A 57,218-nucleotide genomic window follows, 5' to 3' on the forward strand; every position below is an offset into this window, starting at 1 on the left:
GAGATAGTCGGTGAGATTGAGCACCCGGGCCGCATCGCTCACCTTGCGGTCGATCTCGGCCTTGTCGATGCCGGCCATCTTCAGCGGGAAAGCGATGTTGTTGCGAACGCTCATATGCGGATAAAGCGCATAGGACTGGAACACCATGGCAAGGCCGCGCTCAGACGGCGCCTTTTCGGTGGCGTCCCTGCCGTCGATGACGATCTTGCCACCGGAGACGTCCTCGAGCCCGGCGATGAGACGCAGCAGCGTGGACTTGCCGCAGCCCGACGGGCCGACGAAGACGACGAACTCGCCGTCCTTGATGTCGAGATCGATCGAAGGGATGACCTTGGCTTCGCCGAAGACCTTCGAAACCTTCTGAAGGGTAATGCTGCCCATGTTTCTCTCCCTTTTATGTTATTTCACAGCGCCGAAGGTCAGGCCGCGGACGAGTTGTTTCTGGCTGAACCAGCCAAGGATCAGGATCGGCGCGATCGCCATCGTCGATGCCGCCGACAGCTTGGCGTAGAACAGGCCCTCGGGGCTGGAATAGGAAGCGATGAAGGCCGTCAGCGGCGCCGCCTTCGAGGCGGTGAGATTGAGCGTCCAGAACGCCTCGTTCCAGGCAAGGATGATGTTCAAAAGCAGCGTCGAGGCAATGCCGGGCACGGCCATCGGTGTCAGCACGTAGACAATCTCCTTCATCAGCGATGCTCCGTCCATGCGCGCCGCCTCGAGGATCTCGCCGGGAATTTCCTTGAAATAGGTGTAGAGCATCCAGACGATGATCGGCAGGTTGATCAGCGTCAGCACGATCACCAGGCCGGTGCGCGTGTCGAGCAGGCCAAAATTGCGGAACATCAGATAGATCGGGATCAGCGCGCCCACCGGCGGCATCATCTTGGTCGACAGCATCCACATCAGCACGTCCTTGGTCCGCTTGGTCGGCGAAAACGCCATCGCCCAGGCGGCCGGAATAGCGATGATCAGGCCGATCAGCGTCGAGCCGAAGGAGATGATCACCGAGTTCATGAAGTGGCTGAGATAGTTCGACCGGCTTTGCACCTCCGCATAGTTTTCCGTCGTCCAGTGAAAGAACAGGAACTGCGGCGGCGAGGCGATGGCGTCGGCTTCCGACTTGAAGCTGGTCAGGAACGTCCACAGGATCGGGAAGAAGATCAGGATGCCGAGCGTCCAGGCGATCGCGGTGACGATGAGCTTGCGCTGCGTTGTGACTTTTCTGGCCATCTCAAGCCTCCAGATTCTTGCCGACGAGGCGCACGAGGAAGATCGCGACGATATTGGCGAGGATAACAGCGACGATGCCGCCGGCCGATGCCCCGCCGATATCGAACTGCAGCAGCGCCTGGGCATAGACGAGATAGGTGAGGTTGGTGCTGTCGGTGCCTGGCCCGCCATTGGTGGTGACGAGGATTTCGGCAAAGACCGAAAGCAGGAAGATCGTCTGGATCAGTATCACCACGGTGATGGCACGCGCCATGTGCGGCAGGATGATGTAGATGAACTTCGAGATCGGACCGGCACCGTCCATTTCGGAGGCTTCCTTCTGCTCCTCGTCGAGCGACTGCAGCGCGGTCAGCATGATGAGGGTGGCAAAGGGCAGCCACTGCCAGGCGACGATCAGAATGACGGAAAACAGCGGCGCATTCGCCAGCCAGTCGACCGGCTGCAGGCCGAGCGCCTTGGCAAGATGGGCAAACAACCCGTTGACCGGGTTCATGAACATATTCTTCCAGACCAGTGCTGCCACCGTCGGCATGACGAAGAACGGTGCAATCACCAGGATGCGCACGATGCCCTGGCCGTACATCGGCTGGTCGAGCAGCAGCGCAAAGGCGATGCCGCCGATGACGGTAATCAGCAACACGCCGGCGACGAGCAGCAGCGTATTGATCAGCGCGGCGAAGAAAGCCGGATCAGACAGGAAATATTCATAATTCAGGAAACCGACGAAGCTTTCCATGCCGGGGCTGAGCAGATTGTAGTTCAGCAGCGAGAAATAGATCGTCATCGCCAGCGGGACGATCATCCACGCAAAAAGCAGCAGCACGGAGGGCGCAATCATCAGGCGCGCGGAGGAGCGGGTGTGTAAGGTTGCCATGGCAATCACCGATCTGGACTGAAGCGGGGAGCGGCCGCAAGGCAGCTTTGTCTGGGAAAAAGCGGCCGCCGATGCAGTTCGGGCAATCGGCGGCCCAGAGAGGCGGATTGTCAAGGATCCGCCTCTTGCTCAGGAGGTTTTATTTTATGTAGCCGGCCTTGGTCATTTCGCGAGTGGTCAGTTGCTGGGCTGCCTGCAGGGCCTGGTCAACCGAGAGCTGGCCGGCAAGAGCTGCGGAGAACTGCTGGCCCACCGCCGTGCCGATGCCCTGGAATTCCGGGATCGCCACGAACTGGACGCCGACATAGGGAACCGGCTTGACGGTCGGCTTGGTCGGATCGGCCGACTCGATCGAGTCGAGCGTCATCTTGGCGAACGAAGCCGCCTTCTGGTAGTCCGCATTCGCATAGAGCGATTTGCGCGTGCCAGGAGGTGCATTCAGCCAACCTTCCTTCTCGGCGACGAGGTTGCTGTATTCCTTGCTCGTTGCCCAGGCGACGAACTTCTGAGCAGCTTCGGCCTTCTGGGTACCTGCCGGGATGGCGAGGCTCCAGGCCCAGAGCCAGTTGCCGCGCTTGCCGAGGCCCTTGTCCGGGGCGAGCGCGAAGCCGACCTTGTCGGCGACCTGCGACTGCTTCGGATCGGCGACGAAGGAAGCGGCAACCGTTGCGTCGATCCACATGCCGCACTTGCCGGTCTGGAAGAGCGCCAGGTTCTCGTTGAAGCCGTTGGAGGAAGCGCCCGGAGGACCGGCATCCTTCATCAGCTTGACGTAGAAGTCGAGCGTGTCCTTCCATTCGGGCTGGTCGAACTGCGGCTTCCACTTCTCGTCGAACCAGCGTGCGCCAAAGGAATTGGACATGGCCGTCAGGAAGGCCATGTTCTCGCCCCAGCCGGCCTTGCCGCGCAGGCAGATGCCGTAGATTTCCTTGTCCTTGTTGGTGATCTTGCGGGCAGCGTCCGCAACGAAGTCCCAGGTCGGCGCGTCGGGCATCTTCAGGCCGGCAGCTTCGAACAGGTCCTTGCGGTACATGACCATCGAGCTTTCACCATAGAACGGCGCAGCATAGAGCTTGCCGTCCACAGTCAGGCCGCTGCGGATTGCCGGCAGCAGGTCGTCGACGTCGTAGTTGGCGCCGAGATTGTCGAGCGGCAGCAACCAGTCCTGTTTTGCCCAGATCGGAACTTCATAGGTGCCGATCGTCAGAACGTCGTACTGGCCGCCCTTGGTCGCGATGTCGGTCGTGACCTTCTGGCGCAGCACGTTTTCTTCGAGGGTTACCCATTCAAGGTCGATGCCGGGATTCTTCGCCTTGAAATCATCCGTCAGCTTCTGCATCCGGATCATGTCGCCGTTGTTCACGGTCGCAATCGTAAGCGTTTCGGCCGAAGCCATACCGGCAAACGCCAGTGCTGAGCAGGCGCCCAGCAGAAAAGTTCTCAATGTCATAATCTTCCTCCCAGAAGATGGGGTGTGAGCATTCGCTTCGCTCATGGGCAATTACTCAACAAACGATAAAGAATGTCAATCGACAATCGTTGCTGCAACGCCGAAGGCGGTAGTGATCCCATTGATTTAACTAGAATATTTTTTGCTCAGTTCTTGAGCAAAAACTCAGCGGTCTCTTCGTCGGTGATCAGAGCGTTGATTTGATGGCCGACAACGGCAGCCCTGATCGCCTTGAATTTGCGCTTGCCCTTGGCCAGCCCAATGACCACCGACGCATCGCGGGACGGGATCGGCGCGGATGCGACGCGCTCGTTGATCGGGTTGTCGATCAACCTGCCATCGACATCGAAGATCCAGCCGCAGATTTCGCCGACGGCCCCCCCGCGCATCAGCTCCATCATCTCGTCCTTCTCGAGGAAACCGTCGACGCAAAGCGGTCCATCGATGCCGAGCTCGCCGATGCCGACGAAGGTGACATCGGCTTGCGCGCTCATATTAAGCGTCGAGCGCACCAGCTGTTGGCCATGCAGCAACTCCCGCTCCTCCGCCGAGGTGACGAGCACCGGCAGCGGCATCGGATAGTGCCGCGCCTTCACCGCATCGGCCATGCTGAAGATGACGTTGTAATAGGCCGCCGATCCGTCCGGGGCGATATTGCCGGTCAGCGAAACGATGCGGTGATTGGGACATTCGATCGCCGGAAGCTGGTCGACGGCCGCCTTCAGCGTGCGGCCGGTACCGATGGCGAGTACGATGGGCTCCGGCCGTTTCAGCCACCGCTCGATCTCGGCCGCCGCCGCCTCGGCGATACCGACCGTCGTCGACGACGACGCGGGATCGCTCGGCACCACCTCCACATGTTTCAGCCCGAATTTCCGGCGCAGCTGACTGCCGAGCTCCAGGCAGGCGGCGATCGGATGATCGAGCCGCACCTTGATCAGGCGCTCGGCGACCGCCAGCGACACCAGCCGCTGCGCCGATTGCCGCGAGATGCCCATCGCAGCGGCGATTTCGTCCTGCGTGCGCCCGGCGACGTAGTAGAGCCAGCCGGCACGCGCCGCATCGTCGAGCCGTGCAGGGGTCTCGGATCTTTTTACCATCTACTGCCTACCGCGCAAAGTGAGCCGGCGTGCCGCCGCCGAACATGATTTGAGTCTGTATCGCGCCAGATCAAAACAAAATTCCGGCAAATGTCGAGCCTGTTGCAAGGAGCCCTGCCAAATAACCGCCGTCACTCAGTCAAACCCGCTCAGGCAAACCATTGCACGACGAGATAGATCGCCGCCTTCACGAGACCGTAAATCACCCCGCCGGCGACGACGAGCGACACGGCCGTCATCACGAAGCCGATCAGTGCGAAGAGACCGTCACGGCCCAATATGCCGAAAGCGAAGACCGAGATCGTGATCGCCGGCAAGATGTTGCCGAGCGGGACCGGCAGCAGCAGCACGATCGACAACAACAGGCATGCCGCCCCGGCAAGATATTCCGCTGGCGGTTCGGCGAAGATCGCCAGCCGCGGTTTCAGCATGCGTTCGGCCCAAGCAAGCCAGCGGTGAATGCGGCCGACAATGGTCTCGAAATCCTCCCGGCGCATCGAACGGTTGGCAATCACCTTCGGCAGCCAGGGTTTCAGCCCGAAGGTCAGCTGCGCTGCCAGGAAAACCAAGGGCGCGCCGAGCACGGCCGAGGTTCCCGGTGGAGTGGGAAAGGCGTTCGGCAGCGCGAAGATCAGCATCAACGCGCTGATCGCCCTGTCGCCCATCGTGTCGAACAGATCGCCGATCGAGATCCGTTCGCGGCTCTGATCGGCGGCCATCTGCCGCAAAATGGATGAGAGGCGGCGGCCATTGGGACGTTGTCTTCGGATGGTACTGTTTTCTCTCGTATCGATCGTCGTGGGTCCGGCAGTTGATGAAAGTGTAGGGCCGGATTTTGGCGATGCAATATGCCAATTGAATGACTTGCGGGGTTAGAAATTGCGGTTGCGATCGAAGCCGACGGCCTCGGACTCACCAGATTTCTCCAACGTCCTGCCATGACGGAATGGAAGACGGAAACCCGTCCCGCCTATCCGATCTCCCCACCTGCGGGAGAGATGTCAGGCAGAGCAGAGGGGGTGGTACACGGCCCGACCATAAAGCCGGCTGCACCACCGCCGAATGAGCGCTTGAAATTCCCCGCCAACAATGCAAGCAGACGCTGGGAGACCAGAGCAACGGCAGAGTGGCAATGATCATTTCATTCGACATCGGTGGCACCGCCATCAAAGGTGGCATCGCTCGTTCCGAGACAGACATCGTTCCCCTCCGCCGCCGCCCGACGCCCAGGGATGATTTTGCCGCTTTCGTTGAGACCCTGCGCGGCATCATCGCCGAAACCGGCGAACAGCCGAACGGCATCGCCCTTTCCATCGCCGGCGTCGTCGATCCCGATACGCAACGCCTGATCTGCGCCAACATTCCCTGCATCCACGACCGTACGCTTGGCGCCGACCTCGAAGCCGAGCTCGGCCTGCCGGTGCTGATCGCCAACGATGCCGACTGTTTCGCGATGGCCGAAGCCGGTCTCGGCGCCGGCCGCGGCCACCGCATCGTCTTCGGCGCCATCCTCGGCACCGGCGTCGGTGGCGGCCTGGTTGCCGACGGGCGCCTCGTCAACGAGGCCGGCGGCTTTGCCGGCGAATGGGGTCACGGGCCGATCATCGCATCCGCAGCCGGCAATCCGCCCGTCGCCATTCCCGCTTATGCCTGCGGCTGCGGCCAGAAAGGTTGCGTCGACACCGTCGGCGGCGCCCGCGGCCTGGAGCGGCTGCACAAGACGCTGCACGATCTCGACCTTGCCAGCGAGGAGATCATCGCTCAGTGGCGCCATGGAGAGGAGAAGGCGACACGGACGCTCGACGTCTATGTTGATCTCGTCGCGTCGCCCTTGGCGCTGACGATCAACATCACCGGCGCAACCATCGTGCCGGTCGGAGGCGGGCTTTCCAATGTCCAGCCGCTGCTTGCCGAGCTCGACCATGCCGTGCGCGCCCGCATCCTGCGCAAGTTCGATCGCCCGCTGGTGGTGCGCAGCGAATGCCGCATCGAACCCGGGCTGATCGGCGCGGCGCTTTTGGGGCTGAAGGCCGGGACGGCGTCTTAAAGCACCGGCCACATCCGCACGATCGCTGCGAAGCGATCCCAGTCCTTGCGCGCAGAAGGCGTCCAGGCAGCCTCGGCGACCGCCGGGAGTCGCGGAAAAACCAGCCGGTTGAAATAGGCGCGCGAGACGAAGTTCTCGGTCCAGATGCAGGCCTGGATGCCACGCATCTTCTCCTGCAGCACCTCCGGCAACTCGCCCTCGGCCTCGTAAGCGTAGGTGTGTTCCGGCGGCGCGTAGCCCGCCCAGCCGGCGCCGGGCTCGGCCCAGGCCTCCGCCTGCGCCATGTCGAGATAATAGGCCTGCCCTGGCGTCATCACCACGTCGTAGCCTTCCTGTGCCAGCTCGATGCCGACGGCGGGCTTTTCCCAGGCCATCAGCAGCGTGCCGTCGCGGTCGACGCCGCCGCCATGCGAGACCTCGTTCCAGCCGGCAAGTTTCCTGCCGCGTTCCGACAGCATGGCTTTGATACGTTTCAGGAAATAGGATTGCAGCTCGGCAGTGCCGGCAAGTTTCTCCCGCTCCATCAGTGCCTTGCAGAGCGGCGAGGAAAGCCAGGAGCCATGCGCCACTTCGTCGCCGCCGATATGGAGATATTCGCCGGGAAACAGCGCCACTATCTCGTCGAACACCTTGCCGAGAAATTCATAGGTGAATTCCACCGCCGGATTGAGGGCGTTGTTCGGATAACCCTGCACCGAGCGGTAACTGTCCGGCGCCTCCTGCCCGTCGACGAGCTCGGGCAGCGAGAACAGCGTTGCCATGCTGTGGCCCGGAATATCGATTTCCGGCACCACCTCGATATGCAGCGAGGCTGCATGCGCAACGATCCGCCTGGCATCCTCCTGGGTGTAATGACCGGAGCGCGTTTGCGCCCCGTCGCCGAGCTGCGGCACGAGCACTTCATCCGGCCCGCGCCGCGCGCCGATCTCCGTCAGCGTGGGATAGGCCTTGATCTCTAGCCGCCACGCTTCGTCATCGGTCAGATGCCAGTGGAAGATGTTGAGCTTGTTCCAGGCGAGAATATCAATCAGCCGGACGACGTCTGCCACCGGATAGAACTGCCTGGACACATCGAGATGGCAGCCGCGCCAGTCATAACGCGGCTGGTCGGCGATCGTGCCGAAACTGGGGAAATTGAAGCGCTCGCGATCGGCGCGGGCGCCGTGCAGCAGTTGCGCCAGGCTGATCAGCCCGTAATGCCGCCCGGCGGCATCCGCACTCGAAAGTACAATCTCATCCGCGGTAAAACGCAATTCGTAAGCGAAGGCGGCGATCGACGATTCGGTGACGAAACGAATGACCCGCCCGCCTTCGACGGCACCGAGGGAAAACGGCACATTGTCGGCCGGATAAAGCCGCTGGTAGAGCGCGAGAACCAGCGACAGCGCCTTGACCGCATCAGGCCGCGTCCGCTCGGCCGGATAAAGGACGACCGGCAGCTCTCCCGCCTTAAGCCCGAGCGCCAGCGGCCAGGGCAGCAGCGAATAAGGCTCCTCGGCCCGACCTGGCGGCAGAAGCGGCGGCGCCACGCCACCATCCCGGCCTTCGAGCATGAGATCGCCGAAACCAACAGGAACGTGGCGTCCGTCGCCAAGTGTCAGATAGGCCGATTTGATGCCAGCCGTTACATGTTTCGGCTCTCTGGTCAGCCCCTCGACGGTGAACCGCCAGCGCCCGCCGGGCGGCACGCTCAGGTCTTCGGGCGGCAGGAATTCATGGAAATGCGCGACCTGCCGCTTGAGGCTGCCGCCGTCGCAGACATGTTTGTCGGCAACCCGCGTCTCTGATGTATAGGCGAGCGAGAAACCGGACAGCGGCTCGGTCGAAAGATTGAAAAGCGCGAAGGCGAGGCGCCCGAAACTGCCCTCGATCGGGCTCCAGCTTGCTTCCAGATGGTAATCGGTCATGGTCGTGCCTTGCCTCGTCAATGGGTGGCCGGGATCGCGGTTGGTCTCCCGGCATGCTTTCACAGCTTAGCTTTTTCGAGGCGGCAATGGAATCGGCGCGCAGCTCCAAGACGGAGCAGGCGGTGAAGACGCGCAGCGCTTTAGGCACCGACGCGCTTTGATGAGTAAGCTGTGACCTGCAAGGAAAACGGCGCGGCTTTCGCCGCGCCGTCCTCACTCTGCTGCCAACGCCGGCGGATGTCTGTCATCCGCCTCTTCCTGGATGGCGTCGGCATGCTGGCCTGGCTCGTCCTTTGCCTTTGGCTCCCGGCCGAAGAAAAGGGCGTAACCGGCGGGCAGAACCAGAATGGTGAGCACGGTCGCAACCAGGATGCCGCCCATCATCGCGTAGGCAAGCGGACCCCAGAAGACACCGCGCGAGATCGGGATCAGCGCCAGCACGGCGGTCAACGCCGTCAGCATGATCGGCCGGAAACGTCGCACGGCCGCGCCGACGATCGCTTCCTGCCGGTGCATGCCGGCCTTGATATCCTGGTCGATCTGGTCGACCAGGATGATCGAGTTGCGCATGATGATGCCAAGCAGCGCGATGACGCCGAGGATCGCCACGAAGCCAAAAGGCGCGCCGCTGATCAGCAATGCGGCCGCAGCACCAATGATACCGAGCGGGCCGGTGGCAAGCACCAGCATCGCCTTGCCGAAATGCTGCAACTGCACCATCAGCAGTACGATGATGACGGCGAGCATGATCGGCGCCTTGGCGGCGATCGACATCTGGCTTTCCGCCGCATCTTCGGCGCCGCCCTGGATTTCGACCTTGTAGCCGGCTGGCAGGCTGTCGCGCAGATCCTTCATGTCGGCATACATCTTCATCACCACGTCGTTCGGCTGCACATCGTCAGGCAGCGTGGCGCGCACGGTGATCGTCGGCAGCCTGTTGCGCCGCCATTCGATGCCCTGCTCCATGACCGGCACGACCTTGGCGACCTGCGAGACCGGTACAAAGCCGCCGAAATCCGTCGGCACATAGACCGAGTTGACCGCCGACAGCAGCGAGCGGCTGGCATCCGGCTCGCGGGCGACGATCGAAACCGTCTCCTCGCCGTCGCGGAAATCGTCGAGCGCAGCCCCTGACATTGCGGTCTGCAGCATCTGGCGGACGCGCTGCGAGGTGACGCCGAGAGCCCGAGCGCGGTCCTGGTCGATCACCAGCTTCATCGCCGGCACCTCTTCCAGCCAATCGTCATGGATGGCGCCGAGCTCCGGATTGGCTTGGAAGCGCGCCTTTACCTGATCGGCGATCTCCCTGACTTCCTGGCGGTCGGGCCCCATGACGCGCATCTGCACCGGCCAGCCGGTCGGCGGACCGAGGAAGAGGCGGTCGACCTTGCCGCGAATATCGGGGAAGTCTTCCGCAAGGATCGTCCGTAGCTTGACGATCAGCCGCTCGCGTGCCGGTTCGTCATTGGCCATGACCAGCAGCTGGGCGAAGTTCGGATTGCGCAGCTGCTGGTCGAGCGGCAGGAAGAAGCGTGGCGCGCCTTCGCCGATATAGGTGGCGATGAACCGCTTGTCGGGATCATCCATCATCTTGGCTTCGAGCGCCTTTGCCTGCACCTCGACTTCCTTGATACTGGTGCCCTCGGGCAGCCAGAGATCGACGAGGATTTCCGGCCGCGAAGATTGCGGGAAGAAATTCTGCGGAATGAATTGAAAGGCCCAGAGGCTGGTGACGAAGGTGCCGAGCGTCAAAAGCAGCACGATGACGCGGTGGCGCACCGCCCAGCCGACCGTGCCGCGCAGCCTGCGGTAGAAGCCGGTGTCGAAGGCGTCGTGATGCTCGCCGGCGTGATGGCGCTGCTTGAGGATCATATAGCCGAGCCACGGCGTGAAGTAGACCGCGACGAACCACGAGGTGACAAGCGCGATGCCGACGACGTAGAACAGCGACCGCACATATTCGCCGGCCGTCGAGGCGGCGAAGCCGACCGGAATGAAGCCGGCCGTGGTGATCAGCGTGCCCGTCAGCATCGGGAAGGCAGTCGAGGAATAAGCGAAGCTTGCCGCGTCGATCTTGACGAGCCCCTCCTCCAGTTTTCGCTCCATCATCTCGACGACGATCATTGCATCGTCGACAAGCAGGCCGAGCGCGATGATCAGCGCGCCGAGCGAGATGCGCTGCAGGTCGATGCCGAGTTCGTACATCAGCGCAAAGGTGGCGGCCAGCACCAGCGGAATGGCGATGGCGATGACGAGCCCCGATCGCCAGCCGATCGATACGAACGAGACGACCAGCACGATGATGAGAGCTTCGCCGAGCGCATGCATGAATTCGCTGACCGCATCCGTCACCACGTCGGGCTGGTTGGCGATCTGATCGACGGCGACGCCGTAGGGCAGCGCCTCTTCGAAACGTTGATAGGTCGCCTCCACGCCCTTGCCGACATCGGTCACGTTGAAGCCCTTGGCCATCACGACGCCGACCTGAACGCTGTCGTGACCGTTGAAACGGTACTTGCGCTGGTAGGGGTCTTCGAGCCCGGAACTGACGGTGGCGATATCGCCGAGGCGCGTTACCTGGCCGCCGGCGCGAAGGCGCAGCTCGCGAATGTCGGCCGCCTTCTTCACGTCGCCTTCGACCGATATGCGCACCGAGCGCAGGCCGGTATCGACCGAGCCTGCCGGATCGACATTGTTCTGGCCCTTGATGGCGTTCTGCAGATCGAGGATCGTCAGGCCGCGCTCGGAGAGCGCCTTGGATGAGACGTCGATATAGATCTTCTCAGGCTGGTCGCCGATGATGACGGCCTTTTCGACGCCCGGCGTCGTCAACAGCATGTCACGCGCCTGGATCGCGAATTTCTTCAGTTCCGGATAGGAATAACCGTCGCCGCTGATCGAATGCAGCGTGATGAAGGTGTCGCCAAACTCGTCGTTGAAATAGGGGCCGAGCAGGCCCTGCGGCAGCTCGTTGGAGATGTCGCCGACCTTCTTGCGCACCTGATAGAAGGCATCCGCCACTTCTTGCGAATTCGTGTCGCCCTTGACCTGCAGGGTGATGATCGCACTGCCCGCCCGCGTATAGGACTTGACCCAGTCGATATGCGGCGTTTCCTGCAGCTTGCGCTCAATCTTGTTGACGACCTGGTCTTCCATTTCCTGGATGGAAGCACCTGGCCAGAGCGCCTGAACGACCATGACGCGGAAGGTGAATTCAGGATCCTCGCGCTGGCCCATGCGCATCAGGCCGAGCACGCCGGTGATGATGATCAGCCCGAAAAGGAAGCGGGCGATGCTTGGATGTCCGATCGCCCAGCGCGATAGATTGAAGGGCCGCTTTTCGGTGGTGGTGGCGTCCATGGTCTTGTTCCCTATATCCTATGGCGCGATCAGCGGACGGTCTGTTCCGTAGCGGCCAGGGCCGACTGCTGGTCCGGCACCTTCACCTTCAGGTTCTCGCTCATGAACTGCGTGCCGGCCGAAACGACGAGATCACCGGTATCGAGGCCCTCGGTCACATGCACACCGTCGCCGGTGAAATCGGCAACCTTGATGTCGCGGCCATGCACGGTCGCCGTGTCGCGGTCGACGGTCCAGACCATCTGCTTGCCGTCCTTTTCAGCCAGGGCGCTGAGCGGGATCGAGACATAGCTGTTGCCATTGCTGACATCGGCCTCGATCGTCGCCGTCATGCCGAGCAACACCTGCGGATCGTTCGGCAGGCTCACCCGAACCGCAAAGGTACGCGACTGCTGGTCGGCGCTGCCGGAAACCTCGCGCACCTTGCCGTCGAGCACCAGCCTGTCGTCAGCCCAGAAGCTGGCCTTGACTGTCTTGCCCGGCTTGAATTCGGCAATGTCGTTTTCCGGAACCGCAATCTGCACTTCCTTTTCGCCGTCGACGGCAACGGCGACGACGGGAGTGCCCGACGCAACGACCTGGCCGACATCGGCATTGATCGTCGTGACAATCCCGTTGTGGTCGGCCTTCAGCTCCGCATAACTCACCTGGTTCTTCGCCTGATCGAGCGCCGAGACGGCGGCATCGCGGCTTGAAACGGCCTGATCGTAACTGAGCGACGCTTGCTCGAGCTGGGATTTCGGCGAAACATTCTTGTCGAACAGCTGCTGATTGCGCTTGTTCACGAGATCGGCAGTTTCGACGCCTTTTTCAGCGGCTGCGAGATTGGCTTCCGCCGTCTTGACCGCCAGCTGGTAATCGGTGGAGTCCATCCGAGCGAGCACATCGCCCGGCTTCACTTTGTCGCCGATATCGACGAGGCGTTCGGTGATCTTGCCGGCGACGCGGAACCCCAGGTTCATCTCCGTGCGCGCCTTGACCGAGCCCGAATAGTCGAGCTTGCGGGTGTCGCCTGCCTTGGCGATCTCGACGACCTTCACCGGCCGGATGACTTGCTTGACCTCAGCCTTCTCTTCCGAGCAGGCGGAAACGCCGACGCCGATGGCGCCGAAGAGCACGAGACTGGCGACGGACGGCATGCGATGGCTGAGGGTCTTGAGCGAAAACATCTTCCGCACTCCTGGATCGTTTCGGGGGTTCCGACGGCGGCTGCCGTCCATTATTTCTTCAGCGCCCTGATCACGTAGTCGATCAGTTCGTCGACGCTCGCGCGGTTCGTTTTGGCAAGACATTGCGCCACCATCTGCGGATGGCAGAGCGTGTTCGTCGCCGCACCGAAGCAGCGCGAGGCAACGACCGGGTCCTGCTCGGCGAACTCGCCGGCTGCAATGCCTTCAGCAATGATTTCGGCGATGAGATCATGAATGCGATCGATGTGTTTTTCGATGACGTGCCAGTCGCGATCGATCGCGACAATGATCATCTCGTGCACCTTCATCTCGTCGAGCATCACATCCAGCGTCAACTGATGCTGGGTCTCGACATAGCGGCGCAGCCGTTCGCTGGCGCTGATCGGCTGATGGCGGATGTCGTAAGCCATCTGGTAAGCGGTGGCGAGCATGCGGCCGCAGAGCGCTTGATGGATTTCCACCTTGGAGGCGAAGAAACGATAAATATTGGCCGGCGACATGCCGAGATCACGGGCAATGTCGGCCACCGTAGTCTTGCTGTAGCCATAGTGCCGGAACAGTCGCTCGGCCGCATCGAGAATGCGCGTGACATTCTCCTGCCGCGTGATGTCGAGTGTATTTTCCGCGATGTCGTTCATAAGTTTCGGGACCTGAATTACGACTGACGATTTTCGAATTTCGTCAGTCGTAAAATATCAGACGTTACTTGTCAATATGCCGCGGCGCAGCACAAAGTGTCGCGGGACGAGGACGATCCGGCGGAAGCGACAATCAAGAAGATCGATGAACGGTGAGAAGGCCCGTACCGCACGCGTCATGCCGACAGCCGATGACTTCGGGATAGGCGGACCCGAGAATGCAGGCCACAAATGGAAAGTGCCGCGACGACAAGCGCGGCACTTCGTCAATGGAGTGACGGGTCAGACGACCTTGACGTCGAGTGTGATCGGAACGGAGGCGAGCGCCTTGGAAACCGGGCAGCCGGCCTTTGCCTTGTTGGCGAGTTCGGTGAAGGTCGCCTCATCGGCACCGGGAATACGGCCGGAGAGCGAGAGATGGATGGCAGTGATGGCAAAGCCGCCCTCGACGCTTTCGAGCGTCACCTTCGCAGAGGTTTCCATATGCTCGGCGGTAAAGCCGGCTTCACCGAGGATCAACGACAACGCCATGGTGAAGCAGCCGGCATGAGCGGCACCGATCAGTTCTTCCGGGTTGGTACCGGCAACGCCTTCGAAGCGGCTCGCAAAACCGTAGGGATAATCCTTCAGGGCGCCGCTCTGCGTCGAGATCAGGCCTTTTCCGTCCTTGAGGCCACCGGTCCAATGAGCCGAAGCCGTGCGATTGATCTGCATGCCGTCCTCCTGTTTTCGATTGTGCTTTCAGAGCATGATGCCGAAAAGTGTGCGCGGTTTTCGGACAACACCATGCTCCAACTGTTTCCAGTCCATGCCTGCGGGAGATCAGATATCCTTCCCGATGGGCAATATAATGCTCTATCCCGAGAAGACGACAGGCTTGTAAAAATAGCGGGGTCGAATCCCTTCAGGCGGGATGCTGCAGCACGCTGAGGCCGCCATCGATCGTCAGGCAGGTGGCATTGATGAACGGGCACTCGTCGGAAATCATGAACATGGCCGCCATGGCGATCTCCTCCGGCGTCGCGATGCGTCCGCCGGGATGCAGCTTCATCGTCTCGGCCTTAGCCGCGTCCGGATCGGGAAAGCTGTTCCAGTAGTCGATCACCTTCTGCGTCGAGACATAACCCGGCGCCAGCGCGTTGACGCGGATATTGCGGGCCGCATATTCGAGCCCTAGGGATTTCGTCATTCCGAGCAGGGCGTGTTTTGCCAGCGGATAGGGAAAGGTGTGCGGGATGATGGTGAAGGCGTGCGTCGAGGCAATGTTGAGGATGACGCCGCCGCCCTGTTCGATCAGCCCCGGCAGCACCGCTTTGCAGCAGTTCCATGCGCCCTTCAGATTGATGTCGAAGCAGCGGTCCCAATCCTCATCCGTCGTCTCCAGCGGTTCGGAGAAGACATTCACCCCGGCATTGTTGACGAGCGCGTTCAGCTGTCCGATCTCTTCATTCGCCTGAGCGACCAATGTGGTGATCGTGCCGGCATCGGTAATATCGGCCGGCAGATAACCAAGCCGGCCGCCATTGCTCTGGAGCTCTTTCGCTGTCTTCGCCAGCAGCGCGGCATCGCGATCGACGAGAAAGACGGCGGCATCCTCCTGCATGAAAGCCTTTGCGATCGCAAGCCCGATACCCTGCGCGGCACCTGTTATCAGGATGTTCTTGCCCCGCAGGCGGCCGCCCATCTATCCCTCCTCCGATTGAACCGGCAGCGCCGACATCAGGATCGTCACGGTGCCGGCAAGAGCCTCCCCCGGCGCAAGCGGCGCAAGCCCACCGAAATCAGGAAGGTGATGCCCGTTCGGCAGATGGCTCATTGGCTCGAGACAGAAGAAGTCGTTCCGGTTGACCGGCATATACAGCATGAAGCGATCGAGCGCACCGTCGGCTTCCAGCGCCGCCTGAATTCCAAGTTCCGGCCAGGCGATTGCCGCTCGCCCATTCCAGCCCTCGAAGGCATTGTTCATCCATCTCTGCGGCAAGAGCGTTTCGGATCTGAAATCGAAATAACCCGGCACAGGGCCAGGCATCTCGGGCAGATGGTCCGGCCGCTCGCTCCAATAGCGATCGGCAGCAATCGTCAGTCGCGTCTTTGGCGTGCGCGCGAAGAAGGGATGTTGACCGAGCCCGAAAGGAAGAGCCGCTTCGCCGCGGTTTTCCACGGACAGTCTAAGCACCAGTGCATTGCCGGCGAGACGGATCTCCTGCCGAGTAAGATAGGCATAAGGTGAAACACTATCGGCGCTGCGGGAAAAGGAGAACTGCGCATGCTCCGGGCTGGAGTCTTCAAGCTGCCAGAGGCTGAGCCAGCCGTCGCCGTGCCGATAGAGCGGATCGGAAGTATTCGGCTGGAAGGCATAGTCGCGTCCGGCAAAGGACATGATATTGCCTTCCACGCGGTTGCCGAACGGCACCATCGCGAAATTCGCCATCGTTTCTTCAGGGCCGCCAGCCGCAACGAGAAAGGGTACGCCCCGATATGTTCCGGCGGTGACGGCGGCACCCCGATGGCTGACCCGGACGGCAAGATCGCCGTGCCTCAGTTCGATGTCGTCCCCGTCTCGTCCCTGGTTCATCCGCGTCGCCCCGAAGCCGAAGACCTCAAATTGTCGAGCAGCACTGCGATCAGCAGGATCAGCCCGCGGACCACATACTGATAGAACGCCTGGATATTCAAGAGGTTCATGACGTTTTCGGCAATGCCCATGATCAGCACGCCGACGATGACGCCACTCATCGCCGCCCGGCCGCCGGCCAGCGAAACACCGCCGAGAACGCAGGCCGAAATCACCGAAAGTTCAAGCCCTGTCGCCGCATTCGGCTGGCCGGAGGTGATGCGGGAGGCAAGCAGGATGCCGGCAATGCCGCAGACAAGTCCCTGCAGCGCAAAGATCCAGATGCGCATGTTGACGACATTGACGCCGGCAAGCCGAGAGGCCTCGGGATTGCCGCCGATAGCCAGCGTGTTCTTGCCGAAGACGGTGCGATTGAGCACGAAACCGAAGAGGATGAAAAGGATCAGCATGATCCAGATCGGCGTCGGCACGGTCAGAAATCGCGACAAGGCAAGCTGGTAGAAGGCGGGATCATTGATGCCGACGGCGCGGCCATCGGAGGCGATCAGCGCCAATCCGCGCACGATCTGCATGGTCGCAAGCGTGGTGATCAGCGCATTGATGCGAAAGCGCGCAATGACGATACCATTGACGAAACCAACGACGGCGCCGCAAAACAGGGCGGCGAGCAGCCCGACGGGAATGGAGCCCGTCGCATTCGAGACCATCACCGCGATCATGCCGGAGAAGGCGACGATCGATCCGACCGACAGGTCGAAATCGCGAGATGCCAGGCAGAACATCATCGTGCAGGCGACGATGCCGATCGTGACGACCGATTGCAGCAGCCCCAGCATGTTTCGCTCGGTCAGAAAGTTCGGAACGAAGAGCGAGACGATCACGAAGGCGGCAGCGAAGATCACCACCAGCCCTTGTTCGCCGAGAAGGATTTTTTTCAACGAATTCATCGTCCGTATTCCTGGTTTTAGATGGTGCCTGCGGCGTTCTTGTCGGGCAGCGCTGCCGTCAGGATACTGCGCTCGTCGAAATGCGGACGGGCGACATTGGCCGCCACCCTGCCCTGGCACATCACCATGATGCGATCGGAAATGCCCATGACTTCGGGCAACTCGCTGGATATGACCACGATCGCCATGCCGCCGGCCGCAAGCTCGTAGAGGATTTCGTAGATTTCCGATTTCGCCCCGACATCGATGCCGCGCGTCGGCTCGTCGATGACGAGGACCTTGATCCCCTGCTCGGACAACCAGCGGCCGAGAATGACCTTCTGCTGGTTGCCGCCCGAGAGGTTGATGATGTCCTGCTTGCGCGACGGCGTCCGCACCCGAAGCTTGGCGATGAACCGATCTGCCAGCGCCGCTTCTTGTCTGGGGCTCAGAATGCCGAAGGGCGAAAAATGCCGGCGCGACGAGATCGCGATATTCTCTTCGATCGATCGCCCTTGGATGATGCCGTCGAACTTGCGGTCCTCGGGGCAAAGCACCATGCCGGCATTGATCGCCGCTTTCGGATTGTTCGGCGAAACGGCAACGCCGTCGATCGTGACCTGGCCCTGATGCCTGGTGTCGGCGCCGTAAAGCAGCCGCGCCATCTCGCTGCGGCCGGCGCCGATCAGGCCGAAGAAGCCGAGGATTTCGCCCTGGCGGACGGAAAAGCTGATTGGATGGCGCAGCCTCGGCCCCGATAGGCCCTTGACCTCCAGTCGCACGTCGCCGAGCGCGCGTTCGCGCCAGCCCCAGACATTGCTGATCTCGCGTCCGACCATTTCCGAGATAATCTGCTCGCGCGTGGTTTCGGCGATCTGAGGATGGTGGGCGGCAAGTTTGCCGTCGCGCAGCACCGTCAGGCTGTCGCAAAGACGGAAGATCTCGTCGAGGCGATGCGAGACGTAGAGAATGACCGTTCCCTTCGCCTTCAGCCTGTCGATGAGGGAAAACAGGATTTCGCTTTCGCGGGAGGAAAGCGAGGAGGTCGGCTCGTCGAGCGCAATCACCCGCGCATCGAGCATGACGGCCTTGGCGATCTCGACCATCTGCCGCGCACCGATCGAAAGCGAGGCGACCTTGGCCGACGGATCAACATCGATGCCGATCTCCTCGAGCTTCGACCGCACCGTCTCGATCAGCGCCTTCGAATGGATGACGCCGCCCTTGGCCGGAAAGCGTCCGAGCCAGAGATTTTCGGCGACTGTCAACTCCGGAACGAGCTGTAGTTCCTGATGGATGACGATGACGCCGGCATGGAAGGCGTCGCGGACGGACCCGTATCTCTGCTCCTCGCCGTCGATGAGGATGTTGCCGGCATCGGCCGCCTGATCGCCGGACAGTACACGGATCAGCGTCGATTTACCCGCTCCGTTTTCGCCCATCAGGCCGTGGACGGCGCCCTTCTCGACAGTGAAGGACACATCCGCCAGCGCCTGCACGCCGGGATAACCTTTGGAGATATTGCTGAATTCGAGGAAAGCCATCATCGCTCCGCCGAGAAAGACCCGACGGCACGCTGAGCGGCCGCCGGACGATATCATCTTGGAAGGACGATCACTCGATGCCAAGATCCTTGCGGACCTTTTCATAATCGTCGCGCAGCGCTAGAGAACCCGAGGTCAGCGTCAGCTTTGCCGGCTCCTTGTCGTTGGCGATCCAGTCATACATGTTGAGCGCCGTCTCATAGCCGTGACGCTTCGGCGAGATGATGACAGTGCCGAAGAAGCCTGTCGCCGCCGGCTTCTTGAATTCATTGATCGCCGATTCGGCACCGCCGATGCCGACACCGATGACGTTGGCCGCCGGAATGCCGACCGATTCGGAAGCACGGACGGCGCCGAGGACGGCTTCGTCGTTGAGGCCGAAGGCGACCCAGTATTTCACGTCGGCATGCTTGTTGAGAACGGTGGTGGCCGCGTTGAGCGCCGCTTCCGTATCCGTCTTCGCCTGTGGCGCATCATAGATGTTTTCGGCCGGGAAGCCGGCGGACTTCAGCACCGACATCGCGCCTTCGACGCGGTCGACGGCGGTCGGCAGCTGGTCATAGGAGACCCGCACGGCGCCGACATTCTTCATGTCCCAGCCGCGCTTCTTGATTTCGTCGACGATCGCCTGGCCGACGGTCTCGCCGATCTTGGTCGCCGAAATGCCCATATGCGGCACGTCTTCCAGCGGCTTGCCGTCAGCGCTGACGAGGCGGTCGTCGACCGTCATCAGCTTCAGCTGGTTGGCTTCGGCCTTGGCGACGATGCCGGGGCCGAGCTTGACGTCGGGCGTGCAGATGATGAAGCCCTGCGCGCCCTGCGCGCCGAGATTATCGATCGCCGACTGGACCTTCTCGCCGTCTTCGGCGCCGATCTTGACGACGGTGAAGCCCTTTTCCTTGGCGGCCTGGTCGGCGAATTTCCATTCGTCCTGAAACCAAGGCTCCTCAGGCTGCTTGACGATGAAGCCTATCTTGACGTCCGCGGAAAATGCCGAGCCGGCTGCCAGAATGGCGAAAGTGCCAGCCAGAACGGCTGCTTTGAACAAGCGCATGTCTCTCTCCCTAAACTCTCAAAAACCGAGCAGCTGCCTCCCAGGCAACGTCCAATGAAATATGATAAATCATCATACCAGTCAATTGCCAATGTATGATGATTGGAATAATAGGATTATTGACGAGATGCCGGGAGGAAGCGTCGCAAAGCGGATCGAATTCGGATAATCAGGTTCGGTTGCCTAGCACGCGAGACAGAGCGGAGAGGTGAGTTGGAAACAATCGAGCGACAGAGCGGGGCCGAAAGCCGCCGCATCGAGCGCCGCCCGCGCGTACGCCGCAACGTCACGGCGGCGATCGCTCAGGATATCTGTGCGGATCGCTATCCCGCGGGCTCGCCGCTGCCCCGCGAGAACGATCTCTGCGAACTCTATGGCGTCAGCCGCACCGTCATTCGCGAATCGCTGAAAGTGCTGGAATCCAAAGGCCTTGTCCGTGGCAAGCCGCGCATCGGAACCACCGTCTGCGATAAGGACGACTGGAATATCCTGGACGCTGACGTGCTTGAATGGATGGGTCCCTATATCAAGGATTTCGACCTGCTCGGCTGCATTCTCGAAGCCCGCCGCACCATCGAGCCGGCAGCCGCCGAATATGCCGCCGAGCGCGCCAGCGCCCAGGAGATCGCCGATCTCGACAATGCCTGGCGGCAGATGCGCGACAGCGCCCGCGACCCGGAAAGCTTCACCGATGCCGACGTCATGTTCCACACGGTGCTGCTCACCGCCAGCCACAATCAGGTCTTTCGCCGGCTGTCGAGCGCCATTCACGCGGCGCTGAAATATGCGCTGCATGCCTCCAATATCGGTGTCGAGAACCGCGAGGATGCGGTGCTCGTTCACGGTCAGCTGGTCGAGGCCCTGCGCATGCGCGACAAGGCGGGCGCCCGTGAATGCGCCAACCGCATGCTCGATCTTGCGGTGCGCGATCTAGCCGCCGCCGAAAAAGCGATCGGCAGAACGAGATGACCGATCACGACAAATCTGCGGACGCGCCGCCGATCGCAAACCCGGGAAGAGACTGAAAGAACAGCGATGAAGATCACCAAACTCACCACCTATATCGTTCCACCGCGCTGGCTGTTTTTGAAGGTCGAGACCGACGAGGGCATCGTCGGCTGGGGTGAACCTGTTGTCGAAGGCCGCGCTCTCACCGTTCAGGCCGCCGTCCATGAGCTGGAAGACTACCTGATCGGCAAGGACCCCTTCTTGATCGAGGACCACTGGACCGTGATGTATCGCGGCGGCTTCTATCGCGGCGGCGCCGTCCACATGAGCGCGATCTCGGGCATCGACCAGGCGCTGTGGGACATCAAAGGCAAGGCGCTCGGCCAGCCGATCCATTCCCTGCTCGGCGGCCAGCTCCGTGATCGCATCAAGGTCTATTCCTGGATCGGCGGCGATCGTCCCTCGGATGTCGCCAACAATGCCAAGGAAGTGGTTGCCCGTGGTTTCAAGGCGATCAAGCTCAATGGCTGCGAGGAAATGCAGATCGTCGACACCAACGAGAAGGTGGAGAAAGCAGTCGAGACCATCGCCGCCATCCGTGAGGCAATCGGCCCGCATATCGGTATCGGCGTCGATTTCCACGGCCGCGTCCACAAGCCGATGGCGAAGGTTCTCGCCAAGGAGCTCGATCCCTACAAGCTGATGTTCATCGAAGAGCCGGTGCTTTCCGAAAACAAGGAAGCGCTGCGCGATATCGTCAATCATACGTCGACGCCGATCGCGCTCGGCGAGCGGCTCTTTTCGCGCTGGGACTTCAAGCAGGTTCTGTCCGACGGCTATGTCGACATCATCCAGCCGGATCTGTCCCATGCCGGCGGCATCACCGAATGCCGCAAGATCGCGGCGATGGCCGAAGCCTATGACGTGGCGCTGGCGCCGCATTGCCCGCTGGGTCCGATCGCGCTCGCCGCCTGCCTGCAGGTCGATGCCGTCAGCTACAATGCCTTTATCCAGGAACAGAGCCTCGGCATCCACTACAACAAGGGCAACGACATCCTCGACTACATCTCCAACAAGGAGGTGTTCCAGTATGCCGATGGTTTCGTCTCGATCCCGCAGGGTCCGGGTCTCGGCATCGAGGTCGACGAAACCTATGTCATCGAGCGCGCGAAGGAAGGTCACCGCTGGCGCAACCCGATCTGGCGGCACGCCGACGGCAGCTTCGCCGAGTGGTGAGAGCGCATAACCCCGAAAATCGGAACCGATTTTCGGAAAGGATTGTGCGCAATTCAAAGTGATAGGGTCGCGCAAGCGGCCCTTTTTCATTCCCCGTGTAGGATATCGCGTGTCTCGTCCGTCATAGTCGAAGCTCAAAGAGGAGACTTCAAAATGGCCAGAGCAATCGCAATCATCGTCGCCCGCATCATCTTCAGCTTCGTCTTCTTCATGGCCGCCGGCTTCAAGTTCGCCGATATCGGTGCGACGGCCGGCTATATCACCGCTGCCGGCTTTCCGATGGCGACATTCCTTGCCTGGGTCGCCGCCTTCTTCGAGATCGCGCTGGCGCTCGCTTTTATATCAGGGGCCTTCTTCACCGAGGCCAGCTTTCTCGCAGCCATCTATGTGATCTTCCTCGCTTTCGCCTTCCACGGTCCGTCCCATTGGCAACAGAACCAGGCCGAATTCGGATTCTTCATCGATCACTTTACCTTCCTCGCCGGTCTGCTCTTTGCCGCCGTCCACGGGCCTGAGAAATGGGCGTTGAAGCAAACCCTTCTAAGATAACCGAGACGACCCGCCTCCTTCCGGAACCAACTGCCGCGCCGAACAGTTGGCATGTCGGCAAAGGAGAGCCCGCCCATGGAGCTGAAGGAAAAGATCGCATTGGTAACAGGCGCCGGTTCGGGCATCGGCAAAGCGGCCGCGTTGCGGCTCGCCGCCGAGGGGGCAAGGGTGGCCTCACTGAGCCGCACCGCCGACGAGGTCGAAAAGACCTGCGCCGAAATCAAGGCCGCCGGCGGCCAGTCGATCGCGTTGACGGCAGATACCAGCGACGAAGCTCAAATGCGGGGCGCCGTCGCGCAACTGGCCGACACCTTCGGCGGTCTCGACATCGTTGTCGCCAATGCTGGGATCAACGGTGTCTGGGCGCCGATCGACGATCTCAAGCCGGATGAATGGGACAAGACGATCGCCGTCAATCTGCGCGGCACCTATCTGACGCTGCATCTGACGGTTCCGCATCTGAAGCGCCATGGCGGTTCGATCATCGTCGTCTCTTCGATCAACGGCACCCGTACCTTCACCACACCGGGCGCCACCGCCTACAGCGCAACCAAGGCCGGCCAGGTCGCCATGGTCCAGCAGCTCGCCCTCGAACTCGGCCGGCACGGCATCCGCGTCAATGCCGTCTGCCCCGGCGAGATCGAGACCAATATCAGAGCCAATACCGACAGCCGCCACCGCGAGGAAACGGAGGTTCCAGTTATCTGGCCTGAGGGCGATATTCCGATTGCTGGCGGCAAGGCAGGCAAGAGCGAGGATGTCGCCGAAACAATCCTTTTCCTCGCATCCGAGCGCGCCCGACACATCACCGGTACGCCGATCTGGATCGACGGCGGCCAGGGTCTGCTGCGATAGCCCTTGCAGTCAGGAACTCAGCCGTTCAGCCGGGCGCTGTCGAGGGTATACAGTTCCTGCGCGCGCTGCACGCCCCGCAACGCATAGCGTCCGACGCAGGCGAGTGCGGTACGCTGCTGCTCCGGTATCACCGCGGCGAAATCGGAGGAGATCAACAGGTTGAGATCGACGGAACGACACATCGAGGCGATCCGGCTGACCTCGTTGACGGCAGGTCCGATGACGGTGAAGTCCAAGCGGTCCTGGCTGCCGATATTGCCGTAGAAGACATCGCCGATATGCAGGCCGATATAGACGTCGGTCGTCGCCCGGCCGTCGGCCGCACGCGCAGCATTCAGCGTGGTCAGCTTTTCCCGCAGCAACGATTCAGCGCTCAGCGCCGCACGACATGTCTCCGCCGGCACCTCGCCCTTAAAGATGGCGAGCACACCGTCGCCGATCAGTTTCAGCACGTTGCCGCCGGACTCGTGGACCGCCGTGATCACCGCCTCGCTATAGTCGTTGAGCAGCGGGATGATCTCCTCCGGCGGCACGCTATCGGAGATCTTGGTGTAGTTCAGCAGATCGGAAAACCAGAGCGCTGCGGAAATCCGTTCCGATTTGCCGCGGCTGATCTTGCCTTCCATCACCTGGCGCGCGGCGTCCTCGCCGAGATAGACCTCCGCGATGGTGCGGGCGATACGCCCGAGCGCGATGCATTTGATCGCCAGCCCCAACACCGGCACCAGCTTGCGCAGGATGGCGAGGTCGTGATCGGAAAAGCCCTCAGGATGTTTCGTCGCGAAATGCGAGAAGAAGCAATCCATCTCGCCGATCGTGCCGGCCTCGGAAAAACGATGCACCATCGCCACGAAATCCGTGTGGCCGGCTTCAGCGATCGTATCGAGCATGGAGAAATCGATCGGATCGCCGAAGCCGAGACGCCGGCGTATCTCCCGTTCGTTGCGAGACCAAAGATGAAAGAAGGCCGAACGCTGCCAGTTCGACGCCGCCTCCCCCGAGATCGTCGGACCATATTCGAATTCGGTCTGGACTTCCTCGACGCTATCCCAGCGGAAAGCGCGGCCCTCATGCACCGGATGCAGCGTATCCATCAGCGCCAGACCACGGTCGAGCGGCAGGCCGGCATCCCTGCAAGCCGAGCAGAAACCGGTCATCAACTCGGCTTCCGAAGCGCCCTTCAGTCCCTGCTCCGTGATCCAGGCTGCAATCGTGCTGACGTCGCTGTAATCCATGTCGCTCACCTTCACTCGTGTCAAAGCTGTAGCCCGAATTCGGCATCGAAGGAAAGTCAATTGGCTCAATCGGCCGCGGGCATATTGTAGGGCGTGACGATTTCGACTGTTGAAAGCGAGGGCGTAACCGCGCGCGGCAAGGCGGTCGCCCGGCTCATGATAGCCCGGAAGGCCGAACGCGCATCGGTTCTGAGATCATGATGCAGCACGAAGCCGATCCGACGCGCCGCAAGCAGGGCGCGATTATCGGCATCGAGGTCATGAGCGACGAAAACGCGCACGGGACGTTTGGCCATGTCGAAGGCCGCAAGCACCGCCCGGTTACCGCCGCCGATCGAATAGACGGCGTTGATGGCAGGGTCGACAGCAAGCGCTGCCGCGGCAAGCGTTCCCGTCGCAGCATCGGTGCCGTGGCCCTCGCTGATCTCGGTAATGCCGATATCGGGATAGCGGGCGCGGATGACGCGGCGAAAGCCGATTTCGCGCTCCTCCTCGCCGCGGAACCGTCCGCTCGACAGCGTTACCAGCACTTTGCCGCCATCACTGCCGAGGAATTCGCCGATCAGATAGGCGGCAGTCTCTCCCGCTGCCCGGTTGTCGGCGCCGGCATAGGCGATGCGGGCCGAATTCGGCAGATCGGTCACCAGCGTCACGACGGGAATGCCGGCCGCGTCCGCCCTGGCAACGGCGGCCGCCACCTCGGCGACGTCAGGCGCCTTGAGCACGATACCGTGCGTGCCGCGCAATCGGATGCGATCGAGAAGCTGCACCAGTTCGGCCGGCTTCATCACCTCGGCAAAATGGAAGCGGCAGCGGAAAACGCCCGGCAGGAAGGTCGCCATCTCCGCCTCGAAGGCGGCCCGCACCGCATCGCTGAAACGCTGCGGCGTCTCCATGACAATATCGATCGCCAGCATGCGGCCGCTGCCCATCGTCCCGGCCTGCTGCTTCTCCAGCTCCGCGATCGCCGCCTTCACCCGCATCTCGGTCTGCCGGCGCACGCCGGGTCTGCCATTCAGCACCCGGTCGACGGTGGCGGTGCTGAGCCCGGCCTGGAAGGCGATGTCCTTGACGAGAAAGAGGTGTGCCATGCGATCGGCCTGATGGTTTTTTGATGGATTCCTGATCTATATCACCCGGCGTCGCGGCGTATAGTGCCCCCATTGGAAAGAGGGAGGAGCCCGCCATGAAAACCGACAACCAGCAGAAACTGCGCGCCGACCGCGTCTGGCTGAGCGAAGACGCCTGCGATCTCGATGAGTTTCGCGCCCTTGCGGAAAAGACCACCGTGCTTGCCGATTACCCCTCGGCGTCCGCGGTCGAAAAAAACGTGCTGATCTATGACAGCCGCAAGGTGATGACGGCGGCCGCAACGCCGGAAGGCCGACGTGCCGTGTTGGCGGAAATCTGCGAGGCCTTCGGCGAAGGCCCTGGTGTCGTCGTGTTCAAGCGCGCTTACGAAGACACCAGCATCATCGACCGCGCCAGCACGATCTTCGATGCGATCATCGAGGAACAACACCGCACCTCGACCGGCGGTGGCGACCACTTCGCCAAACCTGGCGCCAACGACCGCATCTGGAACTCGCTGGAAAAACATTGCCTCGCCGATCCGGCAAATTTCGCCGAATATTACGGCAACACCATCATCGCTCTGGCAAGTGAAGCCTGGCTCGGCCCGAGCTACCAGATGACGGCGCAGGTCAACCGCGTCAATCCGGGCGGCTCGGCGCAGTCGGCACATCGCGACTACCATCTCGGCTTTCAGTCCTCAAAGGTGATCGAGCAGTTCCCGGCGCATGTGCATCGGCTCTCGCCGGTGCTGACATTGCAGGGTGCGGTCGCCCATTGCGATATGCCGCTCGAAAGCGGCCCGACACTCTTCCTGCCGCACAGCCAGACCTATGTGCCGGGCTATCTCGCGCTGAAACGGCAGGAGTTCCGGGATTATTTCGAGACCAACCATGTCCAGTTGCCGCTCGAAAAAGGCGACGTCGTCTTCTTCAATCCCGCCCTCTTCCACGCCGCCGGCACCAACCGCTCGGTCGACATCAAGCGCGTCGCCAACCTCCTGCAGGTCTCCTCCGCCTTCGGCCGGGCAATGGAAACCGTCAACCGCGAGAGGATGAGCGCCAGGCTGTTTCCCGCTTTGAAGACCTTGCAGGGCAGGCTCTCGCCTGACGAAATCGCCAACTCCGTCGCCGCCTGCGCCGAGGGCTACTCCTTCCCGACCAATCTCGACCGCGACCCGCCACTTGGCGGACTGGCGCCGAAAACACAGGCGCAGCTGATGCACGAGGCGCTGAAGGAAGGCTGGAGCGATGAAGCCTTTACGGCAGCACTTGCCGAGCAGGCGCAGAAGAAGTTGAGCTGATTTGGAAGCTCGAACCTCTGGCGTCCACTGACATAAAGGCCTCCCGCACCCGCGGGAGGTCATTCGTACATCATCACAATGGAGGAACCACATGAGCACAGAGCACGGCCGCCTCGACGGCAAGATCGCCATCGTCACCGGCGGCACGCAAGGATTGGGCGCGACCATCGCCCGCCTCTTCGCCGAACGCGGCGCCGAAGGCATCGTTATCTGCGGCCGCAACGAAGCCAAGGGCAAGGCAAAGGCGGCGGAGATTTCGGTCGCGACCGGCGCCAGGATCGTCTACGTCAAAGCCGACCTCGGCAAGGTCGAGGAAGCACAGCATGTCGTGCGCGCCTGCGACGAGACCTTCGGCCGTGTCGACGCCTTGGTCAATGCCGCCGCCATCACCGATCGCGGCACCATCCTCGACACCAGCCCTGAGCTCTTCGACGCCATGTTCGCCGTCAATGTGCGTGCGCCGTTTTTCCTGATGCAGGAGGCAGTGAAGGTCATGCGCCGCGAAAACATCGAGGGTACGATCGTCAATATCGGCTCGATGTCGGCCAAAGCTGGCCAGCCCTTCATCGCCGCCTATTGTGCCTCCAAGGGCGCGCTGGAAACGCTGACGAAGAACACAGCCTACGCGCTCCTGCGCAACCGCATCCGCGTCAACGGTCTGAACATCGGCTGGATGGCCTCCGAGGGCGAGGACCGGATCCAGCGCGAATATCACGATGCCCCCGCCGACTGGCTGGAGAAGGCGGCGGCAAGCCAGCCCTTCGGCCGCCTCGTCGATCCGCACGAGGTGGCGCGCGCCTGCGCTTACCTGTCATCGTCCGAATCCGGCCTGATGACCGGCTCGGTCATCTGCTTCGACCAGTCGATCTGGGGCGCTTATGACGGCTCGCCGCATCCGGTCGCGGCCCTCTAGAGCCTTTCCTGGTCAGCTTGAAGCATTCTGCCGAAGCAGGTTTTCGTTAGGGCAGAGGCGATTGGCGACGGGCATACCTCTTGGTACGTCCGAGCCGATCGCCTCTGATCCTGGCGCAAAGATGCCCGGCCCTTCGGGTTGGCTGAAACGGGCCGCCTGATCGACCGGCCGGCTTGGCCGTAGAGCTTGGCCACGACGCGCGCCGGCCGGTCGACCATCCGACTCCGTTTGAGCCAACAGAATGCTTCAAGTTGACCAGGAAAGGCTCTACGAAACCGGAGTCCGGCATTTCCATCGCCGGGCTCTGGCACCTCCAGCTTTTTGCCGCTAGGAAAAGAACGGCAGCATTCAGGGAGGAAACTGGCATGGGCGACAATCCGATTTATGAGATCCGCGACGAACGCTTCGGTGCAATGGTCATCGGCAGCGCCGGCCTTGAGGAGCTTTATTCCGGCTGCCGCTGGACGGAAGGCCCGGTCTGGTTTTCCGACCTGAACTGTCTCCTCTGGAGCGATATCCCGAATGAACGCATGATGCGCTGGACACCGGACGGTACCGTCTCCGTCTTCCGCTCGCCCTCCAACTACGTCAACGGCAACACCCGCGACCGGCAGGGCCGGTTGGTCTCTTGCGAACATGGCGGCCGCCGCGTCACCCGCACCGAGACGGACGGCACCATCACCGTTCTCGCCGACAGCTACCAGGGCAAGCGGCTGAACTCGCCGAACGACGTCGTCGTGCACTCAGACGGCGGGGTCTGGTTCACTGATCCGACCTACGGCATCCTGTCGGATTACGAGGGCCACAAGGCCGAGCCCGAGCAGCCGACGCGCAATGTCTATCGGGTCGATCCGGCAAGCGGCGCGATCGACGCCGTCGTCGAAGATTTCATCCAGCCGAACGGCCTTGCCTTCTCGCCCGATGAGACGAAGCTCTACATTGCCGATTCCGGCTCCGCAAAACATGAAGTGCCGCGCCATATCCGCGTTTTCGACGTCACCGACGGCAAGGCGCTTGCCAACAGCCGCTACTTCTGCAGCCTCGATGTCGGCCATCCCGACGGCTTCCGTTTCGATGTCGCCGGCAATCTCTGGACGAGTGCCTCCGACGGCGTGCACTGCTTTTCGCCCGACGGAACGCTGCTCGGCAAGATCAGGGTGCCGCAGACGGTGTCCAACCTCACCTTCGGCGGCCTCAAGAAAAACCGGCTCTTCATCACCGCGACGCGTTCGGTCTATTCGATCTATATCAAGACGACCGGCGCACAATATCCATAGATCAGGCCTTCGCCTTGTCGGGGCGGCCGTGCAGCGGCTCGGCCCGATGCCAGTTTTCCAGGATGCGGCCATCGGTGTGTTTCTGCCGCGCCCAGCGGATGCCGTTCGAGATCACCTTTTGCACGATCTTGTCGTGATAGATCGGGTAGGTCTCGTGGCCGGGGCTGAAGAAGAAGATGCGGCCGCGCCCACGCTGGAAGGTGCAGCCGCTGCGGAACACTTCGCCGCCGGAATACCAGGAAATGAACACCAGCTCATCCGGCTGCGGAATGTCGAAGGGCTCGCCATACATTTCCGAGGCATTGACCTCGAAATAGGGCGGCAGCCCCTCGGCGATCGGATGCGAGGGATTGACCACCCAGACGCGCTCCAAGTCGCCTTCCGGCGTCTCGCGCCAGGAAAGGTTGGCATTGGTCCCCATCAGCCGGCGGAAGAGTTTGGAATGATGGCCAGAATGCAGGACCAGCAGGCCCATGCCCTTCAGCACGCGCTGCTGCACGCGGTCGATCAGCCCGTCGCTGACCTCTTCATGCGCCATATGCCCCCACCAGAGCAGCACGTCGGTGTCATCGAGCACGGAATCCGGCAGTCCTTCATCCGGATCGTCTAGCGTACCGCGGCGGACCTCGAAATCGGGGTGGGCGATACCGGCAGCGATCGCTCCGTCGATACGATCAGGATAGATATCCTGAACTTCCTTGTGGACCTGCTCGTGGCGTCCTTCGTTCCAGATCGTGACCTTGATTGTCATGTCATTCCTCGATGTGTTTCAAGCTGTGCCGAACGGATTACCCGGCCGGCGGAATCAAACAGATGGCAACCGGCGCGCTCGGCAGTCAGCGACACGCGATCGCCGGGGCGAATGGTCATGTCGCCTTCCGTGCGTACGACGATCGGCTGCTGCTGCGAACCGACTGTCAGATAGGTCTCCACGCCCAAACGCTCGACGATGACGACCTCGGCCGAAAAATCACCCTGCCCTTGGGGTGCGAGCTTCAGATGTTCCGGCCGAATGCCGAGTTTCGCCTCGCCCTGCTGCACGGCGCCATTGGCGTCTGAAAGGTCGATGGAAAGGCCGAGCGGACTTTCCAGATGCACCTTGCCGGCATCCCGGCGCGTCGCCGTCATCGGCAGCACGTTCATCTTTGGCGAGCCGATGAAGGTTGCGACAAATTCATTGTCCGGCTGATGGTAGAGATCCATCGGCGCGCCCTGTTGAGCGACGAGGCCCTTGTTCAGCACGACGATGCGGTCTGCCATCGTCATCGCTTCGACCTGGTCGTGCGTGACATACACTACTGTCGCCTTCAACTCGCGGTGCAGGCGCTGCAACTCGGCGCGCATCTGCACGCGCAGCGCCGAATCGAGGTTCGACAGCGGCTCGTCGAACAGGATCAGCGCCGGTTTCTTGATGATGGCGCGGCCGATCGCCACGCGCTGGCGCTGGCCGCCGGAGAGGGCGGCCGGGCGGCGGTCGAGGTAGTCGGTGAGCTGCAGGATCTCGGCGACACCTTCCACCTGTCGGCGGATCTCCGCCTCGGGCACCTTCTTCAGGCTGAGCGAGAAGCCGATATTTTCGGCAACGCTCATATGCGGATAGAGCGCATAGGACTGGAACACCATGGCGATGCCACGTTTGTCGGGCGGCACGTCGTTGATGCGCTTGCCGTTGAGGATGAGGTCGCCGTCATCGATGCCTTCGAGGCCGGCGATCATGCGCAGCAGCGTGGACTTGCCGCAGCCGGACGGGCCGACGAAGACCGCGAATTCGCCGTCTTCCACCGTGATGTCGACGCCCTTGATGACCTCGAGCGCGCCGTAGAACTTGCGAACGTTTCTGAGATTGATCATCTGTTTCTCTTTCTTGATCTCAGCCCTTCACGCCGCCCGAGAATGTCTGGACGAGGAAGCGCCGCGCAAAACCGAAGGCGACGACGGCAGGCAGCAGGTAGATGAATGCCAGCGCCGTCAGCAGGCCGTAATCGATCTCGTTGATGCGCAGAAATGCGCGGAAGAGACCGAGCGGCAGCGTCTGCAGCTCCGGCGACGACAGGAGGATCAGCGGCAGCAGGAAATCGCCCCAGGCCGACATGAAGGCGAAGAGACCGGCGGCGGCAAGGCCCGGCAGCGCCAGCGGAATCAGCACCCGTCGAATGCGTTGGATGAGTGTTGCCCCATCCATCAGCGCCGCCTCCTCGTAGTCCCTCGGCAGCCCGTCGAAGAAGGTCTTCATGATCCAGAGCGCCAGCGGCAATTGCATTGTCGCCAGCACCAGGATCAGCCCGAGATAACCGTCGATGAAACCTGTCCAGCGCATGATGTCGCGGGCATAGCTGCCAAAGATCGGCCTGAGCACTGCCGCTTCCGCATTGTTCAACGTCAGCAGGAATTTGTAGAGCGGCACGACCAGCGCCGTCGGCGGCAACACCCGGATGAGCAGGATCGCGTAGAGGAAGGGCAGCTTCCACCAGGCCCGGGTGCGCGACAGCGCATAACCGCCGAGCCCCGAAAGCACCATGACGAGCAGCGTCGCGCCACCGACCACGAAGAGCGAGTTGAACAGCCACTTCGCGCCGTCTTCCTTGGTGAAGACCCTGATATAGTTGGCGAAGGTCCACTGCTCCGGCCAATGCAGGAAGAGCTGCGCATTGCCGTCGAGAGAGGCAAGCAGCACCCAGAAGAAAGGTATCGCGCAGAAGATCGAGATCAGCGACAGCGTCGCATAGGCGATGAGGTCGGACCGACCCTTGTTTGCAGTTTCGCTCGGGGAAACGACGGCCATGTCAGACCTCCACCTTCATGGCCCGGACATAGGCGATGCCTAATATCAGCGAGATGACGAGCGCGACGACGGCGACCGCAGCGCCATAGCCCAGCTGGAACGCCGTGAAGGACTGGTTGTAGATATAGATGCTGACCACCTCGGTCGCCCCGCCCGGCCCGCCGCGCGTCAACGCATAGACGAGGCCGAAGACGGCGATGGTAGAGACGGCCGAGATCAGCATATAGAGCAGGATCGTCGGCATCATCAGCGGCAGGGTGATGCGGCGGAACATTTGCGACGGGGTGGCGCCGTCCATGCGCGCCGCCTCGTAGATCTCCGCTGGAATGGTGCTGAGGCCGGCCGTCAACAGGATCATCGCCGTGGCGATGCCGCGCCAGGTGTTGACGACGATGATCATCGACAACGGGAAGACCTGCAGCCAGTCGGCCGGCGTGATGCCGAAGAAGCTGACGATGCGGCTGAGTGTGGCATTGTCGCCGCCCGCCAGCATCGAGATCCACATGAAACCGGCGACGACTTCAGGGGCTGCGTTCGGCAACAGGATGATCGACGAGAACACCCGCCGAAAGCGGATCGGGCGGCGCAGCGCAATTGCCGAGATCAAGCCGAGCACGAACTGGCCGATCACCGCCGAACCTATGACGAAGACGAAGGTGACGAACAGCGAATTCCAGAACTTCGCGTCGTTGAAGAGCCGCGTGTAATTCCTGAAGCCGACGAAGCGGGGCCGAAGGGCCGCGGCCCCGGTCAGCGCCTCGTTGGTGAAGCTCAGATAGATGGAATAGAGGGCCGGATAGATGACGAAGGCCAGAAGCAGCACCAGCGAAGGCAGCAGGATCAGCAGCCATTGCCGCTCGGCGCGCTTTTCATGAGAGTTTCGGGCCATGGAAGCTCACAACCTTGTCGATGGAACCGGCTTATCGAATGAAAGCGGGAAGACGCGGGCGTTGGCGCCGCGTCCCCGTTCTGGCGGAAGAGAGGATGCCGGAGCTTACTTGACCATGTCGTCGCCAAGCGTTTCCTTGACGTAGTCGACAAGGATCTTCTGGGCGCCGGCGGCATCGGTTTCTTTGCGAAGCAGCGCTTCGGTGGCGCGCGCGACACCTTCCGAAACTGTGCCGAAACCGGAGGCCTGTTTCAGGAACACGCCGTTCCCGGCCGCCGCATGGATCGGAACCAGTTCCGTCAGCTTCTGGAACTCGGCATTGTCAGCCGCATCCTTGCTGGCCGGGATGTTGCCGATGCGGGCGGCGTAGGAAACCTGCGTCTCGATCGAGCCGATCTCCATCAGCGCCTTGATCGCCAGTTCCGTATTGGCCGACTTGGAATTGACGGCCCACGGCGCAGCGAGATTGGCAAGCACATACTGGCCGCTGCTCTGACCGGGAACGGTCCAGGTGCCGACCACCTTGGTCACATCAGGGATCGGGTTCTTGCTTTCGCGACCCCAGTCGAAAATATAGCACCAGGAGCCGCAGGTGGTCGCAACGAGCTTGCCGGCCGGGAACATCTGGTATTTCGGCACGACCCAGGGCTCGGGTCCGAGCAGCGGCTGCGTCGGCATCAGATCCTTGTCGATCAGTTCCTTGTAGACGTTGAAGACATCCTTGATGCCTTCGCCATTCAGATCGAGCTTGCCGTCGGCATCGACCAGCTGCGGCGTCTTGGAACCGACGAGCAGATGCTGGAAGCCTTCGTCGAAGGCGCCGCTTCCCCAGGAGACGCCGGCCGGGAAGAGCAGGCCGTAGGCGCCGGTCTTCTGCTTGATTTCGGCCGCGCGGTCGAGAAGCTCCTGCCAGGTCTTCGGCTGCTCGGTCGAGATGCCGGCTTTTTCGAGAACGTCCTTGCGGTAATAGATTTCCTGGATGCCGAGCATGAACGGCATCACATAGGTTTCACCATCCGGGCTGACGGCAAGCTCCTTGGCGACGTCATAGAGGTTGGCGTAACCATCCCAAGCCTTGAACTCCTTGGAAACAGGCGCGAGGTAGCCGGCTTCCACCATGTCGGCGACGGCAGCCGTCGTCGGGATGGAGAACAGGTCGGGCGCGTTGCCGGCGCCGAGCTCCGTCAGGAGTTTGGTCAGGTAGTCCTTGTCGGGCGCCGGATATTCGATGACCTCGACGGTGACGCCATATTTCTTTTCGATCCGCTCGACCGTCGACTTCATCGCGTCGATGCCGGCCTGACCGTGATTTGCAATGCGGATTGTTTCAGCCTGCGCCAGCGTCGAAACCGCGCTCAGCAGAACGGCGCACAGGCCGCCAAGAACCATCTTCTTCAACGGAAGTCCTCCCTTTTTTAGAGACACGGCGCCCTCCAGCACCGGTTGCGAAAATGTACACGCATTCCACATACTGACAAGGCGGTTTTTGAAAAGATTCGAATTCGAGTTTTAATATACTGATATTACTTATCTATTTAGATATTGCTATCAACATACCGTTTGTGTAATCGTGTGCACAATGCATTCAGGGAGGAATTTTCATGACTAGGAAATTACGCCTCGGCGTCATCGGCGCCGGCTTGAAGGCGGCGGAATATGCCGAGAGCTGGGTCAAGATGCCGGAGATCGAATTCGCTGCGCTCGCCGACACCACGGCGGCTTCGCGCCAGCGCCTGATCGAGGTCTGCCTCGCCGCCGGCGCACCAGAACCGAAGAGCTTCGAGGATTATCGCCAGATGCTCGCCGAATGCCGGGGCGAACTCGACATCGTCTACGTCTCCACCCCGCATGCCTTCCACGCCGAGCAGGCAACCGCCGTCGCCGAGGCCGGCCTCGATCTCTTCCTGGAGAAGCCGATGGTGACGACGGTCACCGAGGCCGAGAGGCTGATCGCCGCGCAGAAAAAGAGTGGCGTCACCATCGTCACCGCCTTCCAGGGCGGCCTGTCGCCGCTGGTGCTCGACACGCGCCGGCGGGCCCTCGCCGGCGAATTCGGCGCGTTGATCGCTATATCGGGCATGATCTGGGAAAGCTGGTCGTCCAATTACGACGGCCACTGGAAGCAGCAGCCTGACATCTCCGGCGGCGGCTTCATGTTCGATACCGGCGCCCACATGATGAACACCGTCTGCCTGCTCGCCAATTCCGATTTCGCCAGTGTGTCGGCCTACATGGACAACCACGGCAAGCAAGTCGATATCGCCACCGCCGTCTCCGCCCGGCTGAAAAACGGCGCGCTGGTGACATTGACTGCCGCCGGCGAAGGACCTCCAGGCTGCGCCTCCTACATCACCTTCTTCTATTCGAAGGCGATCGTACGCATCGACGCCTGGGGCGGCTGGCGTGAGATCAGTGTCGGCCGCACCGCCGAGCCGCGCGAGGAAGCTGAGATTCTCGGTAATCCGATGAAGAATTTCCTCGCCATTCGCGAGGGAAAGATGGAAAACTCCGGCTCCGTTGAAATGGGCCTCAGATTCGCTAGGCTATGGGATGCAATCAAGGAATCGGCAGCGGCCGACGGCGCTTCCGTCAGGATCGTCGCCCAATAGGCGCTGAAGATGAGCGGTATGAGTAGACGGCGGATCACCTCGAAGGAACTGGCGAAACTCGCCGGCGTCTCCTCCGCCACCATTTCCCGCGCCTTCTCGCCAGATTCACGCATCGGCAGCGCGACCCGCGACCGCATCCTCGCCGTCGCCCGTGAACATGGCTACCAGCCGAACGCGATCGCCCGCTCGTTGAACAACCAGCGCTCCCGCCTCGTCGCTCTGGTCGTCAATGCGATCGGCAACCCTTGCGAGGCCGAGGAACAACAGCTTCTCGTCCACCGCCTGCAGGCAAGACAATTGCTGCCGATCATCCTCTGCTGCGCCGATCATTCCGACCGGCTGCAGCTGATGCGCCTTGCCTCCACCTATCAGGTCGATCACGTCGTCGTCTTCTCCGACATGGTGTCGATGCAGGATGCCGTCGATATCTTCCACACGACGAAGCCGATCATCGTCTCCTTCGAGCCGCTCGACAACGAAAACGTCTCCAGCATCCGCATCGACGGCTCTGAGGCCGCCGACGAGATCATCGACAAGATCGTCCGCGACGGCAAAAAGCGCTTCGCCTACCTCTCCGGCACAAATTCCAGCTGGATCGACAAGCTCAGGCGCAAATGGTTCGCCGATGCGCTGACCAAGCGCGGCCTCGCCTTCGAGGCGCAGGCCTTCGGTGACTACTCCTATGATTCCGGCTTCAAGGAGGCCGTGTTCCTGCTGCACCGTGACAAGGTCGACGCCATCATCTGTGGCAACGATGTCATGGCGATCGGTGCGCGCGATGCAGCCCGCCGGGTGCTCGGCAAGAGCACCCCTGATGATATCGCCATCGTCGGCCAGGACGGCATTGCCATGGCTGCCTGGGATTGCAACGACCTCACCACGCTAAGCCTGGACCACGTCGCCTTCATCGATGCCGTCGTCGAATTGATCGAACGCCATGACGCCGAGATCGAAGGTCCGCACAGCATCACGCTCACCTGCACCGCCCGCTGGGGCTCGACCGCCTGATGCATGTCGCCTGGAAGTGTCCGGCGGTTCCGGGATGACGACATGCATGAAAAAAGCTAAAGCGCGTCGCATGAATCAAGTTCGCTGTGACGTGCTTTAGCGGCTCGCTCATCCATTGCATCGAGGAGGAATACCGATGACCAGATTTTCACGCGCCGAGAGGCGCAATGTCCCTGATGCCATAATCTGGAGAGCCTGAAATGCGTTCCGTCGTTTCCTTCAATGAAGGCTGGAGTTTCCACGAGGGCTTCGGCCAGCGCTTGCTCGAAACTTTCGATGCCGCCAAATCGGTCAGCCTGCCGCATACCGCCGTCGAACTGCCCTTCAGCTATTTCGACGAGACCAGCTATCAGCGCGCCTTCACCTATCAGAAGGTGCTGCGCTGGCTGCCAGAATTCGAGGGCCGCGAGGTCTCGCTCGTCTTCGACGCCGCCATGGCCGACAGCGTCGTCTATCTGAACGGCGACGAAATCATTGCCCATAAGGACGGCTACACGCCCTTCGAGGCCCGCCTCACCGCCAAGCTCGTCAAGGGCGAGAACCTCGTCACCGTCAAGATCGACGGCAGCGAGAACCCTGACATTCCGCCTTTCGGCGGTCGCATCGATTATCTGACCTATGCCGGCATCTACCGGGATGTCTGGCTGAAGGTCACCGACCCGGTCTCGATCCGCAATCTCAAGATCGAAACCACTGACGTTCTTCGCCCGGAGAAATCGGCGACCATCCGCGTCGACATTGCCAATCCCGAGGGCCGCAGCTTCTCGGCGACCGTCACCGCAACGCTGAAGCAGGCCGACGGCACGGTGGTCGCCACCGCCGCAACCGAAACGATCGGCAGCCGCACCACACTCTCCTTTGGCGGCCTCACCGGCATCGCCCTCTGGGACATCACCGATCCCACGCTCTATGACGTCACCGTCGAGCTCAGGACCGAACACGGCTCCGACCGTGTCTCGACCAGGTTCGGCTTCCGCACCGCCGAATTCACGCCGGAAGGTTTTCTCCTCAACGGCAAGCCATTGAAGCTGCGCGGCCTCAACCGCCACCAGGCCTTCCCCTATGTCGGTTATGCCGCCGGTCGCTCCGCCCAGGAGCGCGACGCCGACATCATGAAGACGGTGCTGAAGTGCAATATCGTCCGCACTTCGCATTATCCGCAGTCGAAATGGTTCCTCGACCGATGCGACGCTATCGGTCTGCTGGTTTTCGAGGAGATCCCTGGCTGGCAGCATATCGGCGATGCCGACTGGCAACAGGAATCGATCGAAAACGTCCGCCGCATGATCGAGCGCGACTGGAACCATCCCTCGATCATCATCTGGGGCGTGCGCATCAACGAATCGCAGGATAATCACGATTTCTACGCCGAGACCAATCGGTTGGCCCGCGAACTCGACAGCACCCGCCAGACCGGCGGCGTGCGTTATCTCACCGAGAGCGAACTGCTCGAAGACGTCTATACGATGAACGACTTCATCCTCGGCAATGAAGAGCTGCCGGGCGCCAACCGCCCGCGCACGGCGCTACGCGCGCAGCAGGAAAATACCGGACTGTCGCACAAGGTGCCGTACCTCATCACCGAGTTCAACGGCCACATGCACCCGACGAAGATTTATGACCAGGAGCAGCGTCAGGCCGAGCATGTGCGCCGTCACCTGGAAGTGCTGAATGCCGCCTATGGCGATCCTGATATCTCCGGCGCCATCGGCTGGTGCATGTTCGATTACAACACCCACAAGGACTTCGGCTCCGGCGACCGCATCTGTTATCACGGCGTCATGGACATGTTCCGCGAGCCGAAATTCGCGGCTTATGCCTATATTAGCCAGTGCGACCCTTCCGAGGAGATCGTCATGAAGCCGGCGACCTTCTGGGCGCGCGGCGAACGCAATATCGGCGGCGTGCTGCCGCTGATCATTCTGACCAACTGCGACGAGGTGGAGCTGCAATATGGCGCGCTCAGCAAGCGCATCGGTCCGGACCGCGAGAACTATCCGCATCTGCCGCACCCGCCGGTCGTGCTCGACCATCGGCACTTCACCGCCGATGAGCTCGGCACCTGGGGTCTCGAATGGATCGACGGCACCTTCACCGGCTATATCGGCGGCGAGCCGGTGGCCAGCCTGACGCTGGCGGCCGATCCGTTGCCAACAACGCTGGAAGTGGTTGCCGATAGCTCGACGTTGAAAGCCCGTGAACGCGACAGCACGCGCGTCGTCATCCGCGCCCTCGACCAGCGCGGTCAGCGCCTGCCTTTCATGAACGACAGCATTTCGCTGAAGGTGCACGGCCCGGCAAGGATCGTCGGTCCGACCAACGTACCGCTGCAGGGCGGCACCGCCGGCTTCTGGCTGGAGGCGACAGGGTTCACTGGCGAGATCACCGTCGAAGCGGTTTCCACGCGTTTCGCGCCGGTGACGCTCGGCGTGACGGCTGCCTAGCGCATAACCCCGAAAATCGAAAACGATTTTTGGAAAGGATTATGTGCAAACTCAAAATGTTAGAGCGTCATCAGCGCGTCTTATAGACGCGCGGCGCTCTAATGACTTCACACGATCCGCGCCTGTGTTTCGGGATCGAAGAACACGGCCTTATCGAGATTGAATGCGAGGCGGGTGTTTTGTCCTGGCGCGATGCCGGTATCGGCGCGCAGGCGGGCGACGACGGATTTGCCGCCGAGCTTGGTGACGGCGAAGGTGTCGGAGCCGGCGGGTTCGACCACCTCGATCAGGCAATCGCCTTCGGTCAGCGAGCGCGCCTTGCGGTCGGCGCCATCGGGATCGGTCAAGGCCTCAGGCCGGATGCCGAAGATCACCTGTCTGCCGGTATAGGCGGTCAGGCCGTCGTTGCCTGAGATGACCGGGAGCCTCAGCGGTGTGGCATGGGGCCGCTCCAGCGAGACTTCGAGCCCGCCGGCGCCGTTTTCGACGGTGGCGTTGAGCAGGTTCATCGCCGGCGATCCCATGAAGTCGGCGACGAAGATATTGGAAGGGCTGTTATAGATCTCGGCCGGCGTGCCGAACTGCTGCAACACGCCATCCTTCAGCACGGCGATCTTGGTCGCCAGCGTCATCGCCTCGATCTGGTCATGGGTGACATAGACAAAGGTGGTGCCCATGCGCTGATGCAGCCGCTTGATCTCGGTGCGCATGTCGACGCGCAGCTTGGCGTCGAGATTGGAGAGCGGCTCGTCGAACAGGAAGACCTGCGGATTGCGCACCAGCGCCCTCCCCATGGCGACACGCTGGCGCTGGCCGCCGGAGAGCTGGCTCGGCTTGCGGTCAAGCAGATGGCCGATCTGCAGCATGTCGGAGACTTGGGCAATCGCCTTGACACGCTCCTCCTTGGGAACGCCGCGGATCTCCATGCCGAAGGCGATGTTGCCCGCCACCGTCATGTTCGGATAGAGCGCATAGGACTGGAACACCATGGCGATGTCGCGCTTGGAGGGATGCAGACCGCTGATGTCGCGCCCGTCGATCTTGATATCGCCGGAGGTGATCGTCTCCAGCCCGGCAATGGTGTTGAGCAGCGTCGACTTGCCGCAGCCGGACGGGCCGACCAGCACGAGAAAGCCGCCCTTTTCGAGTTCGAGGTCGATCCCCTTGAGAATGTCGACGGCGCCGAAGCGCTTTTTGAGACCGGAGATTTCGAGGAAGGCCATGGATTACCCTTTGACAGCGCCCGCCATCAGACCGCGCACGAAGTAGCGGCCGGCGAGGATATAGACGATGAGCGTCGGCACGGCTGCGATCATCGCAGCCGCCATGTTGACATTGTATTCGACGACGCCGGTCGAGGTGTTGACGACATTGTTCAGCGCCACCGTCATCGGCATGGTGTCACCGGTGCCGGCATAGGCCGAGGCAAACAGGAAGTCGTTCCAGATATTGGTGAACTGGTAGATGACGGTGACGACGATGATCGGCAGCGAGTTCGGCAGCATGATGCGGCGGAAGATCTGGAAGAAGCTGGCGCCATCGACCTGGGCGGCTCTGACCAGTTCGGTCGGAAAGGCCTCGTAGAAATTGCGGAAGAACAGCGTCGTGAAGCCGAGGCCATAGACGACATGGACGAAGACCAGATTGACGGTCGGATTGCCGAAGCCGAAGTTCCAGCCCGTGGCATTCTGCAACGTCATGCCGAAGCGGCCGAGGCTGCCGAGGATCGTTGCCATCGGCAACAGCACCGACTGGAACGGGATGAAGCAGGCAAACAGCATCAGCCCGAACACCAGCGTGTGGCCCGGGAAACGCCATTTGGTCAGGACATAGCCGTTGAGCGCGCCCATGATGGTGGAGATCGCCACAGCCGGCACGACCATCTTGATCGAGTTCCAGAAATAACCCTTGATGCCGGCGCAGGTCAGCCCGACGCAGGTCTCGCCCCAGGCCTTGATCCAGGGGTCTAAGGTCGGCGATTGCGGCAGCGCCAGCATGTTGCCGTTCTGGATCTCGTCCATGGTCTTGAACGAGGTCGTCAGCATGACGAAGAGCGGCATCAGATAGAGGACGGCAAAGACCAGCAGCAGGCCGTAGATGACGGTGCGGCCGATCCAGCGGGTATTGTTGCTGTTTTGCGAGGTTGCTGTCGGAGAGGTCACGCTGCTCATCGCGCCTTCTCCTTCAGTTCGGAATAGAGATAGGGAACGATGATCGCCGAGATCGTCATCAGCATGATGATGGCGCTGGCCGAACCGACGGCCATCTCGTTGCGCTTGAAGGTGTATTCATACATGAAGTTGGACGGCAGCCAGGCCGATCCGCCGGGGCCGCCCGAGGTCAGCGCCACCACCAGGTCATAGGACTTGATCGCCATATGGGCGAGCACGATGAAGGCGGACAGAAAGATCGGCCGCAGCAGCGGGATGACGATGCGCCGATAGAGCTGGAAGGACGAGGCGCCGTCGATCTGGGCGGCCTTCATGATCTCGCCGTCGATGCCGCGCAGGCCCGCCAGGAACATCGCCATGACGAAGCCGGACGCCTGCCAGACACCGGCGATGACGACGGTGTAGATGACAAAGTCCTTGTTCTTGATCCAGTCGAAGTGGAAGCTTGTCCAGCCAAAGTGGTGCAGCGTCTGTTCCAGCCCGAGGCCGGGATCGAGGAACCATTTCCAGGCAACGCCTGTGACGATGAAGGACAGCGCCATCGGATAGAGGAAGATCGGCCGCAACACGCTCTCGCCGCGGATCTTCTGGTCGAGCAGGATGGCGAGGAACAGGCCGAGCGCCAGGCAGATGCCGATATAGAGGAAGCCGAAGATCGCCATGTTGGTGATCGAGGTGTACCAGGAAGACGGCGGATCGCTCTCGAAGGTCCAGCGCCACAGCCGCTGATAGGCGCGTGGCCCCGTCAGCGCATAGGAGGGAAAGGTCTTGGAATTGGTGAACGACAGATAGGCCGTCCAGACGATGAAGCCGTAGACGAAGATGATGGTGATGACGAAGCTCGGCGCCAGCACGATCTTCGGCAGCGCATCCTGCAGCCGGCCCCTCAACGAGATCCCCGTCGATTGCCTCGGCGTCAGAACCGGATCGGTGGTCGCAACGGTGCTCATGGAATGTCATCTCCTGCCTGCATAATCGTCCGGGCAATCGGCCCCGCATGATCATCCCCGCATAATTGTCGGGGCATGATCGGCGCGGAGCCTGAAGCTTCCCCGCCAGCAGGCGGGGAAGCATTTGTCATCACACGTGATCTCAGCGGGCGTCGTCGATCGCCTGGACGAGCTGCTTGACGGCTTCGTCGGAGGTCTTGATCTGGCCGTGGACGAACTTCGAGACGACATCCTTGTAGGCATTGGCGATGGCCGGCGGGGCGCCGTAGCCTTGCGCCAGCGAGCCGAACAGCGTGCCGCCTTCGTTGGCAGCCTTCAGGTCGGCGATGCCCTTCTTGCCGCAGGCGTCGAAGTCGGTATCGGGAACGTCGGTGCGAGCCGGCACCGATCCCTTGACGACGTTGAAGGCCGACTGGAAGCTCTTCGACAGCGTTGCGGTTGCCAGCGCCACCTGGGCCGCCTTGCGGTCATCGGGAACGTTGAACATGCCGAACATGTCGGAGTTGTAGACCACGCTGCCGTCGGTTCCGGGGAAGCGGTAGCACAGGAAGTCGGTGTCCGGCGTCTTCTTGGCGGCGACGAATTCGCCCTTGGCCCAGTCGCCCATCACCTGCACCAGCGCATCACCCTTGATGACCATGGCGGTTGCCAGGTTCCAGTCGCGGCCCGAGAAGTTCGGGTCGACATATTTGATGATCGTGGCCAGGTTATCGAACGACTTCTTCATCGTGTCGGACTTCAGCGATTCCTCGTCGAGGTCGTTGAAGGCCTTCTTGTAGAACTCCGGACCGCCGGTCGACAGCACGATGGAATCGAACATCGTCGCTTCCTGCCAGTTCTGGCCGCCGAGAGCCAGCGGGATGACGCCGGCGGCCTTGGCCTTGTCGAGCAGCGCGATCAGCTCGTCGAAGGTCTTCGGCTGGGTGCCGCCGATCTTGTCCATCACCGCCTTGTTGATCCACAGCCAGTTGACCGAGTGAACATTGACCGGGGCTGCGACCCACTTGCCGTCATAGACCGAGAACTTCTGCAGGGCTGCCGGAACCGACTTGTCCCAGCCTTCCTTCTTCGCCGTCTCGGTCAGATCGCCCATGACACCGGCCTGGGCATAGTCGAGCACGGTATAGCCCAGCATCTGCGAGGCTGTCGGATAGGTGCCGGCCGCAACCATCGCCTTCAGCGCCGTCATCGCCGCATCGCCGCCACCGCCGGCAACCGGAACGTCCTTCCAGGCAAAACCTTCCTTGGAAAGATCCTGCTTCAAGACGTTCAGCGCCGCTGCCTCACCGCCCGACGTCCACCAGTGCAGCATCTGCACTTCCTTGACGTCGGCGGCGTGGGCAGCACTGAGGCCAGCCATCATCACGACAGCAACAGCTGCCGAGCTCAAAAACTTGCTCATGAATTTCCTCCCGTTTGCAAATCGGCGGCGGGACCTCCCTGCCGCCCGATGCTTCCCGCCATTGCAGCGATCAGCATGCTGCCGCGCTCCTCCGCGCGGTTGCTAATTTAAAACGTTATAAATCTTTGGTCGTCAAGCCCTTTCTCGACTCCCGAGAAAAATATGGTTATTTCACTAACCTACTGAATATAATTCATATTTAATCTATGGCTAACAAAACGCTAAAATTTAAAACGTTTTCATTCGTCGATTGCGCGCCCAATTCATCGTGTTATGGTATCGGCAATTCCAGCATGGAAAGCCAAGGGTGACCGAACCGTCCCGGCCGCAACGCGGCGAAAATCTCGATATCACGCATAAGCGCGGCAAGCCGACCTTGCGAACGATCGCCACGATCGCCGGCCTTGCGGTGACGACGGTGTCACGGGCGCTTTCCGATGCGCCGCAGATTTCACTCGAGACCCGCCAACGGGTGCATCGCATCGCCCGCGAAATCGGCTATCTCCCGGACCGGGCCGCGCAGCGCCTGAAGACCGGCCGCACCAACGTCATCGCCATCCTGCTCGATTCGCACGAGGAGGTGGTCGGTTTCAGCACCTCGATCATGTACGGCATCGCCAAGGCGCTGAAGGAAACCTCATACCATCTGGTCGTCGCCCCGAACTTCCTGTCGACGACCGATATCGAGGCCGCCGAATACATCATCCGCAACCACCTCGCCGACGGGTTGATCTTCACGCGCACCGAACCGCTCGATGCCCGCGTCCGCCTGCTGCTCGAAACCGGCTTTCCCTTCATCTGTCATGGCCGCACCGAATTTTCGACGCCGCACCCCTATGTCGACTACGACAATTTCACCTTTGCCTATGAGGCGACGCGCCGGCTGATCGCCAAAGGCCGCAAAAAGGTAATGGTGATCCTGCCGCCGAAACGGCTGACCTTCTGCCAGCATATCCTGCACGGCTTCATGACGGCGGTGCGCGAGGCAGGCATCGCCTATGAGATCCCCGAGGCGGTCGATCTCGATACGCCGGCAGGCGTGCTGCGCGACTTCATCCGCAGCCGCGCTGATACCCCGGATGCTCCGGATGGTTTCATCTGCCCCGGCGAAGTTTCGGCACTTGCCGTCATCAGCGGCATGAGCGATGCCGGCCGCATACTGGCCGTCGATTACGATATCGTCGCTAAGGAGACGTCCCGCCTTCTCAGCCAGTTGCAGCCGAAGGTCGACACGATCCACGAGGACCTGACGGCGGCCGGCGAGGACCTGGGGCGCATGCTGCTGCAGCGCATCAGCGATCCGGATGCCGAGGATCTGCAGCTCCTGCTGCCACCGCAGATCAACTTTCCGATCGGTTAGACGACCCCGCATTGGCATCAAACCTCGAAGCCACGAAAACCGCCGTCAAATCAACGCCATCTCATCCCTTAATGACGCTGACGCTTCAAAACTGTTTCCATGACGCGTGATTTGTCCTAGAAGCACCGCGCAATCCGGTCGCAGCCCACCCGGTCAAAACAAGGGATCCAATATGAAAACCATCGTCGTCTGCTCCGGTGGACTGGACTCCGTTACGCTTGCCCACAAGGTAGCAGCGGAACAACAGCTTATCGGTCTCGTATCCTTCGACTACGGCCAACGGCATCGCAAGGAACTCGACTTCGCCGCCCGATGTGCCTCACGCCTCGCCGTTCCCCATCATATTATCGACATCGCCAGCATCGGCGGTCATCTCAGCGGATCGGCCCTGACTGACAATGTCGAGGTTCCCGATGGCCACTACGCCGAAGAGACCATGAAAGCCACCGTCGTACCGAACCGCAACGCCATCATGCTGGCAATCGCGTTCGGTTTGGCGGCCGCGCAAAACGCAGATGCCGTTGCCGTCGCCGTGCATGGCGGCGACCACTTCATTTATCCGGACTGCCGACCGGGCTTCATCGATGCTTTCCAGCATATGCAAAACGAAGCACTGGACGGTTATGCCAGGGTGAAACTGCTTGCACCCTATGTCGATGTTTCCAAAGCGGCGATCGTTGTTGACGGCGAAAAACACGGCACGCCGTTTTCGGAGACCTGGTCCTGCTACAAAGGCGGCGAGCTCCACTGTGGGCGCTGCGGAACCTGCGTGGAACGCCGTGAAGCTTTCCATCTTGCCGGTGTCCGCGATCCCACGGAGTACGAAGACCAGGATTTCTGGAAAGCGGCCGTGTCGCGATACTCGGCCGCGGAGGTGCGTTGATGTACCGTATCACCAAGGAGTTTCATCTCTCCGCCTCCCATCAATTGGATCACCTGCCTGCCGACCATCAATGTGCTCGGCTCCACGGTCACAACTACGTCGTCGTCGTCGAGCTGGCTGCGGAAAGCCTGAATGATGATGGCTTCGTTCGTGACTATCACGACCTCTCGCCGCTCAAGCGTTATATCGACGAGGCTCTCGATCACCGTCACCTGAACGACGTCTTCGGCCATTCGAAAGTCACGTCCGAGTTCCTGGCAAGGCACTTTTACGACTGGTGCAAGCCGCGCTTCCCGGAGACATCGTCCGTTCGCGTCAGCGAGACGCCGAAAACCTGGGCGGAGTACAGGCCGTGAGCGTGGGGAGCATTCGCGTCAGCGAGATCTTTGGCCCGACCATACAGGGTGAAGGTGCCTTGATCGGGCTGCCAACGGTGTTCGTGAGGACAGGCGGCTGTGACTACAGGTGTTCCTGGTGCGACAGTCTTCACGCCGTCGACAGCGCGTTCCGGGATCAATGGATTCCCATGTCCACTGAGGCGGTCTGGCATAAGGTCACGGAACTCTCCGGGGGCAAGCCACTGACGGTTTCGCTTTCCGGAGGCAATCCGGCGATACAGCCCTTAAGGCCGCTGATCGAGCTTGGCCACTCGCAAGGATACCGCTTTGCCCTGGAAACACAGGGAAGCATAGCCCAGGGCTGGTTTCGCGATCTTGACGCCCTGGTCATCAGCCCCAAACCGCCATCAAGCGGTATGCTGACCGATTGGGATCAGGTGGATCACTGCCTTCAATTGGCCGTCGGCGGACCGGAGGTCGCATTGAAGATCGTCGTCTTCGACGATACCGACTACGAATTCGCCCAGCGCGCGGGTCAGCGCTATCCCCAAATTCCACTGTTCCTTCAGCCCGGCAATCACACGCCGCCGCCACCTGATGATGATGACGACGACGCACGCATTGATATCGACGGCGTGATGGATCGGATGCACTGGCTTGTCGATAGGGTGACGGCCGACCAATGGTTTACCGTACGCGTACTGCCGCAATTGCACGTGCTGCTCTGGGGTAACAAACGAGGAGTATAAGCTTCTAGCGCTCCGGAAAGGCGAAGACATCGACCGGCTCGCCGAGCCCGCGCAGCGGGAAGGTGCCGAGACTGTCCATGTCTTCCGCGCAGCCCGCCATTTCGACGAAGGCCCGCGACAGCAGCACCGGACGCTTGACCTCCTTCGTCAGGGTTTCCAGCCGCGAGGCGACATTGACCGCCGGGCCGATGACGGTGAAGTCCAGCCGCCGGCGCGAGCCGATATTGCCATACATGACGTCGCCGACATGCACGCCGACGCCGTAGCGCAGCGGTTCGCGTCCGTTGCCCGCATACTGCCGGTTCAATTGCGCCATCAACGCCTGCCCTTCGCGGATCGCCTCCAACAGATCGTGACAGGCCGTATCCTTGCTCAGCGGGAAGATCGCCAGCAATCCGTCGCCCATGAACTTCAGGATTTCTCCGCCATACCGTTCGATCGGGTCCGACATGGCGTCGAAGTAATCGTTGAGCAGATGGATGACATCGTCACGTGGCCAGAGATCGGAGATCGCCGTAAAGTCGCGCAGGTCGCAGATCATGATTGCCGCACCGACGGTCGCACCACTGCCGCGCGTCGTGACGCCCGACAGGATCTGTTCGCTTGCATGCGGTCCGACATAGGTCTGCAGCAGCGTGCGCGCCATGATGTTCTTCAGCCGGATTTCGCTGACGAGGGTCAGGGCCGGCAGCAGGTCGCGCAGGAAATCGACATGCTCGCTCGTAAAGCCGCCCGGCCGGCTGGTGGAAAATGTCGCGACGTGCCGTTTGCCGAAAGTATGCTCGACTGGCCAGGCGATATACTCCGTGAGGCCGTCGTCGCGCAGTTCCTGATAGAATGAATCCTCGTCGCCGTCGGCTGAGTCTTCCAGCTGTTTGCGTACCTCCTCCGCACCCTGATGGATCGCATTGACGGGACTCTTCAGGAACTCTGGCGTATTTTCGATACCATAGGCGAAAGTGTTGATCGTCGCCTCCGCCAGGCCTTCCTTCCAGAGGATGCGGGCACCGATCCATTGCGGGTGGTTCGTCCTGAAATGCAATGTCGCCCGCGCCACTGGCACTCCTGATGCCAAAAGCTTCTCGCACATGTCCACCAGGATATTGTCGATGAACCGCTCACCGCGCGTCTCGTTCACCAGCCAGTCGAGAATCCTTCTTCTGCGGATCGGCCACACGCCTTCGTCCGCAATATCGGCCTTATTCGAAAAGGATTGCATCAAAAACTCCCGCTGCGCCGCATCATCGGCGAGGACCAAATTTAGTTTCCGCTGAATGTGGGCGATGAGAGAGCAAATGATAAGAGGCAGACGGCGATCAAGCCTCAGAAATCCCAGTCCTCGTCCTCGGTCGCGACAGCCTTGCCGATGACATAGGAAGAACCGGAGCCGGAGAAGAAGTCGTGGTTCTCGTCGGCATTCGGCGAAAGTGCCGACAGGATCGCCGGATTGACCTTGCAGGCTTCAGCCGGGAACAGCGCCTCATAGCCAAGGTTCATCAGCGCCTTATTGGCATTGTAATGCAGGAATTTCTTGACGTCCTCGGTCAGCCCGACGCCGTCATAGAGCGCCTCAGTATATTTCGCCTCGTTGTCATAGAGTTCGAGCAGCAGCTCGAAGGCGAAATCCTTGATCTCCTGCTTCCGCTCGTCGCCGAGGCGTTCCAGCCCGCGCTGGAACTTGTAGCCGATATAATAGCCGTGCACCGCCTCGTCGCGGATGATCAGCCGGATCATGTCGGCCGTGTTGGTCAGCTTGGCGCGGCTCGACCAGTACATCGGCAGGTAGAAGCCGGAATAAAACAGGAAGCTTTCGAGGAAGACGCTCGCAACCTTCTTCTTCAACGGATCGCCGGAGCGATATTGCTCCATGATCAGCGCTGATTTCCGCTGCAGGAATTCGTTCTCCTCCGACCAGCGATAGGCATCATCGACATCGGGCGTCGAGCACAGCGTCGAGAAGATCGAGGAATAGGAGCGCGCATGCACCGCCTCCATGAAGGAGATGTTGGAAAGCACCGCCTCCTCATGCTGCGTCACCGCATCCTCCATCAGCCGGATGGAACCGACGCCATTCTGGATCGTGTCGAGCAGCGTCAATCCGGTAAAGACGCGGATGGTCAGCTGCTGCTCGACCGGCGTCAACGTCGCCCAGGAAGGAATGTCGTTCGAAAGCGGCACTTTCTCCGGCAGCCAGAAATTGCCGGTGAGCCGGTTCCAGACTTCGAGATCCTTGTCGTCCTCGATGCGGTTCCAGTTGATGGCGCGCACGCGGGAAGCGGGTTTGACTTGCATGTTCATCGGATGGTCCTTTTCGGGCGTCGGCATCTGCATGGCGAAGGGAACTGCGGAACCCTCCCGCTTCTTGCAGCGCCAGCGGCAATCAAATCACAGCGTACAGGATACGCAGCCCTGCACCTCGGTGCCGGACAGCGCCATCTGGCGAAGGCGAATGTAGTAGATCGTCTTGATGCCCTTCTTCCAGGCATGGATCTGGGCCTTGTTGATGTCGCGTGTCGTTGCCGTGTCGCGGAAGAACAAGGTCAGCGACAGGCCCTGGTCGACATGCTGGGTCGCCGCCGCATAGGTGTCGATGATCTTCTCCGGCCCGATCTCGTAGGCATCCTGATAATAGTCGAGATTGTCGTTGGTCATGAACGGCGCCGGATAATAGACACGGCCGATCTTGCCTTCCTTGCGGATCTCGATCTTCGAGACGATCGGATGGATCGAGGAGGTCGAGTGGTTGATATAAGAGATCGAGCCTGTCGGCGGCACCGCCTGCAGGTTCTGGTTATAGAGGCCGGAGGCCATCACCGCCTTCTTCAACGCCACCCAATCTTCCTGCGTCGGAATGTGAATGCCTGACGTCTCGAACAGCGCCCTCACCGTCTCCGTCGCCGGCTCCCAGAGCCGGTCGGTATATTTGTCGAAATATTCGCCGGAGGCATATTTCGAGTTCTCGAAGCCCTTGAAGCTCGTGCCGCGTTCGACCGCCAAAAGGTTCGAGGCGCGGATCGCGTGATAGGTCACCGTATAGAAATAGATGTTGGTGAAGTCGACGCCTTCCTCGGAGCCGTAGAAGATGCGTTCACGGGCGAGGTAACCGTGCAGGTTCATCTGGCCGAGGCCGATCGCATGGCTCTCGTCATTGCCCTTCTCGATCGAGGGAACCGAGGAGATGTGGCTCATGTCGGAGACGGCCGTCAGCGCCCGGATCGAGGTCTCGATCGTCTTGCCGAAATCGGCCGAATCCATTGCCGCGGCGATATTCAGCGAGCCGAGATTGCAGGAAATATCCTTGCCGAGATGTTTGTAGGAAAGGTCGTCACGATATTCGCTCGCCTCGCTCACCTGCAGGATTTCCGAGCATAGATTGCTCATCGAAATACGTCCGGCGATCGGGTTCGCCCGGTTCACCGTGTCCTCGAACATGATGTAGGGGTAGCCGCTCTCGAACTGGATTTCGGCAAGCACCTGAAAGAATTCGCGCGCCTTGATCTTCCTCTTGGAGATGCGGGCATCATCAGCCATCTCGCGGTATTTTTCCGTCACCGAAATCTCGGTGAAGGGCACGCCATAGACGCGCTCCACGTCATAGGGCGAGAACAGGTACATATCCTCGTTGTTCTTGGCGAGTTCGAAGGTGATGTCGGGCACGACGACGCCGAGCGACAGCGTCTTGATGCGGATCTTCTCGTCGGCATTTTCGCGCTTGGTATCGAGGAAGCGCATGATGTCGGGGTGGTGGGCATTGAGATAGACGGCACCCGCGCCTTGGCGCGCACCGAGCTGGTTGGCATAGGAAAAACTGTCTTCGAGCAGCTTCATCACGGGGATGATGCCCGAGGACTGGTTCTCGATATGCTTGATCGGCGCGCCCGCCTCGCGGATATTCGTCAGTGACAGCGCCACACCGCCGCCGCGCTTCGACAATTGCAGCGCCGAATTGATCGACCGACCGATCGATTCCATATTGTCCTCGACACGCAGCAGGAAGCAGGAAACCAGTTCACCGCGCTGCTTCTTGCCGGCGTTGAGGAAGGTCGGCGTTGCCGGCTGGAAGCGGCCGGAAATGATCTCGTCGACCATGTCGCGGGCAAGGGTCTCGTCGCCGCGCGCCAAGGCCAGCGCCACCATACAGATGCGGTCCTCATAGCGCTCGAGATAGCGCTTTCCGTCGAAAGTCTTCAGCGTATAGCTGGTGTAATATTTAAAGGCGCCGAGGAAGGTCGGGAAGCGGAATTTCTTGGCATAGGCCTGGTCGAACAGGTCGCGTACGAAGTTGAAGGAATACTGGTCGAGGACCTCCTGCTCGTAATAGCCCTCGGTCACGAGGTAATCGAGCTTTTCCCGGAGATTGTGAAAGAACACCGTGTTCTGGTTCACATGCTGCAGGAAATATTGCTTGGCAGCCATTCGATCCTTGTCGAGCTGGATCCACCCCTCGTCGTCATAGAGGTTCAGCATCGCATTCAGAGCGTGGTAGTCGAGCGTTTCCGCCGCTTTCAAAGGACGTTCGCTGGCGGGATGAGCAAAAGTGTTATGCGGTTTTGCGCCCGCATCCCGCGTCAGAGGTGTTCCTGTGTCCAAAACCGTTCCATTCCGTGTTTGACGTTGGCGACGTCGTCTTCCGTGCCCAGCAGCTCGAACCTGTAGAGGTACGGCACCTGGCATTTCTGCGAGACCACGTCACCGGCGAGCCCGTAAGTCTCGCCGAAATTGCTGTTGCCCGCGGCAATCACGCCGCGGATGTGTCCTCGGTTTTCCGCTTCGTTGAGGAAACGGATCACCTGCTTGGGAACGGCGCCCTTGCCGCCGTCGCCGCTATAGGTCGGCACGATCAGCACGAAGGGTTCGCGGATATGGAACGCGTCTGCGCCAACTGGCGGAATGCGCGCCGCGCGCAGTCCGAGCTTGGCGACGAACCGATGGGTATTCTCGGATCGGCTGGAATAATAGACGATCAGGCCCATCGCTTGTCCTCAGGTCAGGAGAGCGCGCTGATCATGTCGGGACGGAAGCCCGCCCAATGCTGCTCGCCGGCGATGACCACAGGCGCCTGCATATAGCCGAGGCTGCGGACGCGATCGAGCGCTTCGGCATCCTCAGAGATATCGACGATGTCATAATCGACACCCAACCGGTCGAGGGCGCGGTAGGTGGCAGTGCACTGGACGCAGGCAGGCTTGCTGTAGACGGTGATGGTCATCATGTTCCTCGTGATTCAATGGATTCCGGACGAAAAACGGGGATCGGGCGCCTTGCAGCGTCCGAGGCAAAACTTGGCAATCAATCTGATTAGGGCGGCGCTTCAGGCGCCGGGCATTATCCCTTGCAGGATCTGTGCGGGCGGCGGTTTTGATTCTCTCGACATGACTTCAACCCCGAAGTGCTCATGCGGACGTTCGGGGGCAGCGCAACAGATGCGGATTTAATCCGCCTGACATGCACAACCTTCCGGACACCCCGCACGTGGACGTTTCGCTCAAGGCAGGTCTCCTGGCTTGCGGGTCGAAGCACCCTGCCCCCAGCCTTCCCAAAGCATCATGCCTCAGTGACCTGAAATCGGACAGTTGCTCGCCGCTTACAGTTGCGGGGGCAGCTCCGGTCTTGTTTTGCCTTCATGGCAAAACGCACCGTATTCCCGTCTTAGCCCGCGATCCTGACGAATCGAAGGAACCTTGAACACAAGATATAGTACTCGAATCAAAGTTGACGTCAACGGATGGTTTGTGCGTCGCGTTACGGCATGTTTGAAATTGCTACATTCCTGTGAAAAACATGGATAACAGCTGGTTAACAGCGGCAGGCTGTGGAGAAGCCTGCCGAGCCAGGAGCCGGCATATACCGGCTCTCCAGGAATCGATTAGGCGCTCAGGCGCGAGTCGTTGCGGCACTCCGCAACACCCGGGCGGCCGCCACCATGTTGACGAGCGCCGGACGTGTGAAAGAAAGAAATGCTATATCTTTATTCGAAGCAGCCGCAGTGCGTTGATCGTCACCAGCACGGTGGCGCCGGTATCGGCGAGGATCGCCGGCCAGAGCCCGGTAATGCCGGCGATCGTCGTCACCAGAAACACCGCCTTCAGCCCAAGTGCGATGGTGATATTCTGCAGGATGTTGCGCATCGTGCGTTTGGAAAGTTCGATCATCCGCGCCACATCGCCAACGCGTCCGTGCAGCACGGCTGCATCCGCCGTCTCCAGCGCCACATCGGTGCCGCCACCCATGGCGATGCCGATATCGGCAGCGGCCAGCGCCGGAGCGTCGTTGATGCCGTCGCCGACCTTGGCGACGACGAAGCCCTGGCGCTTCAATTCGCCGACGACCCGCTGCTTGTCCTCGGGCATCATCTCACCGCGCCAGTCGATGCCGAGCATGCCGGCAACGGCTGCTGCCGTCCGCTCGTTGTCGCCTGTCAACATCATCGCCTTGACGCCTGCTGATTTGAGGGCAGCGAGCCCAGCCTCGGCATCCTCACGCGGCTCGTCGCGCATGGCGATCAGGCCGGCCGCAACACCGTTGACGAGCAGCACCGACACGCTCTTGCCCTCGTCGTTCAGCGCCGTGATGCGTGCATCCTGTTCGGCGCTGAGCGTCCCGCGCTCGCGGGCGGCAGGCGGCGACAGCAGGTCCAGCGTCTCACCGCCGACTTTGCCGCTGACACCCTTGCCCGGCAGCGCCTCCAGCTCGAAGGCCGGCGGCACGGGAACACCATCGGCCTTGGCACGGTTGAGGATCGCCAGCGCCAGCGGATGGCTGGAGCCTTGCTCCAGCACCGCCGCACGCGACAAGACCTGCGCCTCGCTCAGCCCGAACGAAATGATGTCAGTTACCTGAGGCTTGCCTTCCGTCAGCGTGCCTGTCTTGTCGAAGGCGACCATCGTCACCTTGCCGAGCGTTTCCAGCACCGCGCCGCCCTTCATCAGCAGCCCGCGCCGCGCACCGGATGAGAGCGAGGCGGCGATTGCCGCCGGCGTCGAGATGACGAGCGCGCAGGGGCAGCCGATCAAAAGGATGGCAAGGCCCTTATAGACCCATTCGCCCCACGGCCCAGCAAACAGCAGCGGCGGAACGACCGCGACCAGCGCTGCAACGACGACGACGCCGGGCGTGTAATAGCGCGAGAACCGATCGATGAAGCGCTCGGTCGGCGCCTTCGATTCCTGCGCCTCCTCCACCAGCTTGACGACGCGGGCGATGGTATTGTCGGCTGCAGCCGCCGTGACGCGAACCCTGAGCACCGCGTCGCCATTGACCGTGCCGGCAAAAACGACGGCATCGACGCCCTTGCGCACCGGCGTGCTCTCGCCCGTCACCGGCGCCTCGTCGATCGCGCTCTCGCCGGAAACAATGATGCCGTCGGCCGAGATTCGGTCGCCTGGACGAACCATGATGATGGCGCCGACCGAAAGGCTTTCCGCCGGCACCTCCCGCGGCTGCCCATTGTCTTCGAGCAGCGCGGTCTTCGGCACCAGCGCTGTCAGCGACTGGATGCTTTCGCGCGCCTTGCCCGCTGCCACCCCTTCCAGCAGCTCGCCGACGAGGAACAGGAACACAACGGTTGCCGCCTCTTCGCCGGCATTGATGATGACGGCGCCGACGGCGGCGATCGTCATCAGCATCTCGATCGAAAACGGTGTGCCTGAGAGAGCTGCCATGACGGCGCGCCGCGCGATCGGCACCAGCCCGATCAGCATGGCGACGATGAAAGCGTAGGACGCGATCGCAGGCACCAGATGGCCGACGGCATAGGCGGCAACGAGTGCAGCACCCGAAAGGATGGTCAGCCGGCCCTTCCTACTCTGCCACCAGGGACCGGCCATCGGCGCATGGTCGTGCCCGTGCAACCCCTCGATTTCCTTCTCGCCATGGTCGTGAGAATGGTCGTGGTCATGACTTGCATGATCATGGTCATGGCCCGCGTGATCGCGGTGATCGTGTCCATGGTCGTGACGATGCTGCGAGCTGTGGGCATGCGCAGGCGCAGCGTTTCCGGCAAGCGGTGCGACGGAATAGCCGAGCCCGGTCACCTTCTTCTCGATCGCCTTGAGATCACTGCTGCCATCGTGCCGGACGGTCATCGTGCCCGCCATCACCGAAACGGAAACATCGGCGACGCCCGCCACGCGCCTGACCGCCGTATCGATCTTGGTTGCGCAGGAGGCGCAATCCATGCCGCCAACCCGGTATCGTGTTTCGCCCTCAGCCATGATCCGCTTCCTTGTCAAATAGAAGCATCTCTCCTACATCCTCTAGCGACTAGAGGTGCAAGAGGAAAATCATGAAAAAGATCACGATCGGTGAAGCCGCGCGCCAGAGCGGCGTCAAGGTGCCGACGGTGCGCTATTATGAAAGCATCGGCCTGCTCGTTGCCCCGAGCCGCAGCGAGGGCAACCAGCGCGCCTTTGAGCCCGCCGATATCAGCCGCCTCGCCTTTATCCGCCATGCCCGCGAACTTGGCTTCGAGATCGAGGCGATCCGCACGCTGCTCACCCTGCAGGACGATCCGCACCAGTCCTGCGCCTCGGCCGACGCCATCGCCAAGGCCCGCCTCGTCGAGGTCGAGCAGCGCATCCGCAGCCTGATGGCGCTGAAGGCCGAGCTGGAAACCATGGTGGAAGGCTGCGGCCACGGCCGCGTCGACCAATGCCGCGTCATTGAGGTGCTCGCCGACCACGGCCAGTGCACGCATCCGCACCACTGATCTCCGCCCTTGCGGGCGATCCGCGCCCGCGCCAAAACTGCACGCAGAGAGAATCGGGCGAAGAGATCAATGAACCACAAGCGGATTGCAATCATCGGCGGCGGCCCGGCGGCTCTCGCGGCTGCCGAACTGCTGTCCCGTTCCGGTCACGCGGTAATGGTCTACGACGCCATGCCGACCTTTGCCCGCAAGTTCCTGCTGGCCGGCAAGTCCGGTCTCAACATCACCCATGCCGAGGATTATGCCCGTTTCACCACGCGCTTCGCCGCAGCCTCCGCCCGTCTGCGCCCCGCTCTTGATGCGTTTACCCCTGACGATATCAGGAATTGGGCAAGCGAGCTCGGGACGGAAACCTTCATCGGTTCGTCCGGCCGGGTTTTCCCGAAGGTAATGAAGGCCTCGCCTTTGCTGCGCGCCTGGCTCAGGCGGCTGGAGACGCAGGGCGCTACGCTGCGCACCCGCCACCGCTGGACCGGCTTTGCAGAAGACGGCTATGTTTTTGAAACGCCCGAAGGGCGCAGCATCGTCCATTGCGACGCAGCCCTGCTGGCGCTCGGCGGCGCAAGCTGGCCGCGCCTCGGCTCCGACGCTGCCTGGGTGCCTTGGCTGGCCGGCAGGGGTGTGGAAATTGACACTTTTCAACCCGCCAATTGCGGCTTCGTCGTCGGATGGAGCCGCAACTTCAGCGAACGTTTCGCGGGGGAGCCGGTGAAGTCGGTCACCGCCACGTCCGAGGCCGGCACGTTTCCCGGCGAATTCGTCATCACCGGCAGCGGCATCGAGGGCAGCCTCGTCTATACCCATACGGCCGCGTTGCGTGACCGGCTGCTGAACCATGGCAGCGCCGTCCTGACGCTCGACCTCGCACCCGGCCGTACCATCGAGAGGCTGAGCCGCGACCTTGCGCGGCAGGACGCCAAATCGAGCTTTTCAAACCGCCTGCGCAAGGGCGCCGGCCTCGACGGCGTCAAGGCGGCGCTGCTGCGCGAACTCGCTCCCGAGCGCGACCGAACCGATCCGGAGCGTCTCGCCGGCATGATCAAGGCCCTGCCGGTGCCGGTGATCAAAACCCGGCCGATCGCCGAGGCCATCTCCTCGGCCGGCGGCATCCGCTGGACCGGCATCGACGAAAACTACATGCTGAAGGCGCTGCCGGGCACTTTCGTCGCCGGTGAGATGCTCGACTGGGAGGCGCCGACTGGTGGCTATCTCCTCACCGCCTGCCTGGCGACCGGCCGGGCGGCAGCCCGCGGCATCGAAGCCTGGCTGTTACGGCCGATGCCGATGATCTCGAACCGGATCTAGATCAATGAAATGGCGGATGATGTCGTGCAAGGATCGCTGACACTTTTCAGCATTGTGCCCTGATCGCTTGAGGCGAAGGGGAGGATGGCCGTCGACACGTGCAATTGCAAACCGGCCGCTTTTCCATCAGACTATGCTGAATTCGGTGGGAGGAGCCGATGCACGAACACTCAGCGCATGCCGAGCACGTCTACACGTCTGCCCAGCGCGATTCTGCGGCAGCCAGTTCTCCTGTTGTCGCCTCATGGCGGCGGTGCATGACCATGCACAAGCTCGCTCCCGAGGATGAACGCGCGCCGCTGCGCCTCACCGACCAGGAATTCCACAGCGCACGCGAGC

The 57,218-nt window shown here is 61.4% G+C and carries 51 protein-coding genes and 1 riboswitch (2 of these 52 only partly in view); of the genes, 18 read left to right on the top strand and 33 right to left on the bottom strand.

Annotated features, from left to right (window positions below; genetic code table 11):
* The 6 genes from RLCC275e_RS19060 to RLCC275e_RS19085 form a co-directional block, all read right to left on the bottom strand.
* Positions 1-381, bottom strand: partial view of an ABC transporter ATP-binding protein gene (locus tag RLCC275e_RS19060; RefSeq protein WP_033179584.1) — the start only. It extends 618 nt beyond the left edge of the window; the window shows 381 of its 999 coding nt (coding positions 1-381); its start codon is at positions 379-381; its stop codon lies beyond the left edge, outside the window.
* Between the two features lie 18 nt (positions 382-399).
* Complete coding sequence (locus RLCC275e_RS19065) at positions 400-1,230, bottom strand: carbohydrate ABC transporter permease (RefSeq protein ID WP_003553021.1); 831 nt, start codon at positions 1,228-1,230, stop codon at positions 400-402.
* A gap of 1 nt (position 1,231) precedes the next feature.
* The gene (locus tag RLCC275e_RS19070) at positions 1,232-2,104 is read right to left on the bottom strand and encodes a carbohydrate ABC transporter permease (RefSeq protein ID WP_033179583.1); all 873 of its coding nucleotides are present in this window, start codon (positions 2,102-2,104) and stop codon (positions 1,232-1,234) included.
* Between the two features lie 139 nt (positions 2,105-2,243).
* A complete protein-coding gene (locus RLCC275e_RS19075; RefSeq protein ID WP_033179582.1) occupies positions 2,244-3,554 on the bottom strand; it encodes an ABC transporter substrate-binding protein in 1,311 nt (436 codons plus the stop codon).
* Between the two features lie 146 nt (positions 3,555-3,700).
* Positions 3,701-4,654 carry a sugar-binding transcriptional regulator gene (locus RLCC275e_RS19080; protein WP_003553025.1) on the bottom strand — a complete coding sequence of 318 codons (954 nt, stop codon included), beginning with the start codon at positions 4,652-4,654 and terminating at the stop codon, positions 3,701-3,703.
* A 149-nt stretch (positions 4,655-4,803) separates the two neighbouring features.
* Positions 4,804-5,373 carry an exopolysaccharide biosynthesis protein gene (locus tag RLCC275e_RS19085; protein WP_245457459.1) on the bottom strand — a complete coding sequence of 190 codons (570 nt, stop codon included), beginning with the start codon at positions 5,371-5,373 and terminating at the stop codon, positions 4,804-4,806.
* A gap of 413 nt (positions 5,374-5,786) precedes the next feature.
* Here RLCC275e_RS19085 and RLCC275e_RS19090 point away from each other — a divergent pair, with 413 nt between their 5' ends.
* Positions 5,787-6,701, top strand: coding sequence for an ROK family protein (locus RLCC275e_RS19090; RefSeq protein ID WP_033179581.1), 915 nt, complete (start codon positions 5,787-5,789; stop codon positions 6,699-6,701).
* Here RLCC275e_RS19090 and RLCC275e_RS19095 read toward each other — a convergent pair.
* The 10 genes from RLCC275e_RS19095 to RLCC275e_RS19140 form a co-directional block, all read right to left on the bottom strand.
* Positions 6,698-8,608 carry a beta-N-acetylhexosaminidase gene (locus tag RLCC275e_RS19095; protein ID WP_033179580.1) on the bottom strand — a complete coding sequence of 637 codons (1,911 nt, stop codon included), beginning with the start codon at positions 8,606-8,608 and terminating at the stop codon, positions 6,698-6,700. The genes RLCC275e_RS19090 and RLCC275e_RS19095 overlap by 4 nt on opposite strands.
* A gap of 213 nt (positions 8,609-8,821) precedes the next feature.
* Entirely contained in the window at positions 8,822-11,968 is a 3,147-nt protein-coding gene (locus tag RLCC275e_RS19100; protein ID WP_033179579.1) for an efflux RND transporter permease subunit, read from the bottom strand.
* A 29-nt stretch (positions 11,969-11,997) separates the two neighbouring features.
* Positions 11,998-13,137 (bottom strand): efflux RND transporter periplasmic adaptor subunit, encoded by a 1,140-nt coding sequence (locus tag RLCC275e_RS19105; RefSeq protein ID WP_033180610.1) that lies wholly within the window; start codon positions 13,135-13,137, stop codon positions 11,998-12,000.
* A gap of 50 nt (positions 13,138-13,187) precedes the next feature.
* Entirely contained in the window at positions 13,188-13,796 is a 609-nt protein-coding gene (locus tag RLCC275e_RS19110) for a TetR/AcrR family transcriptional regulator (protein ID WP_017995250.1), read from the bottom strand.
* A 282-nt stretch (positions 13,797-14,078) separates the two neighbouring features.
* Positions 14,079-14,510, bottom strand: coding sequence for an OsmC family protein (locus RLCC275e_RS19115; protein ID WP_003543147.1), 432 nt, complete (start codon positions 14,508-14,510; stop codon positions 14,079-14,081).
* Between the two features lie 190 nt (positions 14,511-14,700).
* Positions 14,701-15,480 (bottom strand): SDR family oxidoreductase, encoded by a 780-nt coding sequence (locus RLCC275e_RS19120; protein WP_033179578.1) that lies wholly within the window; start codon positions 15,478-15,480, stop codon positions 14,701-14,703.
* Positions 15,481-16,371 (bottom strand): aldose 1-epimerase, encoded by an 891-nt coding sequence (locus RLCC275e_RS19125; RefSeq protein WP_033179577.1) that lies wholly within the window; start codon positions 16,369-16,371, stop codon positions 15,481-15,483.
* The gene (gene araH, locus RLCC275e_RS19130; RefSeq protein ID WP_003553039.1) at positions 16,368-17,318 is read right to left on the bottom strand and encodes an L-arabinose ABC transporter permease AraH; all 951 of its coding nucleotides are present in this window, start codon (positions 17,316-17,318) and stop codon (positions 16,368-16,370) included. The genes RLCC275e_RS19125 and araH overlap by 4 nt, the downstream gene beginning before the upstream one ends.
* A gap of 17 nt (positions 17,319-17,335) precedes the next feature.
* Positions 17,336-18,841, bottom strand: a complete 1,506-nt coding sequence (gene araG / locus RLCC275e_RS19135; RefSeq protein ID WP_033180609.1) for an L-arabinose ABC transporter ATP-binding protein AraG — start codon at positions 18,839-18,841, stop codon at positions 17,336-17,338.
* 70 nt (positions 18,842-18,911) lie between these two features.
* Positions 18,912-19,895 carry an arabinose ABC transporter substrate-binding protein gene (locus RLCC275e_RS19140; protein WP_033179576.1) on the bottom strand — a complete coding sequence of 328 codons (984 nt, stop codon included), beginning with the start codon at positions 19,893-19,895 and terminating at the stop codon, positions 18,912-18,914.
* 213 nt (positions 19,896-20,108) lie between these two features.
* Here RLCC275e_RS19140 and RLCC275e_RS19145 point away from each other — a divergent pair, with 213 nt between their 5' ends.
* From RLCC275e_RS19145 to RLCC275e_RS19160, 4 genes are all read left to right on the top strand, one after another.
* A complete protein-coding gene (locus RLCC275e_RS19145; protein ID WP_033179575.1) occupies positions 20,109-20,864 on the top strand; it encodes a FadR/GntR family transcriptional regulator in 756 nt (251 codons plus the stop codon).
* A 66-nt stretch (positions 20,865-20,930) separates the two neighbouring features.
* Positions 20,931-22,079: a galactonate dehydratase gene (gene dgoD / locus RLCC275e_RS19150; protein WP_033179574.1), complete on the top strand. Its 1,149-nt coding sequence runs from the start codon at positions 20,931-20,933 to the stop codon at positions 22,077-22,079.
* Between the two features lie 153 nt (positions 22,080-22,232).
* Positions 22,233-22,628 (top strand): DoxX family protein, encoded by a 396-nt coding sequence (locus RLCC275e_RS19155; protein WP_033179573.1) that lies wholly within the window; start codon positions 22,233-22,235, stop codon positions 22,626-22,628.
* Between the two features lie 75 nt (positions 22,629-22,703).
* Positions 22,704-23,483, top strand: a complete 780-nt coding sequence (locus RLCC275e_RS19160) for an SDR family oxidoreductase (RefSeq protein ID WP_033179572.1) — start codon at positions 22,704-22,706, stop codon at positions 23,481-23,483.
* A gap of 17 nt (positions 23,484-23,500) precedes the next feature.
* Here RLCC275e_RS19160 and RLCC275e_RS19165 read toward each other — a convergent pair whose 3' ends face one another.
* Positions 23,501-24,718, bottom strand: coding sequence for an adenylate/guanylate cyclase domain-containing protein (locus RLCC275e_RS19165; protein WP_033179571.1), 1,218 nt, complete (start codon positions 24,716-24,718; stop codon positions 23,501-23,503).
* A gap of 65 nt (positions 24,719-24,783) precedes the next feature.
* The gene (locus RLCC275e_RS19170; protein WP_033179570.1) at positions 24,784-25,809 is read right to left on the bottom strand and encodes a LacI family DNA-binding transcriptional regulator; all 1,026 of its coding nucleotides are present in this window, start codon (positions 25,807-25,809) and stop codon (positions 24,784-24,786) included.
* Between the two features lie 95 nt (positions 25,810-25,904).
* Between RLCC275e_RS19170 and RLCC275e_RS19175 the strand changes: the two genes are divergently transcribed.
* From RLCC275e_RS19175 to RLCC275e_RS19185, 3 genes are all read left to right on the top strand, one after another.
* On the top strand, positions 25,905-27,092 hold the full coding sequence (locus RLCC275e_RS19175) for a phytanoyl-CoA dioxygenase family protein (RefSeq protein ID WP_033179569.1): 1,188 nt from the start codon (positions 25,905-25,907) through the stop codon (positions 27,090-27,092).
* Between the two features lie 91 nt (positions 27,093-27,183).
* A complete protein-coding gene (locus tag RLCC275e_RS19180; protein WP_018483631.1) occupies positions 27,184-28,005 on the top strand; it encodes an SDR family oxidoreductase in 822 nt (273 codons plus the stop codon).
* Positions 28,006-28,370: 365 nt separating this feature from the next.
* Positions 28,371-29,282 carry an SMP-30/gluconolactonase/LRE family protein gene (locus RLCC275e_RS19185; RefSeq protein WP_033179568.1) on the top strand — a complete coding sequence of 304 codons (912 nt, stop codon included), beginning with the start codon at positions 28,371-28,373 and terminating at the stop codon, positions 29,280-29,282.
* A gap of 1 nt (position 29,283) precedes the next feature.
* On the opposite strand, the gene RLCC275e_RS19190 is transcribed toward RLCC275e_RS19185, so the two are convergent.
* The 5 genes from RLCC275e_RS19190 to RLCC275e_RS19210 form a co-directional block, all read right to left on the bottom strand.
* Positions 29,284-30,033: a ThuA domain-containing protein gene (locus RLCC275e_RS19190; protein WP_033179567.1), complete on the bottom strand. Its 750-nt coding sequence runs from the start codon at positions 30,031-30,033 to the stop codon at positions 29,284-29,286.
* Positions 30,030-31,133, bottom strand: a complete 1,104-nt coding sequence (locus RLCC275e_RS19195) for an ABC transporter ATP-binding protein (RefSeq protein WP_033179566.1) — start codon at positions 31,131-31,133, stop codon at positions 30,030-30,032. The genes RLCC275e_RS19190 and RLCC275e_RS19195 overlap by 4 nt, the downstream gene beginning before the upstream one ends.
* A 19-nt stretch (positions 31,134-31,152) precedes the next feature.
* Entirely contained in the window at positions 31,153-32,064 is a 912-nt protein-coding gene (locus RLCC275e_RS19200) for a carbohydrate ABC transporter permease (RefSeq protein WP_033179565.1), read from the bottom strand.
* Between the two features lies 1 nt (position 32,065).
* On the bottom strand, positions 32,066-32,953 hold the full coding sequence (locus RLCC275e_RS19205) for a carbohydrate ABC transporter permease (protein WP_012759095.1): 888 nt from the start codon (positions 32,951-32,953) through the stop codon (positions 32,066-32,068).
* A gap of 105 nt (positions 32,954-33,058) precedes the next feature.
* Positions 33,059-34,351, bottom strand: a complete 1,293-nt coding sequence (locus RLCC275e_RS19210) for an ABC transporter substrate-binding protein (protein ID WP_033179564.1) — start codon at positions 34,349-34,351, stop codon at positions 33,059-33,061.
* A 203-nt stretch (positions 34,352-34,554) separates the two neighbouring features.
* Here RLCC275e_RS19210 and RLCC275e_RS19215 point away from each other — a divergent pair, with 203 nt between their 5' ends.
* The 3 genes from RLCC275e_RS19215 to RLCC275e_RS19225 all read left to right on the top strand — a co-directional run bounded on the left by RLCC275e_RS19215 (position 34,555) and on the right by RLCC275e_RS19225 (position 39,014).
* Positions 34,555-35,562: a Gfo/Idh/MocA family protein gene (locus RLCC275e_RS19215; protein WP_033179563.1), complete on the top strand. Its 1,008-nt coding sequence runs from the start codon at positions 34,555-34,557 to the stop codon at positions 35,560-35,562.
* A gap of 9 nt (positions 35,563-35,571) precedes the next feature.
* On the top strand, positions 35,572-36,570 hold the full coding sequence (locus tag RLCC275e_RS19220; protein WP_033179562.1) for a LacI family DNA-binding transcriptional regulator: 999 nt from the start codon (positions 35,572-35,574) through the stop codon (positions 36,568-36,570).
* A gap of 200 nt (positions 36,571-36,770) precedes the next feature.
* Positions 36,771-39,014: a glycoside hydrolase family 2 protein gene (locus tag RLCC275e_RS19225; protein WP_033179561.1), complete on the top strand. Its 2,244-nt coding sequence runs from the start codon at positions 36,771-36,773 to the stop codon at positions 39,012-39,014.
* 107 nt (positions 39,015-39,121) lie between these two features.
* Here the strand turns inward: RLCC275e_RS19225 and RLCC275e_RS19230 are convergent, their stop codons facing one another.
* From RLCC275e_RS19230 to RLCC275e_RS19245, 4 genes are all read right to left on the bottom strand, one after another.
* Entirely contained in the window at positions 39,122-40,237 is a 1,116-nt protein-coding gene (locus RLCC275e_RS19230; protein ID WP_130711973.1) for an ABC transporter ATP-binding protein, read from the bottom strand.
* A gap of 3 nt (positions 40,238-40,240) precedes the next feature.
* Positions 40,241-41,185: a carbohydrate ABC transporter permease gene (locus tag RLCC275e_RS19235; RefSeq protein WP_171891356.1), complete on the bottom strand. Its 945-nt coding sequence runs from the start codon at positions 41,183-41,185 to the stop codon at positions 40,241-40,243.
* Complete coding sequence (locus tag RLCC275e_RS19240) at positions 41,182-42,135, bottom strand: carbohydrate ABC transporter permease (protein WP_033179813.1); 954 nt, start codon at positions 42,133-42,135, stop codon at positions 41,182-41,184. The genes RLCC275e_RS19235 and RLCC275e_RS19240 overlap by 4 nt, the downstream gene beginning before the upstream one ends.
* Before the next feature lie 142 nt (positions 42,136-42,277).
* Complete coding sequence (locus RLCC275e_RS19245; protein ID WP_033179812.1) at positions 42,278-43,537, bottom strand: ABC transporter substrate-binding protein; 1,260 nt, start codon at positions 43,535-43,537, stop codon at positions 42,278-42,280.
* A gap of 307 nt (positions 43,538-43,844) precedes the next feature.
* On the opposite strand from RLCC275e_RS19245, the gene RLCC275e_RS19250 reads away from it, so the two are divergent.
* The 4 genes from RLCC275e_RS19250 (at position 43,845) to queE (ending at position 46,867) form a co-directional block, all read left to right on the top strand.
* A complete protein-coding gene (locus RLCC275e_RS19250; protein WP_033179811.1) occupies positions 43,845-44,897 on the top strand; it encodes a LacI family DNA-binding transcriptional regulator in 1,053 nt (350 codons plus the stop codon).
* 172 nt (positions 44,898-45,069) lie between these two features.
* Positions 45,070-45,780, top strand: a complete 711-nt coding sequence (queC, locus tag RLCC275e_RS19255; RefSeq protein WP_033179810.1) for a 7-cyano-7-deazaguanine synthase QueC — start codon at positions 45,070-45,072, stop codon at positions 45,778-45,780.
* Positions 45,780-46,136: a 6-carboxytetrahydropterin synthase QueD gene (gene queD / locus RLCC275e_RS19260; RefSeq protein ID WP_033179809.1), complete on the top strand. Its 357-nt coding sequence runs from the start codon at positions 45,780-45,782 to the stop codon at positions 46,134-46,136. The genes queC and queD overlap by 1 nt, the downstream gene beginning before the upstream one ends.
* A complete protein-coding gene (gene queE, locus RLCC275e_RS19265) occupies positions 46,133-46,867 on the top strand; it encodes a 7-carboxy-7-deazaguanine synthase QueE (protein ID WP_033179808.1) in 735 nt (244 codons plus the stop codon). The genes queD and queE overlap by 4 nt, the downstream gene beginning before the upstream one ends.
* Positions 46,868-46,871: 4 nt before the next feature.
* Here queE and RLCC275e_RS19270 read toward each other — a convergent pair whose 3' ends face one another.
* The 6 genes from RLCC275e_RS19270 to RLCC275e_RS19295 form a co-directional block, all read right to left on the bottom strand.
* Positions 46,872-48,086 (bottom strand): adenylate/guanylate cyclase domain-containing protein, encoded by a 1,215-nt coding sequence (locus RLCC275e_RS19270; protein WP_033180630.1) that lies wholly within the window; start codon positions 48,084-48,086, stop codon positions 46,872-46,874.
* 104 nt (positions 48,087-48,190) lie between these two features.
* Positions 48,191-49,165 (bottom strand): class 1b ribonucleoside-diphosphate reductase subunit beta, encoded by a 975-nt coding sequence (nrdF, locus tag RLCC275e_RS19275; protein ID WP_033180629.1) that lies wholly within the window; start codon positions 49,163-49,165, stop codon positions 48,191-48,193.
* 87 nt (positions 49,166-49,252) lie between these two features.
* On the bottom strand, positions 49,253-51,457 hold the full coding sequence (gene nrdE, locus RLCC275e_RS19280; protein WP_033179807.1) for a class 1b ribonucleoside-diphosphate reductase subunit alpha: 2,205 nt from the start codon (positions 51,455-51,457) through the stop codon (positions 49,253-49,255).
* A complete protein-coding gene (gene nrdI, locus RLCC275e_RS19285; protein WP_033179806.1) occupies positions 51,436-51,840 on the bottom strand; it encodes a class Ib ribonucleoside-diphosphate reductase assembly flavoprotein NrdI in 405 nt (134 codons plus the stop codon). The genes nrdE and nrdI overlap by 22 nt, the downstream gene beginning before the upstream one ends.
* A gap of 14 nt (positions 51,841-51,854) precedes the next feature.
* On the bottom strand, positions 51,855-52,076 hold the full coding sequence (nrdH, locus tag RLCC275e_RS19290) for a glutaredoxin-like protein NrdH (protein ID WP_017968025.1): 222 nt from the start codon (positions 52,074-52,076) through the stop codon (positions 51,855-51,857).
* A gap of 263 nt (positions 52,077-52,339) precedes the next feature.
* Positions 52,340-52,566: riboswitch (cobalamin riboswitch) on the bottom strand.
* A 261-nt stretch (positions 52,567-52,827) separates the two neighbouring features.
* Positions 52,828-55,080 (bottom strand): heavy metal translocating P-type ATPase, encoded by a 2,253-nt coding sequence (locus RLCC275e_RS19295; protein WP_033179804.1) that lies wholly within the window; start codon positions 55,078-55,080, stop codon positions 52,828-52,830.
* 71 nt (positions 55,081-55,151) lie between these two features.
* Here RLCC275e_RS19295 and RLCC275e_RS19300 point away from each other — a divergent pair, with 71 nt between their 5' ends.
* The 3 genes from RLCC275e_RS19300 to RLCC275e_RS19310 form a co-directional block, all read left to right on the top strand.
* Positions 55,152-55,574, top strand: coding sequence for a MerR family transcriptional regulator (locus tag RLCC275e_RS19300; RefSeq protein WP_033179803.1), 423 nt, complete (start codon positions 55,152-55,154; stop codon positions 55,572-55,574).
* A 69-nt stretch (positions 55,575-55,643) separates the two neighbouring features.
* On the top strand, positions 55,644-56,879 hold the full coding sequence (locus tag RLCC275e_RS19305; protein WP_033179802.1) for a TIGR03862 family flavoprotein: 1,236 nt from the start codon (positions 55,644-55,646) through the stop codon (positions 56,877-56,879).
* Between the two features lie 158 nt (positions 56,880-57,037).
* Positions 57,038-57,218, top strand: partial view of a helix-turn-helix domain-containing protein gene (locus RLCC275e_RS19310; protein ID WP_033179801.1) — the 5' portion only. 779 nt of this gene lie beyond the right edge of the window; only the first 181 of its 960 coding nucleotides appear in the window; its start codon is at positions 57,038-57,040; its stop codon lies beyond the right edge, outside the window.

The organism is Rhizobium brockwellii (assembly GCF_000769405.2).
GTDB classification, from domain to species: domain Bacteria; phylum Pseudomonadota; class Alphaproteobacteria; order Rhizobiales; family Rhizobiaceae; genus Rhizobium; species Rhizobium brockwellii.

Bases quoted from the DNA above. Each gene is read 5' to 3' on its own strand.
- RLCC275e_RS19065 (WP_003553021.1), bottom strand. From the start codon at position 1,230: ATGGCCAGAAAAGTCACAACGCAGCGCAAGCTCATCGTCACCGCGATC.
- RLCC275e_RS19070 (WP_033179583.1), bottom strand. From the start codon at position 2,104: ATGGCAACCTTACACACCCGCTCCTCCGCGCGCCTGATGATTGCGCCC.
- RLCC275e_RS19075 (WP_033179582.1), bottom strand. From the start codon at position 3,554: ATGACATTGAGAACTTTTCTGCTGGGCGCCTGCTCAGCACTGGCGTTT.
- RLCC275e_RS19080 (WP_003553025.1), bottom strand. From the start codon at position 4,654: ATGGTAAAAAGATCCGAGACCCCTGCACGGCTCGACGATGCGGCGCGT.
- RLCC275e_RS19085 (WP_245457459.1), bottom strand. From the start codon at position 5,373: ATGGCCGCCGATCAGAGCCGCGAACGGATCTCGATCGGCGATCTGTTC.
- RLCC275e_RS19090 (WP_033179581.1), top strand. From the start codon at position 5,787: ATGATCATTTCATTCGACATCGGTGGCACCGCCATCAAAGGTGGCATC.
- RLCC275e_RS19095 (WP_033179580.1), bottom strand. From the start codon at position 8,608: ATGACCGATTACCATCTGGAAGCAAGCTGGAGCCCGATCGAGGGCAGT.
- RLCC275e_RS19100 (WP_033179579.1), bottom strand. From the start codon at position 11,968: ATGGACGCCACCACCACCGAAAAGCGGCCCTTCAATCTATCGCGCTGG.
- RLCC275e_RS19105 (WP_033180610.1), bottom strand. From the start codon at position 13,137: ATGTTTTCGCTCAAGACCCTCAGCCATCGCATGCCGTCCGTCGCCAGT.
- RLCC275e_RS19110 (WP_017995250.1), bottom strand. From the start codon at position 13,796: ATGAACGACATCGCGGAAAATACACTCGACATCACGCGGCAGGAGAAT.
- RLCC275e_RS19115 (WP_003543147.1), bottom strand. From the start codon at position 14,510: ATGCAGATCAATCGCACGGCTTCGGCTCATTGGACCGGTGGCCTCAAG.
- RLCC275e_RS19120 (WP_033179578.1), bottom strand. From the start codon at position 15,480: ATGGGCGGCCGCCTGCGGGGCAAGAACATCCTGATAACAGGTGCCGCG.
- RLCC275e_RS19125 (WP_033179577.1), bottom strand. From the start codon at position 16,371: ATGAACCAGGGACGAGACGGGGACGACATCGAACTGAGGCACGGCGAT.
- araH (WP_003553039.1), bottom strand. From the start codon at position 17,318: ATGAATTCGTTGAAAAAAATCCTTCTCGGCGAACAAGGGCTGGTGGTG.
- araG (WP_033180609.1), bottom strand. From the start codon at position 18,841: ATGGCTTTCCTCGAATTCAGCAATATCTCCAAAGGTTATCCCGGCGTG.
- RLCC275e_RS19140 (WP_033179576.1), bottom strand. From the start codon at position 19,895: ATGCGCTTGTTCAAAGCAGCCGTTCTGGCTGGCACTTTCGCCATTCTG.
- dgoD (WP_033179574.1), top strand. From the start codon at position 20,931: ATGAAGATCACCAAACTCACCACCTATATCGTTCCACCGCGCTGGCTG.
- RLCC275e_RS19155 (WP_033179573.1), top strand. From the start codon at position 22,233: ATGGCCAGAGCAATCGCAATCATCGTCGCCCGCATCATCTTCAGCTTC.
- RLCC275e_RS19160 (WP_033179572.1), top strand. From the start codon at position 22,704: ATGGAGCTGAAGGAAAAGATCGCATTGGTAACAGGCGCCGGTTCGGGC.
- RLCC275e_RS19165 (WP_033179571.1), bottom strand. From the start codon at position 24,718: ATGGATTACAGCGACGTCAGCACGATTGCAGCCTGGATCACGGAGCAG.
- RLCC275e_RS19170 (WP_033179570.1), bottom strand. From the start codon at position 25,809: ATGGCACACCTCTTTCTCGTCAAGGACATCGCCTTCCAGGCCGGGCTC.
- RLCC275e_RS19175 (WP_033179569.1), top strand. From the start codon at position 25,905: ATGAAAACCGACAACCAGCAGAAACTGCGCGCCGACCGCGTCTGGCTG.
- RLCC275e_RS19180 (WP_018483631.1), top strand. From the start codon at position 27,184: ATGAGCACAGAGCACGGCCGCCTCGACGGCAAGATCGCCATCGTCACC.
- RLCC275e_RS19185 (WP_033179568.1), top strand. From the start codon at position 28,371: ATGGGCGACAATCCGATTTATGAGATCCGCGACGAACGCTTCGGTGCA.
- RLCC275e_RS19190 (WP_033179567.1), bottom strand. From the start codon at position 30,033: ATGACAATCAAGGTCACGATCTGGAACGAAGGACGCCACGAGCAGGTC.
- RLCC275e_RS19195 (WP_033179566.1), bottom strand. From the start codon at position 31,133: ATGATCAATCTCAGAAACGTTCGCAAGTTCTACGGCGCGCTCGAGGTC.
- RLCC275e_RS19200 (WP_033179565.1), bottom strand. From the start codon at position 32,064: ATGGCCGTCGTTTCCCCGAGCGAAACTGCAAACAAGGGTCGGTCCGAC.
- RLCC275e_RS19205 (WP_012759095.1), bottom strand. From the start codon at position 32,953: ATGGCCCGAAACTCTCATGAAAAGCGCGCCGAGCGGCAATGGCTGCTG.
- RLCC275e_RS19215 (WP_033179563.1), top strand. From the start codon at position 34,555: ATGACTAGGAAATTACGCCTCGGCGTCATCGGCGCCGGCTTGAAGGCG.
- RLCC275e_RS19220 (WP_033179562.1), top strand. From the start codon at position 35,572: ATGAGCGGTATGAGTAGACGGCGGATCACCTCGAAGGAACTGGCGAAA.
- RLCC275e_RS19225 (WP_033179561.1), top strand. From the start codon at position 36,771: ATGCGTTCCGTCGTTTCCTTCAATGAAGGCTGGAGTTTCCACGAGGGC.
- RLCC275e_RS19230 (WP_130711973.1), bottom strand. From the start codon at position 40,237: ATGGCCTTCCTCGAAATCTCCGGTCTCAAAAAGCGCTTCGGCGCCGTC.
- RLCC275e_RS19235 (WP_171891356.1), bottom strand. From the start codon at position 41,185: ATGAGCAGCGTGACCTCTCCGACAGCAACCTCGCAAAACAGCAACAAT.
- RLCC275e_RS19240 (WP_033179813.1), bottom strand. From the start codon at position 42,135: ATGAGCACCGTTGCGACCACCGATCCGGTTCTGACGCCGAGGCAATCG.
- RLCC275e_RS19245 (WP_033179812.1), bottom strand. From the start codon at position 43,537: ATGAGCAAGTTTTTGAGCTCGGCAGCTGTTGCTGTCGTGATGATGGCT.
- queC (WP_033179810.1), top strand. From the start codon at position 45,070: ATGAAAACCATCGTCGTCTGCTCCGGTGGACTGGACTCCGTTACGCTT.
- queD (WP_033179809.1), top strand. From the start codon at position 45,780: ATGTACCGTATCACCAAGGAGTTTCATCTCTCCGCCTCCCATCAATTG.
- RLCC275e_RS19270 (WP_033180630.1), bottom strand. From the start codon at position 48,086: ATGCAATCCTTTTCGAATAAGGCCGATATTGCGGACGAAGGCGTGTGG.
- nrdF (WP_033180629.1), bottom strand. From the start codon at position 49,165: ATGAACATGCAAGTCAAACCCGCTTCCCGCGTGCGCGCCATCAACTGG.
- nrdI (WP_033179806.1), bottom strand. From the start codon at position 51,840: ATGGGCCTGATCGTCTATTATTCCAGCCGATCCGAGAATACCCATCGG.
- nrdH (WP_017968025.1), bottom strand. From the start codon at position 52,076: ATGACCATCACCGTCTACAGCAAGCCTGCCTGCGTCCAGTGCACTGCC.
- RLCC275e_RS19295 (WP_033179804.1), bottom strand. From the start codon at position 55,080: ATGGCTGAGGGCGAAACACGATACCGGGTTGGCGGCATGGATTGCGCC.
- RLCC275e_RS19300 (WP_033179803.1), top strand. From the start codon at position 55,152: ATGAAAAAGATCACGATCGGTGAAGCCGCGCGCCAGAGCGGCGTCAAG.
- RLCC275e_RS19305 (WP_033179802.1), top strand. From the start codon at position 55,644: ATGAACCACAAGCGGATTGCAATCATCGGCGGCGGCCCGGCGGCTCTC.